This window comes from Bradyrhizobium sp. 23AC, from assembly GCF_054863025.1.
The window spans coordinates 1-56,377 of record NZ_JAVAYN010000029.1 but is presented as its reverse complement, the minus strand read 5'-3'; the positions used below and the strand labels follow the sequence as shown (position 1 = coordinate 56,377).

At 65.8% G+C, this 56,377-nt stretch carries 49 protein-coding genes (1 of these 49 cut by a window edge); 27 read left to right on the top strand and 22 right to left on the bottom strand.

Going from position 1 to position 56,377, the window contains the following annotated elements; genetic code table 11:
* The 3 genes from RAD10_RS38215 to RAD10_RS38205 all read left to right on the top strand — a co-directional run.
* A protein-coding gene (locus RAD10_RS38215) for a xanthine dehydrogenase family protein molybdopterin-binding subunit (RefSeq protein ID WP_461621499.1) crosses the window boundary here: on the top strand, positions 1–51 show its end. 2,259 nt of this gene lie to the left of the window's left edge; 51 of the gene's 2,310 nt are visible here — the last part of the coding sequence; its start codon lies off the left edge, out of view; the stop codon is at positions 49–51.
* A gap of 123 nt (positions 52–174) precedes the next feature.
* Positions 175–624: a cytochrome c gene (locus RAD10_RS38210; RefSeq protein ID WP_461621498.1), complete on the top strand. Its 450-nt coding sequence runs from the start codon at positions 175–177 to the stop codon at positions 622–624.
* Between the two features lie 263 nt (positions 625–887).
* Positions 888–2,171 (top strand): cystathionine gamma-synthase family protein, encoded by a 1,284-nt coding sequence (locus RAD10_RS38205; RefSeq protein ID WP_461621497.1) that lies wholly within the window; start codon positions 888–890, stop codon positions 2,169–2,171.
* 73 nt (positions 2,172–2,244) lie between these two features.
* Here RAD10_RS38205 and RAD10_RS38200 read toward each other — a convergent pair whose 3' ends face one another.
* Entirely contained in the window at positions 2,245–2,661 is a 417-nt protein-coding gene (locus RAD10_RS38200; protein WP_461621496.1) for a CHRD domain-containing protein, read from the bottom strand.
* Between the two features lie 155 nt (positions 2,662–2,816).
* Between RAD10_RS38200 and RAD10_RS38195 the strand changes: the two genes are divergently transcribed.
* Positions 2,817–3,743: a c-type cytochrome gene (locus RAD10_RS38195; protein ID WP_461621495.1), complete on the top strand. Its 927-nt coding sequence runs from the start codon at positions 2,817–2,819 to the stop codon at positions 3,741–3,743.
* Between the two features lies 1 nt (position 3,744).
* Here RAD10_RS38195 and RAD10_RS38190 read toward each other — a convergent pair whose 3' ends face one another.
* On the bottom strand, positions 3,745–3,990 hold the full coding sequence (locus RAD10_RS38190) for an Lrp/AsnC ligand binding domain-containing protein (protein ID WP_018317369.1): 246 nt from the start codon (positions 3,988–3,990) through the stop codon (positions 3,745–3,747).
* A gap of 95 nt (positions 3,991–4,085) precedes the next feature.
* A complete protein-coding gene (locus RAD10_RS38185; RefSeq protein WP_461621494.1) occupies positions 4,086–6,068 on the bottom strand; it encodes a PAS domain S-box protein in 1,983 nt (660 codons plus the stop codon).
* Positions 6,069–6,381: 313 nt separating this feature from the next.
* Here RAD10_RS38185 and thiD point away from each other — a divergent pair, with 313 nt between their 5' ends.
* The 4 genes from thiD (at position 6,382) to RAD10_RS38165 (ending at position 10,441) form a co-directional block, all read left to right on the top strand.
* On the top strand, positions 6,382–7,182 hold the full coding sequence (gene thiD / locus RAD10_RS38180) for a bifunctional hydroxymethylpyrimidine kinase/phosphomethylpyrimidine kinase (protein ID WP_461621493.1): 801 nt from the start codon (positions 6,382–6,384) through the stop codon (positions 7,180–7,182).
* Between the two features lie 340 nt (positions 7,183–7,522).
* Positions 7,523–8,335 (top strand): UDP-2,3-diacylglucosamine diphosphatase, encoded by an 813-nt coding sequence (locus tag RAD10_RS38175; RefSeq protein ID WP_104465794.1) that lies wholly within the window; start codon positions 7,523–7,525, stop codon positions 8,333–8,335.
* Positions 8,336–8,348: 13 nt separating this feature from the next.
* On the top strand, positions 8,349–9,392 hold the full coding sequence (locus RAD10_RS38170) for a glycosyltransferase family 4 protein (protein WP_461621492.1): 1,044 nt from the start codon (positions 8,349–8,351) through the stop codon (positions 9,390–9,392).
* 65 nt (positions 9,393–9,457) lie between these two features.
* Positions 9,458–10,441: a threonine/serine dehydratase gene (locus tag RAD10_RS38165; RefSeq protein WP_461621491.1), complete on the top strand. Its 984-nt coding sequence runs from the start codon at positions 9,458–9,460 to the stop codon at positions 10,439–10,441.
* A gap of 280 nt (positions 10,442–10,721) precedes the next feature.
* Here RAD10_RS38165 and RAD10_RS38160 read toward each other — a convergent pair whose 3' ends face one another.
* Positions 10,722–12,473: a caspase family protein gene (locus tag RAD10_RS38160; protein ID WP_461621490.1), complete on the bottom strand. Its 1,752-nt coding sequence runs from the start codon at positions 12,471–12,473 to the stop codon at positions 10,722–10,724.
* Between the two features lie 164 nt (positions 12,474–12,637).
* Between RAD10_RS38160 and RAD10_RS38155 the strand changes: the two genes are divergently transcribed.
* Positions 12,638–13,081, top strand: a complete 444-nt coding sequence (locus RAD10_RS38155) for an RbsD/FucU family protein (protein WP_461621512.1) — start codon at positions 12,638–12,640, stop codon at positions 13,079–13,081.
* Here the strand turns inward: RAD10_RS38155 and RAD10_RS38150 are convergent.
* Positions 13,078–13,461, bottom strand: coding sequence for a VOC family protein (locus RAD10_RS38150; protein WP_461621489.1), 384 nt, complete (start codon positions 13,459–13,461; stop codon positions 13,078–13,080). The two genes, RAD10_RS38155 and RAD10_RS38150, sit on opposite strands and share 4 nt — an antisense overlap.
* Positions 13,462–13,611: 150 nt before the next feature.
* Here RAD10_RS38150 and RAD10_RS38145 point away from each other — a divergent pair, with 150 nt between their 5' ends.
* On the top strand, positions 13,612–13,971 hold the full coding sequence (locus tag RAD10_RS38145; RefSeq protein WP_461621488.1) for a hypothetical protein: 360 nt from the start codon (positions 13,612–13,614) through the stop codon (positions 13,969–13,971).
* Positions 13,972–14,243: 272 nt separating this feature from the next.
* Here the strand turns inward: RAD10_RS38145 and RAD10_RS38140 are convergent, their stop codons facing one another.
* Positions 14,244–15,653, bottom strand: a complete 1,410-nt coding sequence (locus tag RAD10_RS38140) for a hypothetical protein (protein ID WP_461621487.1) — start codon at positions 15,651–15,653, stop codon at positions 14,244–14,246.
* Between the two features lie 75 nt (positions 15,654–15,728).
* On the opposite strand from RAD10_RS38140, the gene RAD10_RS38135 reads away from it, so the two are divergent.
* A complete protein-coding gene (locus RAD10_RS38135) occupies positions 15,729–16,925 on the top strand; it encodes an MFS transporter (protein ID WP_461621486.1) in 1,197 nt (398 codons plus the stop codon).
* On the opposite strand, the gene dgcA is transcribed toward RAD10_RS38135, so the two are convergent.
* Entirely contained in the window at positions 16,895–17,890 is a 996-nt protein-coding gene (dgcA, locus tag RAD10_RS38130; protein WP_461621485.1) for an N-acetyl-D-Glu racemase DgcA, read from the bottom strand. The two genes, RAD10_RS38135 and dgcA, sit on opposite strands and share 31 nt — an antisense overlap.
* Before the next feature lie 134 nt (positions 17,891–18,024).
* Between dgcA and RAD10_RS38125 the strand changes: the two genes are divergently transcribed.
* The 3 genes from RAD10_RS38125 to RAD10_RS38115 are packed head-to-tail and all read left to right on the top strand — an operon-like array spanning position 18,025 to position 20,846.
* A complete protein-coding gene (locus RAD10_RS38125) occupies positions 18,025–19,158 on the top strand; it encodes an MlaE family ABC transporter permease (protein ID WP_461621484.1) in 1,134 nt (377 codons plus the stop codon).
* A gap of 2 nt (positions 19,159–19,160) precedes the next feature.
* A complete protein-coding gene (locus tag RAD10_RS38120; protein WP_027545159.1) occupies positions 19,161–19,931 on the top strand; it encodes an ABC transporter ATP-binding protein in 771 nt (256 codons plus the stop codon).
* A gap of 42 nt (positions 19,932–19,973) precedes the next feature.
* Positions 19,974–20,846: an MlaD family protein gene (locus RAD10_RS38115; RefSeq protein ID WP_461621483.1), complete on the top strand. Its 873-nt coding sequence runs from the start codon at positions 19,974–19,976 to the stop codon at positions 20,844–20,846.
* Positions 20,847–21,239: 393 nt separating this feature from the next.
* Here the strand turns inward: RAD10_RS38115 and RAD10_RS38110 are convergent, their stop codons facing one another.
* Positions 21,240–27,068 (bottom strand): apolipoprotein A-IV repeat region-like domain-containing protein, encoded by a 5,829-nt coding sequence (locus RAD10_RS38110; protein WP_461621482.1) that lies wholly within the window; start codon positions 27,066–27,068, stop codon positions 21,240–21,242.
* A gap of 398 nt (positions 27,069–27,466) precedes the next feature.
* On the opposite strand from RAD10_RS38110, the gene RAD10_RS38105 reads away from it, so the two are divergent.
* On the top strand, positions 27,467–27,841 hold the full coding sequence (locus RAD10_RS38105; RefSeq protein ID WP_092261152.1) for an Hpt domain-containing protein: 375 nt from the start codon (positions 27,467–27,469) through the stop codon (positions 27,839–27,841).
* A 164-nt stretch (positions 27,842–28,005) separates the two neighbouring features.
* Positions 28,006–28,326, top strand: a complete 321-nt coding sequence (locus tag RAD10_RS38100) for a 2Fe-2S iron-sulfur cluster-binding protein (RefSeq protein ID WP_091958957.1) — start codon at positions 28,006–28,008, stop codon at positions 28,324–28,326.
* 36 nt (positions 28,327–28,362) lie between these two features.
* On the opposite strand, the gene RAD10_RS38095 is transcribed toward RAD10_RS38100, so the two are convergent.
* Entirely contained in the window at positions 28,363–28,830 is a 468-nt protein-coding gene (locus tag RAD10_RS38095; protein WP_461621481.1) for an acyl-CoA thioesterase, read from the bottom strand.
* 182 nt (positions 28,831–29,012) lie between these two features.
* Here RAD10_RS38095 and RAD10_RS38090 point away from each other — a divergent pair, with 182 nt between their 5' ends.
* The 3 genes from RAD10_RS38090 (at position 29,013) to RAD10_RS38080 (ending at position 31,402) form a co-directional block, all read left to right on the top strand.
* On the top strand, positions 29,013–30,041 hold the full coding sequence (locus tag RAD10_RS38090) for an NAD(P)/FAD-dependent oxidoreductase (RefSeq protein WP_461621480.1): 1,029 nt from the start codon (positions 29,013–29,015) through the stop codon (positions 30,039–30,041).
* 106 nt (positions 30,042–30,147) lie between these two features.
* A complete protein-coding gene (locus tag RAD10_RS38085) occupies positions 30,148–30,741 on the top strand; it encodes a DUF2147 domain-containing protein (protein WP_104463865.1) in 594 nt (197 codons plus the stop codon).
* A gap of 289 nt (positions 30,742–31,030) precedes the next feature.
* On the top strand, positions 31,031–31,402 hold the full coding sequence (locus tag RAD10_RS38080) for a hypothetical protein (protein WP_201759981.1): 372 nt from the start codon (positions 31,031–31,033) through the stop codon (positions 31,400–31,402).
* A 53-nt stretch (positions 31,403–31,455) separates the two neighbouring features.
* Here RAD10_RS38080 and RAD10_RS38075 read toward each other — a convergent pair whose 3' ends face one another.
* The 3 genes from RAD10_RS38075 to RAD10_RS38065 form a co-directional block, all read right to left on the bottom strand.
* Complete coding sequence (locus RAD10_RS38075) at positions 31,456–31,725, bottom strand: hypothetical protein (protein ID WP_091958941.1); 270 nt, start codon at positions 31,723–31,725, stop codon at positions 31,456–31,458.
* A gap of 194 nt (positions 31,726–31,919) precedes the next feature.
* The gene (locus RAD10_RS38070; RefSeq protein WP_461621479.1) at positions 31,920–33,284 is read right to left on the bottom strand and encodes a sensor histidine kinase; all 1,365 of its coding nucleotides are present in this window, start codon (positions 33,282–33,284) and stop codon (positions 31,920–31,922) included.
* Positions 33,281–33,961, bottom strand: a complete 681-nt coding sequence (locus RAD10_RS38065; RefSeq protein WP_091958934.1) for a response regulator transcription factor — start codon at positions 33,959–33,961, stop codon at positions 33,281–33,283. Before RAD10_RS38065 ends, RAD10_RS38070 begins: the two co-directional genes overlap by 4 nt.
* A 350-nt stretch (positions 33,962–34,311) precedes the next feature.
* Here RAD10_RS38065 and RAD10_RS38060 point away from each other — a divergent pair, with 350 nt between their 5' ends.
* The gene (locus RAD10_RS38060; RefSeq protein WP_461621478.1) at positions 34,312–35,199 is read left to right on the top strand and encodes a MipA/OmpV family protein; all 888 of its coding nucleotides are present in this window, start codon (positions 34,312–34,314) and stop codon (positions 35,197–35,199) included.
* A 6-nt stretch (positions 35,200–35,205) separates the two neighbouring features.
* Positions 35,206–35,946 (top strand): hypothetical protein, encoded by a 741-nt coding sequence (locus tag RAD10_RS38055; protein ID WP_461621477.1) that lies wholly within the window; start codon positions 35,206–35,208, stop codon positions 35,944–35,946.
* A gap of 15 nt (positions 35,947–35,961) precedes the next feature.
* On the opposite strand, the gene garD is transcribed toward RAD10_RS38055, so the two are convergent.
* The 8 genes from garD to RAD10_RS38015 all read right to left on the bottom strand — a co-directional run bounded on the left by garD (position 35,962) and on the right by RAD10_RS38015 (position 47,514).
* Positions 35,962–37,503 (bottom strand): galactarate dehydratase, encoded by a 1,542-nt coding sequence (gene garD, locus RAD10_RS38050; RefSeq protein ID WP_461621476.1) that lies wholly within the window; start codon positions 37,501–37,503, stop codon positions 35,962–35,964.
* A gap of 124 nt (positions 37,504–37,627) precedes the next feature.
* Positions 37,628–39,076: an aldehyde dehydrogenase family protein gene (locus tag RAD10_RS38045; RefSeq protein ID WP_091958927.1), complete on the bottom strand. Its 1,449-nt coding sequence runs from the start codon at positions 39,074–39,076 to the stop codon at positions 37,628–37,630.
* An 83-nt stretch (positions 39,077–39,159) separates the two neighbouring features.
* Positions 39,160–40,503, bottom strand: a complete 1,344-nt coding sequence (gene gudD / locus RAD10_RS38040; RefSeq protein WP_461621475.1) for a glucarate dehydratase — start codon at positions 40,501–40,503, stop codon at positions 39,160–39,162.
* A 24-nt stretch (positions 40,504–40,527) separates the two neighbouring features.
* Positions 40,528–41,472, bottom strand: coding sequence for a 5-dehydro-4-deoxyglucarate dehydratase (gene kdgD, locus RAD10_RS38035; RefSeq protein WP_461621474.1), 945 nt, complete (start codon positions 41,470–41,472; stop codon positions 40,528–40,530).
* 129 nt (positions 41,473–41,601) lie between these two features.
* A complete protein-coding gene (locus RAD10_RS38030; RefSeq protein WP_092261178.1) occupies positions 41,602–42,507 on the bottom strand; it encodes a LysR family transcriptional regulator in 906 nt (301 codons plus the stop codon).
* Positions 42,508–42,631: 124 nt separating this feature from the next.
* Positions 42,632–43,984 (bottom strand): MFS transporter, encoded by a 1,353-nt coding sequence (locus RAD10_RS38025; protein ID WP_461621473.1) that lies wholly within the window; start codon positions 43,982–43,984, stop codon positions 42,632–42,634.
* Between the two features lie 408 nt (positions 43,985–44,392).
* Complete coding sequence (locus RAD10_RS38020; RefSeq protein ID WP_461621472.1) at positions 44,393–46,345, bottom strand: SGNH/GDSL hydrolase family protein; 1,953 nt, start codon at positions 46,343–46,345, stop codon at positions 44,393–44,395.
* A gap of 86 nt (positions 46,346–46,431) precedes the next feature.
* On the bottom strand, positions 46,432–47,514 hold the full coding sequence (locus RAD10_RS38015) for a lysylphosphatidylglycerol synthase transmembrane domain-containing protein (protein ID WP_461621471.1): 1,083 nt from the start codon (positions 47,512–47,514) through the stop codon (positions 46,432–46,434).
* A gap of 429 nt (positions 47,515–47,943) precedes the next feature.
* Between RAD10_RS38015 and RAD10_RS38010 the strand changes: the two genes are divergently transcribed.
* The 3 genes from RAD10_RS38010 (at position 47,944) to RAD10_RS38000 (ending at position 52,656) form a co-directional block, all read left to right on the top strand.
* On the top strand, positions 47,944–48,450 hold the full coding sequence (locus RAD10_RS38010; protein ID WP_091958911.1) for a YciE/YciF ferroxidase family protein: 507 nt from the start codon (positions 47,944–47,946) through the stop codon (positions 48,448–48,450).
* 284 nt (positions 48,451–48,734) lie between these two features.
* A complete protein-coding gene (locus RAD10_RS38005; RefSeq protein ID WP_461621470.1) occupies positions 48,735–50,144 on the top strand; it encodes an MFS transporter in 1,410 nt (469 codons plus the stop codon).
* A gap of 112 nt (positions 50,145–50,256) precedes the next feature.
* The gene (locus RAD10_RS38000) at positions 50,257–52,656 is read left to right on the top strand and encodes a putative bifunctional diguanylate cyclase/phosphodiesterase (RefSeq protein ID WP_461621469.1); all 2,400 of its coding nucleotides are present in this window, start codon (positions 50,257–50,259) and stop codon (positions 52,654–52,656) included.
* 62 nt (positions 52,657–52,718) lie between these two features.
* Here the strand turns inward: RAD10_RS38000 and RAD10_RS37995 are convergent, their stop codons facing one another.
* Positions 52,719–53,153 (bottom strand): hypothetical protein, encoded by a 435-nt coding sequence (locus RAD10_RS37995; RefSeq protein ID WP_084808382.1) that lies wholly within the window; start codon positions 53,151–53,153, stop codon positions 52,719–52,721.
* A 93-nt stretch (positions 53,154–53,246) separates the two neighbouring features.
* Between RAD10_RS37995 and RAD10_RS37990 the strand changes: the two genes are divergently transcribed.
* Together RAD10_RS37990 and RAD10_RS37985 are read left to right on the top strand one after the other, a co-directional pair.
* The gene (locus RAD10_RS37990) at positions 53,247–53,834 is read left to right on the top strand and encodes a hypothetical protein (RefSeq protein ID WP_461621468.1); all 588 of its coding nucleotides are present in this window, start codon (positions 53,247–53,249) and stop codon (positions 53,832–53,834) included.
* A gap of 62 nt (positions 53,835–53,896) precedes the next feature.
* On the top strand, positions 53,897–54,496 hold the full coding sequence (locus tag RAD10_RS37985; RefSeq protein ID WP_461621511.1) for a YdcF family protein: 600 nt from the start codon (positions 53,897–53,899) through the stop codon (positions 54,494–54,496).
* Positions 54,497–54,510: 14 nt separating this feature from the next.
* Here RAD10_RS37985 and RAD10_RS37980 read toward each other — a convergent pair whose 3' ends face one another.
* Positions 54,511–55,854, bottom strand: coding sequence for an aminotransferase-like domain-containing protein (locus RAD10_RS37980; RefSeq protein WP_091958895.1), 1,344 nt, complete (start codon positions 55,852–55,854; stop codon positions 54,511–54,513).
* Positions 55,855–56,041: 187 nt separating this feature from the next.
* On the opposite strand from RAD10_RS37980, the gene RAD10_RS37975 reads away from it, so the two are divergent.
* Positions 56,042–56,278 carry a DUF1127 domain-containing protein gene (locus RAD10_RS37975; protein WP_026201826.1) on the top strand — a complete coding sequence of 79 codons (237 nt, stop codon included), beginning with the start codon at positions 56,042–56,044 and terminating at the stop codon, positions 56,276–56,278.
* Positions 56,279–56,377: the final 99 nt, after the last annotated feature.

Genomic DNA, 56,377 nt, shown 5'->3' with positions numbered 1-56,377 from the left:
GAGCGGGTGTGGATCGCCATCAACGAGCACCACCGCCGCCACAATCTCTAAACCAGATCTCCGCGCGCACGGGAATAAACGCGCCGCGCGGGGTTCTACCCATGATGGGCCCGGCTTCCCCCGAAGCCGGCGAAGTCTCATTCCCTGAATCTCGCAAGCCGGAGAAACGGACCAATGAAACGGACGATGATTGTCGCGGGCGCCCTCGTGATGGGCGCGGGCGCCGTGATGGCGCAACAGGAGATTGCGGTCCAACAGGACAATCTGATGCGCGCGATCGCCAAGAACCAGTATGGCGTGATCCAGAAGATGACCAAGGGCGACATCCCCTTCGACAAGAAAGCTGCCGATCAGGCCATCGCCAGCATCGAGGCCGATGTTGCCAAGATAGCCAAGACCTTCGAGGTCAATCCCAAGCAGGATGTCGTCGACGCGACCTATGGCGCCTCGCAAAAGGTCTGGCAGAACAAGGCCGATTTCGACTCCAAGATCCCGCCGGTGCAGAAGGCGATCGCCGATGTCAAGGGCAAGATCAAGGATGTCGCCAGCCTGAAGGCGGCGTATACCGCAATCAATGACCGCTGCAGCGATTGCCACGAGACGTATCGGGTCAAGCTGAAATAGCGAGGCGCAGTTCTCGCTCCACCCGGTCTACGGCGCTGATAAGGAATCGAAAAAGGCGGTTGCGAAAGCAGCCGCTTTTTTGCGCCGGCGCGAAGCGCGGCAGAAATTCTGTCCGCAAGGTCTGACGGATCGCTGCGGGAGCGGTTATCTTCGCGCCAACGGCCGTGGCGTTGATGCGAGTCGGCGCATCACTTTCCCGACTGCGTCATCACATCAGGAGTTCCAACGCGCGGCGAAGACCCCAATCAACAGCGAGACAGGCCATGGCAAAACCGTTTCCGTCGAAGACCCACATCGGCAACCATATGCTGCATCCCGAAACCTTGATGCTGACCTATGGCTATGATCCGCAATTGTCGGAAGGCGCCATCAAGCCGCCGGTCTTCCTGACCTCCACCTTCGTGTTCAAGACCGCCGACGACGGGCAGGACTTTTTCGATTTCGTCGCCGGCCGGCGCGAGCCGCCGGAAGGCATGGGCGCGGGACTGGTCTATTCGCGTTTCAATCATCCCAACAGCGAGATCGTCGAGGACAGGCTCTCGATCTACGAGCGCACCGAGAGCTGCGCGCTGTTCTCGTCCGGCATGGCGGCGATCGCCACCACGATCCTGGCTTTCGTCCGACCCGGCGACGTCATCCTGCACTCCCAGCCGCTCTATGGCGGGACGGAAACGCTGCTGACGAACACGCTGGCCCGCCTGTCGATCGGCGCCGTCGGCTTCGCCGACGGGATCGACGAAGCCGCCGTCAAGCAGGCCTCGGAGGAGGCCATGGGCAAGGGCCGCGTTTCGATGATCCTGATCGAAACCCCGGCAAACCCGACCAACGGCCTGGTCGATGTCGCCATGATCCGCCGCATTGCCGATTCCATCGGAAAGGCCCAGGGACACATGCCGATCATTGCCTGCGACAACACGCTGCTCGGGCCGGTATTTCAGCGGCCGATCGAGCACGGCGCCGACATTTCCCTCTACTCGCTCACGAAATATGTCGGCGGTCATTCCGACCTGATCGCGGGGGCCGCGCTCGGCTCGAAGGCGCTGATGAAAGGCATCAAGGCGCTCCGGGGCGCCATCGGCACCCAGCTCGATCCGCATTCCTGCTGGATGATCAATCGCTCACTCGAGACGCTGAGCCTGCGCATGGAAAAAGCCGATGCGAATGCGCGCCTCGTGGCGGATTATTTGCGCGATCACCCCAAGGTCGCCAAGGTCCACTACCTCGGTCATCACGAGGAGGCCTCGCCGGCCGGGCGTGTGTTCGCGCGGCAATGCCTGGGGGCGGGATCCACCTTCTCGTTCGACATCGTCGGCGGCAAGGACGCTGCGGTCAAATTCCTCAACGCGTTGCAGATCCTCAAGCTGGCGGTGAGTCTCGGCGGCACGGAATCGCTCGCGAGCCTGCCCGCGACCATGACCCATTCCGGGGTTCCCGCCGACATCCGCCAGAAAATCGGCGTGCTCGATTCCACGATCCGGCTCTCGATCGGCATCGAGAACCCATCGGACCTGATCGCCGACCTCGCGCAGGCGCTGAACGCGGCTTAAGGCGCTGCCGGAATCGAAAAGGCCGGACGCCCCTCCTGCGCCCGGCCTTCACGCAACGAAGCAGCGTCGCGGCTTACTTCGTCACCTGACCGCGGATCTCGCCGCCCGGATTGGCCGCGGTGTGGATGTTGACGTAGAGCTTGCCGCCGAGCAGATCGGCAGCCTGCGCGTCGGTCAGCGTCGCTTCGCCCTTCACGGGGCTGGTGGTCGCATTCGGGATCGCGAGCGCGACGCCGGCGTTCTTGCCGGCCTCCGCGGGGCCGTGGAAATGGGCGGCGGTAGCAGGGCCGGAGAGCCCGGAGTAGGTGACCGTCCACGACAGCTTCTTGCTGGCGGCATCATAGTCCAGATCGGCGGTTCCGGTGCCGCTGGTGGTCGTTGCCGGCACCTCGGACTTGCCGTCGAGCGTTGCTTTCAGCTTTTCGGCGCTGGCCGGACCTGCAAAGGCAATGGCACCGAGTGCTAAGGCGGCAATGACGGTCTTGTTCATGACATTCTCCCTGCTGAACCCGTTCGGGCTGCCAAACTTTCAACAGCCGGCATTTCAGTTTATTCCCGTTTCCGGCCAAGGCGGGCTAAATTCTTCGTGGCTGGAGCCGCGGCGACATCGGTCTTAGGTTCGCCGTGTCGAGTGAATGGATACCCATGTTGCAACGAACAATTCTCGCAGGGCTGCTCGCCGGCTTCATTGCTGCCGGCGTCTATTGGTGGCTCAGCGCGCCGGTGGTGGCGGCCGTGGGCAACGCGCCGGCCCATGTGGCGAACCTTGCCAATGGCGAGGCCATGTTCAACGCCGGGGGCTGCGCGTCCTGCCATGCCACGCCCAACCAGCCCGACCGTGTCAGGCTCGGCGGCGGCGTCGCGATCAAATCGCCATTCGGAACGTTCTACGCGCCGAACATCTCTCCCGATCTGAACGACGGCATCGGCAAATGGACCGACGCCGACTTCGTCAACGCGGTAATGCACGGGGTTTCGCCAGGCGGCCAGCATTATTTTCCTGCCTTTCCCTATACGTCCTATCAGCACGCAAGGCGCGAGGACGTGCTCGATCTCTTCGCCTATTTGAAGACGCTGCCGCCCGTTGCTGGCAAGGTGCGTGACCACGACGTCGGCTTTCCGTTCAACATCCGCCGCAACATCGGCGTCTGGAAATTCCTGTTTCTGGACGACAAGCCTTTTGTCGCCGACGGTACCAAGTCGCCGCAATGGAGTCGCGGCGCCTATCTCGTCAACAGTTTTGGCCATTGCGCCGAATGCCATAGTCCGCGCAACGCGCTCGGCGGCATCAGCCGGGGCCAGCGCTTTGCCGGCGGGCCCAATCCGGAAGGCGAGGGCTGGGTGCCCAACATCACCCAGAAGAGCCTCGGCGAATGGAGCGCGAAGGATCTTGCCTATTTCCTCAAAACCGGCGAATTGCCCGATGGCGACAGCGCCGGCGGCGCGATGAAGCGTGTGATCAAGAACACCTCGCAATTGTCCGAGGCGGATATTGCGGCGATGGCGGACTATCTCAAATCGCTGCCGCCGGTCGACGGTCCGCCGCGGCCCAAGCGCAAGGAAGCTGGTTAGCTCAGCTGGCGCCGAACGCCTTGAAGGTGATGATGGTGAGGGTGTCCTGGATGCCCGGCAGCACCTGCACCTTCTCGTTGACGAAATGGCCGATGTCGGTGTCCTTGTCGACGTAGAACTTCACCAGGAGGTCGTATTGGCCGGCCGTGGAGTAGATCTCGGAAGCGATCTCGGCTTCGGCAAGCGCATTGGCGACCGTATAGGACTGGCCGAGCTTGCATTTGATCTGGACGAAAAAAGGAACCATCGCGGGCACTCCGAAAGCGTATCTGGCGGCTAATAGGCCAAACCCGGCACCATTTAGCAAGCGGACTTGCCGGCCACCAGATGCGGGCCCCACGCCTAGGAGGTCACCACCGCCGCGGCGAATGCGTCTCTGAGCCGCTGGGCGAGCTCGACCTTGCGATAGGGCTTGGTCAGCACGATCGCCTGCGCATGCGCGTGGCCCTGCTCGACCAGGGTCTCCAGCGCGTAGCCCGAGGTGAACAGGACCGGCAGACCGGGGCGAATCCGGCGCGCCTGGTCGGCGAGCTCCCAGCCGCTCATGCCGCCGGGCATCACGATGTCGGTGAACAGCATGTCGATACCGGGCTCGGTGCGCAGCTGCTGCAAGGCCTCCTTGCCGTTGACCGCGGCAACGACGCGATATCCGAGAGCTTCCACCCTGCGAATGGCTGAGGAGCGAACGAACGGATCGTCCTCGGCGATCAGGATCGTCTCGTATCCTCGGGGCGCCGCGTCCTCGCCATCGGAAAGCTCGGCGTGCGATGATCCGATGTCCGCGCGCGGCAAATAGATCCGGACCGTCGTCCCAAGGCCCGGCTCGCTGTAGATCGAGACGTGGCCATTGGATTGCTTGGCGAAGCCATAGACCATGCTGAGCCCAAGGCCCGAGCCCTTGCCGACCTCCTTGGTGGTGAAGAACGGCTCGAAGGCGCGCCGGGTGACCTCGGGCATCATGCCTTCGCCGTCGTCGGTGATCGAGATCAACACGTAGCTGCCGGATGCGACTTCGGGGTGAAGGGCGCGATAGTCGTCGTCGAGTGTCGTCAACTCCGCGCTCAGGGTCAGGTGGCCACCGGCCGGCATGGCATCCTGCGCATTGAGCGCAAGGTTGAGCACGGCGGATTCGAGCTGGGCCCGATCCGCGAAGGCCACGATCGTGCCGGGCCTGGAGGCCGTCCGGATCTCGATGTCTTCGCGCAAGGTGCGCTTGAGCAGCTTGAACATGGACTCGAGCAGGCCGCGGCAATCGATCGTCTGGGGCTGCAGCAACTGGCGGCGACTGAATGCGAGCAGGCGCTGCGTCAGCTCGGCACCCCGTTCGCCCGACTGGCAGATGTCCTCGGAAAAGCGGCGCAGGTCGGGCCTGGCCTTGAGCTGCTCGCTCAGGTGCTCGGCGTTGCCGATGATGACGGTGAGCAGGTTGTTGAAGTCGTGGGCGATGCCGCCGGAGAGCTGGCCGACCGTCTCCATCTTCTGCGCCTGCTGGAGCTGCTGCTCGGTCAGCTTGCGCGCGGTCAGGTCGTGGACGATGCCGACGAAGATCAATTCGCCGTCCTGCCGGGTCCGGCCGACCGACACGTCCATCGGAAAGGTCGATCCGTCCTTGCGCAGGCCGATGGCCTCGCCGGCGGTCGCGAAATGCCTTGCGTGGCTGTCGGGCGCCGTTCCCGCCGCGGGCATCAGCATCCCGACGTTCCGGCCCATGACCTCGTCGGCAGAGTAGCCGAACAAGCGCTCGCAGGCCGGATTGAACAGCAGGATGCGGTCCTGCGCGTCTAACAGGATGACCCCGTCGACCGCGGTCTCGACGATCGCGGTGAGGCGCGCCACGCTCTCGCGCATCGCGCGCTGGGCGTCGCTGACCTGTTGGAGCAGCAGCGTCGCGTCCCGGCTCTTGATTTCCTCCTCCTCGAGCGCGGCCTGGACCTGCCGCAGCTCGAACGGCGAGGGGATCGTCAGGATCTTCGGCAACAGCGGCCAGAGCGCGCCCGCCGTGACCACGGATGCCACCGCGGTCGCCGCCTTGACCATGCCCTCGATGCCATAGACCGGGACCCAGAGCGTGTAGATCGACAGCACATGGGTCAGGCCGCACGCCATGATGAAGATCGCGAACGCCCAGTAGACCCAGCCGAACTTGAGGTCGCGCCGCTTGGTGACCAGAATCGCAAGGGCAAACGGAATCGAAAAATAGGCGGCGGCGATGCAGGCGTCGGAAACGACGTGAAGCCAGATCAGCTCAGGCTCCCACAACAGGCAGATGCCGTGCGGCGACAGCATGGACGAGTCGAGGAGACGTTCAAAAAAGGCCCACATCATTCCACCCCAAGATTCCGTTCCAGGCGGCTTGCGGGCCGGGAGCCCGCAACATGGGTGTCGCTGGACAGTTCCACTCTCACCTCGCGCTCTTCGGCGAAGCAGGTGAGGTTCGAGACTATACCAAGGGTCCAGCGCGGTTGCATTTTCAAGTCCGCACGATTGCGGGGCGAGCCGGCCCGCGCTTTGCCTGATTCGCAGGGAATACACGGCGTCGCGAATCACTGTCGGACACGGCTCGGCGCGCTTGCCGGTGTTCCACGGCCGCGCTAGGACAGGCCATGGCTGTGTCCGTATCCAGCAAAGGTGTCCGGCGATGACGACCCCGGTCGCACTCACCATCGCGGGCTCCGATTCGAGCGGCGGCGCCGGCATCCAGGCCGACTTGAAGACCTTCGCCGCGCTCGGCGTCTATGGTGCCTCCGCCATCACGGCGCTGACGGCGCAGAACACGCGCGGCGTCACCGGCATTCACCCGGTCCCGGCCGAGTTCGTCACCGCGCAGATCGATGCGGTGTTTTCCGATCTCGACATTGGCGCAGTGAAGATCGGCATGGTGGCCCAGGCCGCCAGCATCGATGCGATCGCGGCCGCGCTGTCGCGCCGGTCGCCGGGGCATGTCGTGCTCGATCCCGTGATGGTGGCAACCTCCGGCGACCGCCTGCTGGCATCCGAGGCCGTCGACGCGCTCCGCACAAAACTGATATCGCTGGCGTCGGTGATCACGCCCAATCTGCCGGAAGCCGCGGCTCTGCTCGACGAGCCGGTCGCGGCAAGCGAGGCCGAGATCGAAAGCCAGGGGCGTCGCCTGCTGGCGCTCGGCTGCCGTGCGGTCCTGATCAAGGGCGGGCACGGCGAGGGCGCCGAGAGCACCGACTATCTCGTCACGTCCGAAAGCACGATCGCGCTTGCGGCGCCGCGCGTTGCCACACGCAACACCCACGGCACCGGCTGCTCGTTATCCTCGGCGGTCGCGGCGGGACTCGCCAAGGGCGAAGGTCTGGAGCTTGCCGTGCGCAACGCCAAGGCCTGGATCAGCGCGGCCATAGCAGCCGCCGACCGCTTCAGCGTCGGTCATGGCCACGGGCCGATCCATCATTTCCACAGGTTCTACTGAGGCGGGCACTATCTGAGCGCACGCCTCGTCCTTCGAGACGACCGCTGCGCGGTCTCCTCGGGATGAGGCTAAGCAGCACCGTGCCCATTGAAACTGCTGCCGCGCATTCGGTCCTCATCCTGAGGAACCCGCCTAAAGCGGGCGTCTCGAAGGATGGCCGCAGGAACCGTTCTCAAAGGGAAGGGGTCCTTGCGGCCCCCCTGCGGCGCCATGTCGCCTGATTGTCGCATGCGACTGATATTCGCGGGGAGGGCGAGGCAAAGCGTGATTCGTATCTGAAGGTGCCTCAAAAGTTCAATCGGTCATCCCCCTGTCACGGGACATTGTTACAGGCTGGCGCATGGGAAGTTACGATGTGAGTGACGAGAGCCCGGAGCGGCGCTTTCGCACGTTGTTCATCTCCGACGTTCATCTCGGAGCCCGCGGTTCTCAAGCCGATCTTCTGCTCGACTTCCTGCGCTACCATGATGCCGACACGATCTATCTCGTCGGCGACATCGTCGACGGCTGGGCGCTGAAATCGAGCTGGAACTGGCCGCAATCCCACAACGACCTCGTGCAGAAGCTGCTGCGCAAGGCGCGCAAGGGCGCCAAGGTCGTCTACATTCCCGGCAATCACGACGAGTTCCTGCGCAACTATTACGGCACGCATTTCGGCGGCATCGACGTGGTCGAGAACACCGTCCACACCGGCGTGGACGGCAAGCGTTATCTCGTCATCCACGGCGACATCTTCGACCTCGTAGTGCAGAACGCGCGCTGGCTCGCCCATCTCGGCGACAAGGCCTACGACTTCGCGATCCAGATGAATCGCTTCGTCAACTTCTTCCGCCGCCTGTTCGGCGTGCCCTATTGGTCGCTGTCGCAATGGGCCAAGCAGAAGGTCAAGAACGCCGTCAATTATATCGGCGCGTTCGAGCAGGCTCTTGCCGCCGAGGCGCGGCGCCACGACGCCGACGGGGTGATCTGCGGCCACATCCATTACGCCGTGATCCGCGACGAGGGCGGCATCCGCTACATGAATTGCGGCGACTGGGTCGAGAGCTGCACAGCCCTGGTCGAGCACGACGACGGCCATTTCGAGATCATCACCTGGGCGGATCATTTGCAGAAGCCGGCAGCCGTCCCGCAGGTTGCAGCCAGAGCTGCATAACAGAGGCCGCCTGATGCGCATCCTGGTCGCGACCGACGCCTGGCACCCGCAAGTCAACGGTGTGGTTCGGACGCTGACCAAGCTCGCCGACGCCGGCAAAAGCCTCGGCGTCGAATTCACGTTCCTGACACCGCAATCGTTCCGCACCTTCGCGATGCCGAGCTATCGCGATGTGCGTCTGGCGATGCCGCGTCCCGCTCGCATTGCGAAGCTGATCGCGGAGGCGCGCCCCGACAGCATCCACATTGCGACCGAAGGGCCGATCGGCCTGATGGTCCGTCGCTATTGCCGCCAGCGCAGGCTTCCGTTCACGACCAGCTTCCACACCCGCTTTCCCGAATATGTCCGCGCCCGCGTGCCGGTGCCGGGCTCGCTGATCTGGCGGGCGCTGCGCCGCTTCCACGCGCCCAGCCGCGCCGTGATGGCGGCAACGCCTGCGCTCGCCCGCGAGTTGACCGAGCGCGGTTTTGATAACGTCGTGCTGTGGCCGCGCGGCGTCGACACGGGATTGTTCCATCCCCGCGCCATCGACCTCTGCCTGCCGGCACCGGTGTTCCTGTCGGTCGGCCGCGTTGCGGTGGAGAAGAACCTCGAGGCCTTCCTCGATCTCGATCTGCCCGGGACCAAGGTGATCGTCGGTGACGGCCCCGCGCGCGCCTCGCTCGAAGAGGCCTATCCCGATGCGATCTTCCTCGGCGAGAAGCACGGCGAGGAACTGGCGGATATCTATGCGGCCGCCGACGTCTTCGTGTTTCCGAGCAAGACCGACACCTTTGGCCTGGTGCTGCTGGAAGCGCTCGCAAGCGGTCTGCCGGTGGCCGCTTTCCCGGTGAAGGGCCCCCGCGACGTCATCGGCGAGGCCCCGGTCGGCGCCCTCGATCACGACCTACGCAGCGCCTGCTTCGCGGCGCTGGATATCTCCCGGCAGGACTGTGTCGAATTCGCCGCCAATTACACCTGGGAAGCCTCGGCCCGCGCCTTCGTGGACAGCATAAGAGCAGTCGGAGCGGTGCTGCCGGGCCGAAACGGCGCGGAACAGCCTCGCTTCGTGGCCTGACGAGGACGAAATCCTCTCGCGGAGGTGTCTTGCCCGGGCCTCATTGGCCGCGATAACATTCGGCCATGACAGAACAGCTCCTCCCGATCGGCCCCGCCGATATCGACGCCGCGGCGCGCGTGATCGCGCCCTACGCCATCCGCACCCCGCTATTGTCCTTTCCCGTGCTCAACGAGCGCGTCGGTGCGAAGGTGTTCTTGAAGCCGGAGATGCTCCAGCGCACCGGTTCGTTCAAGTTCCGCGGCGCCTTCAACAAGGTGTTCTCGATCCCGCAGGACAAGCGCGCCGGCGGCGTCGTGGCGTTCTCCTCCGGCAACCACGCCCAGGGCGTGGCGGCGGCGGCAAAAATCCTCGACATGCAGGCGACCATCGTGATGCCTGCGGATGCGCCGTTGTCGAAGCGCGAGCGCACCAAATCCTATGGCGCCGAGGTCGTGCTGTACGACCGCGACCGCGACGACCGCGAGGCGATCTCGCGCGGCATCGCCGAAAAGCGCGGCGCGACGCTGGTCAGGCCTTACGATGATCCGTTCGTGATCGCAGGGCAGGGCACTGCCGGCCGCGAGATCGCGGAAGACATGGCGGGCCTCGGCCTCAGCCCCGACATCGTGGTGGCGCCGGCCTCCGGCGGTGGCCTGATCGCGGGCGTCGCAACCGCCGTGAAGGCGCGCTATCCGCAGGCCCAAATCGTGGTGGCCGAGCCCGAGGCGTTCGACGATCACGGCATCTCGCTGACCGCAGGCCATCGCGAGCCGCATCCGCCCGCAGGCCGCACCATCTGCGATGCGCTGATGGCCCTGATCCCCGGCGAGATGACCTTTGCGATCAACAGCAAGCTGCTCGCGCGCGGCGTCACGGCGTCGGACAAGGAAGTCGGCGCCGCCGTCGCGTTCGCCTATCGCGAGCTGAAGCTCGTGGTCGAGCCGGGTGGCGCCGTGGGCCTCGCCGCACTGCTGGCGGGGCGTCTCGACGTTGCCGGCAAGAACGTCGTCATCGTCCTCTCCGGCGGCAACGTCGATGCGGATCTGTTCGCTGAGCTGGTGGCCTAGCCCGTCATTCAGGGCCTGCGCCCCACGGCGCATCCCGGAACGACCAAGAACTGACATGAAGAAGGGGCAGAGCGTTGCCGCTCTGCCCCTTCTATGTGTTTGTCGATCTTGTGGATCAACTAATCGCTTGCTCGGTGCAACCTCTCCCGCTTGCGGGGGAGGTCGGCGCGAAGCGCCGGGTGGGGGCTCTTTCCTCTTGGGGATTGTCCCGTTGTGGAGAGACCCTCTCCCCAACCCTCCCCCGCAAGCGGGGGAGGGAGCGCACCTTCTCTTTTCGCAATCAGTGCATGAAGCCGCCGCGACGGTTACCGCCATTGTTCATGCTCGGCGCCTGATTCATCGACTGCCGAAAGTTGTTGTTGCTGTTGACCATGCGGCTCGGCATCGTGTTGAGCTGCGGGCGGTTGTTCTGGACGTTGTTCTGGACCTGCACTTTGTTCACCGGGTTGTTGTTGATCTTGACACCGTTGTTGACGCGGATCGGGTTGTTCTGCGTCTGAACATTCACCGGCTTGGTCTCGACGGTCGTGCCGCCCTTGCCGACATTCACCGGCATGCTCACGATCTTGCCCGGCTTGCCGTTAACGTTGCCGGCGTCCGGCTTGTTGTTGGTCACAGGCAGGGTGACGATCTTGCCCGGGTTCTGTGACGGCGTACCATTCTGCTGGCCGGGCTGGTTGTTGTTGCCCGAGGGCAGGTTGACGATCTGGCCGCCATTGCCGAGCTTGCCGATGACGTTGCCGTCGACCGGTTTCTGCACGACCGGCAAATTGCCATTGATCTGACCACTGCCATTACCCTGCTGCAGCGGCATGTACTTCGGCTGGCCGAGATTGCCGATCTTGAAGGTCGGAGCAATGTTCTGCGGCGCCAGGAACTTGGTCGCCTGCATCAAGGGGATCTGCTTCGGCTGCATCTGCAGCTTCAGCGCCATTTGCGCATAGGGGCTGGTGCCGTAGCTGTCATAGAAGGTCTTGTAGGCAACCGGCGAATTCACGAGCACCGCCTTGTGCCAGGCCTGCGAGAGCAGGATGTTGTTGAGCAGCCAGCGGACGTGGTCGCACAGCGGGTCGTGCGGATACATCTGGATGAACTCCTGATAGTACTCCGGCCGGCCCTCGGACACGACGTAGTCATAGGCCTGACGCGTCGAGCGGCTTGGCAGGTTGGAGGCCATCTGCACCACCGGCGCCCTGACCGGCGCGCGGTTGGCGGCAACAGCGGTGTCGCCGAAGAAGGTGAAGTCCGAGGTCAGCGAGGAGCTCTCCCACGGGATCTGCGCGCCGCTGGTGGACTGGTTCACTTGCAGGCGGACGCGCTTGAACAACTGCTCGATCGGCACGTTGGGTTCGCGCGCGACGTTCAGGAACGCTTGCGTGTAGGGGCTGTGGCCGCCGGTGCCGTCGAGCGCTTCGGCGCCCGGTGCGGTCGAGTAACCGACGATCGAGCCGTTCGGCGCATCGACGATGGCAAGGCCGCGGCCGGCGTCATTGACATCAGGGAACGGGTTGTTGCGGCAGGCATCGAGGATGACGATGCGCATGCGGCTCGGGATCGTTTCCAGCGTCGACATCACGTCGACCAGCCGCACCGAATTATTGACGAGCTCGGTCTGGCTCGACACCTTGGCGTCGACGGGAACGAGATAGTTCTCGCCGGCGAGCTGCACGCCATGACCGGCGTAATAGACCATCGCCACGGTATTGGGACCGCGCGCGGACACCTTGGCGGAGAAGTCCTGCACCACGCGGAGCATGTCGTTCTGGGTCAGGTCGGTCGCGGCAACCACCTCGAAGCCAGCCGAGTTCAGGAACTTCGCCATCGACTCGGCGTCATTGTCGGGATTGGCGAGCTGCGGCGCGTTCTTGTAGTTCGAATTGCCGATCACCAGCGCCACCCGCTGCTCCGGGCCCTGCAGCGCGGTGGGAGCCGGCTCGACCGGAGCAACTTGCGCGGAAACAGGGCCGCAGGCGAAGCCGAACAGGCTTCCCACAAGGCTGGCTGTCATCAGGAAAGGCTTTAGGCGGAACATGGCGTGCTCCTTTGGCACTGATCTCGATGCGAGATTGGTTGCCGGGGAGCCTCGCCGCGTTCGAGCTTGAAGTCCGTGATCCCCCTCACATGGTGGCCTTGCGTGATCTGAATCACGCTCGGAACCTGCTATGGTTAGCGATCGATAAGGGGAACTGCCGTCACATGCTGAAATCGATCGATCCGATCCTGACGCCCGACCTGCTCTGGCTGCTGGCCTCCATGGGCCACGGCGACGATCTCGTGGTCGTCGACGCCAACCACCCGGCCACGCGCATCGCCCGCAGCACATCGTCGCAGCGCCTGATCCAGCTGCCGGGCATGACGATGGAGACGGCCGTCCGAGCCATCATGACGCTCTATCCGCTCGACGATTTCGATCCCGATCCGGTGCGCGTGATGGCGCCGGTCGACGATCCCGACCGCGTGCCCGACGTGCAGCGCGCCGTGCTGGCCGAGATCGAGCGCGCGGTCGGACGCGCCGTTGCTCCCGGCAAGCTCGCGCGGGCGGATTTTTACCGCGCGGCGGCGGCGGGGTTTGGTGTCGTGCAGGTGGGGGACAGCAGAGGTTACGGCTGCTTCCTGATCAGGAAGGGCGTGATCGGCTAGCCGGATTGGCGCATCAGCGCCGAGGGCCAGCCAACCCGTACGAGAAGGCCGTCGGGGCCGTTGATGCCGACTTCATACATGCCCCATTCGCGGTGGCGCAGCACGCCGCCGGGCCGGATGATGAGATCGTCCACGCGCGCGGCAATGGCCTCGACCTCGGGCGTGCGAATGAAAATGCCAAAGGGATTGTGCTCCGGCACACGCCACGGGCCATCGCCGGCTTGCGTGAGATGCACCTCGCATCCCCAGCCGCTCATGATGACATAGCCGGCATCGCCACCGATGCGCGCAAAGCCGAGCCGTTCCCAGAACGGAATTGCTGCGGGAAGATCGTTGCTGGGAACGATCGCAAAGGCGCCGACGCGCGGGCTCTCAGGCATTCGGTCACTCCGGCACATGCAAGCGGTCCGCGCCGCGTTCACGCTGCGCGTTGCGAGTCTTATCAAGAGCGACCGCTCGGCAGAAGCGGCGAAACGTCCCGCACTCGAATTTGAATGGTCATCCCTCGATCGACTGTCTATGGTCGATCCATGTCTCGCCTTGTGTGTCTATTCGTTGCTGTCATCCTGTCGCTGCTGCCGGCTGTCGCGTCCGCTGAGCCCGTTCAAAAGCGTCCCAAGCCCGTCTGGAAGGGCTACGGCTTCCTGCCGGGCTATCGTCAGCCGCTGAGCAACAGCATCCCGCTCTACAAGCAGAAGGACGCGATGCGTCGCCTCGCGCGCAACGACCGCCGCCATTGGTACATCGATCCGGTTCCGCAATATTATCGCTGGGACGGCGAGTGGCACTATTTCGGCCGCCCCGGCTTCAACGGCGGCCGCTACAACGGCGGCAGTTTCGGTCCGTGCTGGACGCGCACGCCGATCGGCGCGGTGTGGAATTGCGGGTGATCAGCTGATCGCACCGTCATTGCGAGCGCAGCGAAGCAATCCAGAGTCCTTCCGCCGAGGGATTCTGGATTGCTTCGCTTCGCTCGCATGACGATGCGGAGAAAGTGTGCGCGCCTTCTCGCTTACTCGTGCCCCGGACGCAGCGCAGCGCTTCTTCAGCGGTGCGCTGCTAAGCCGGGGCCCATGTGGCAGCGGAGAGCATAGCCTCTGGGTCCCGGCTCTGCGCTCCAACGCTGGCGCGTTGCAGCTTGTCCGGGACACGATGCTCCCCCTTACGAGAAGAACGCGATCTTCTCGGCCTGGGTCATGCGGCGGATCGGGGCGAGGGGATCGTTGGCCGGCGCGCGGGGCTTTTGCAGGATGCCGCTGGCCAGGATGGTGGCGCCGAGCGAGGTCTCGGGCAAGGAAGCAGACAAGGGCGAGGGCATAGGCAGCGATGTCGCCGGCGTTGCGGCGAAATTTGCCGTCGCGGCCATGGCCTGAGCCGGCTGCTCCATCACTTCGGCGGCGGCCTCAGCGATGGCGTCGGTGAGGCGCGCGAGCGAGTCCATTGCGATCGGCGTGTGGGCGGCGGGCTCCTCCGCCACCGCTGCGACGACCGGCTCTGCTGCGATCGGTTCGGAAAGCTCTGCAGCAACGGGCGCTGCGGCCTCCGCCACCATCGGCTCCGCAATGGCCGCTTCCATCTCGACCGGCGCGATGATCTCGTCGAAATCAGGATCGGGCGCGGCCATCTCCAGCGCGATGGCCTCGAGCACGGCGTCGTCCTCGGCTTGCGCGGCCGCGTCGAGCGCGAACGCGTCAGCGGCTTCCGCGAAGGCGGCGGGGTCCGTGGCTGGCTCTTCGAACGAGACGTCTTCGTGCGCGACTTGGTCGAGCGCTGTGCTCTCGACAGCCATCTGGCTCTCGGCCGCGATCTCCGGCGCGACGGTCGCGCCCATTGCCTGTTCCGCCTCGGCGAACGCTTCGCTGGCGACGGCTGCTTCGGGCTCGGCAGCCGCGGCGACGTCCTGCGGTGGCACCGTAAAAGCCACGGGTGCTTCGCTCGCCATCGCCGCGGGCGCGGTCTCGACAGCAGCTTCGGCGGCGGATGACGGCGCCTCCTGCACCGGAGCGGACGCGGGCGGCGCCGCCTGCGGCGTTGCGCCGCCATCGGTCTGCTCTACCCGATCCCTCAGTAGATCGAATGCGGCTTTGAGCTCGACGCGGGGGTCGATGGTCGAAATCTGTCCGCAGGCGGCCTCGATCGAGGCGAGCTGCGAATCAATGAGGTCGCAGATTCGCCCGTCGGCGCCGATCTCGCGCCAGCGCCAGGAGATCTCCTTGATGATGCGCACGCCGCGCGGGATCGCCGCGAGGCTCGCCTCGATCGCGGCGGGGTCGACGGCGGCGATGGCGATCGTCTCGGCTTCGCGGATCGCGCGGCGGATCTCGACCAGTGCTTCGGGCAGGCGATCTTCGACGACGGGTTGTCGCTGCGCCGCAAGGGTTTCTTCGATTTTCGCGACCGCGTCGAGCACCATGCTCGTGTCGGCATTGCGGTTGCGCTTGGCGTATTCGCCGAGGAACCAGCGGCCGCGCGCCGTCTCCATGAAGGCTTCGCGGATCGCGTCGTAATCCTGCTCGTTCGGCTCGGCCGCGCGGGCAGACATGGGCGAAAGGGCGAATGCTTCGTTGGCCATTGCGATCTCGTCGCGCAAATCACCGCGCGTTACAGTAACGATCACCACGATATCGACCGAATCGCAATTGGTTTGATGGCACCCGAATCACAAATCCCCACGCCAGCATCGGCGAAACGGCGATTCGCCGTCAGCCTCGCCCTGTTCTATTCGGCCGTCTTCGCGGTCTCGGGCACGCATCTGCCGTTCTTCCCGGTGTGGCTGAAGGCGATCGGCATCGACGCGGCCTGGATCGGCCTCATCAACGCGCTGCCGGCGATCACGCGCTTCACCACGCTGCCGCAAGTGACCGCCTTCGCCGAAAAGCGACATGCCATTCGCGCCGGCATGATGGTGTCGGTGCTGGCGACCGCGATCGGCTTTACGGCGGTCGGCCTGCAGCAGCAGCCGCTGGCGCTGTTCCTGATCTACGCGCTGACCTGCATGATGTGGACGCCGACGATGCCGCTGACCGATGCCTATGCGCTACGCGGCGTCGCCCGTTACGGGCTCGATTACGGACCCTTGCGGCTGTGGGGCTCGGCGGCCTTCGCCGCCGGCTCGCTCGCCTGCGGCTATCTCGTAGACCACATCGCCGCGCGCGATCTGATCTGGGTCATCGTCGCATGGGCCGTCGTTGCGGTCGCAGCCGGCCTGCTGCTTCGGCCGCTGGACGATGTCAGGCGCAAGTCGCCGGAGAGGCATGCCGGCAAGGCGCTGCTGCGCGATGCCGGCTTCTGGGCCGTCATCGTCTCGGCCGCGCTCATTCAGGGCAGCCACGTCGCCTACTACACCTTCTCCGCCATCAACTGGCAGCTCCATGGGATCAGTGGGCTGACGATCGCGGGTCTGTGGACGCTGGGCGTGATCGCGGAGATCGTGGTGTTCGCGCTGTCGCCGCGCTTCTCGCTGCATCCGTCCACCATCATCGCGATCGGAGGGCTCAGCGCCGTGCTGCGCTGGATCGTCACTGCCAATGAGCCGCCGCTCGCGCTGCTGGCGATTGTCCAGCTCGGCCATGGCCTCAGCTTCGGCATGACCATCGTCGGCACGATGAATCTCCTGGTGCAGCGCGTGCCCTCGCATCAGATCGCGCGGGGGCAGGGCTATTACGCCGCGTGCAACGGACTGCTCGGCGCGGCGACCTCGATCGCGTCAGGTGCGATCTACGCCCGCATCGGCGATGGATTGTACTACGTGATGGCTGCGATGGCGGCGGCCGGCGCGCTTCTGATCTGGTCGGCGCGGCACCGGCTCAAGCCTCAGCCCCAGAGCGAGGCGTCCGGCGGATAGACCAGGCTGTCATCGTAACGCAGGCCGTGATCGCGGTCGCGCGCCAGCAGCAAGGGGCCGTCGAGATCGACGAAGCGCGCCTGCGGCGTCACCAGCATCGCGGGGGCCATCGACAGCGAGGTTGCGACCATGCAGCCGATCATGATCTCGAAGCCGAGCGCCTGCGCGGCGTCCGCCATCGCGAGGGCCTCGGTGAGCCCGCCGGTCTTGTCCAGCTTGATGTTCACGGCGTCGTAGCGGTCGCGCAAGGGGGCAAGCGAGGAGCGGTCATGCACGCTCTCGTCGGCGCAGACCGCGAGCGGGCGCTTGATCCGCGCCAGCGCCTCGTCCTTGCCCGCGGGCAGTGGCTGCTCCACCAGGGTGACGCCGGCGGCGTCGCAGGCGGCGAGATTGTGCGCCAGATTGGCCTCGGTCCAGGCCTCGTTGGCATCGACGATCAGCTCGGATTCGGGAGCGGCCTTGCGCACCGCGGCGATCCGCTCCGGATCGCCGTCGCCGCCGAGCTTGATCTTGAGCAACGGCCGGTGCGCCGCCTTGGCGGTCGCCGTGGCCATGCTTTCGGGGGTCCCTAACGAGATCGTGTACGCCGTAGTGCGCTCGCCCGGCACCGGGCGACCCATCAGGTTCCAGGCCCGCTGGCCCGCCGTCTTGGCCTCCAGGTCGATCAGGGCGCAGTCCAGGGCATTGCGGGCCGCACCGGGCGCCATGGCGGCCTGGAGGGCTTGCCGCGTCATCCCGTCCGCGACGGCCTGCTGCATGGCCTGGATGGCCGCCAGCGTCGCCTCGGGCGTCTCGCCATAGCGGGGATAGGGCACGCACTCGCCGCGGCCGGTCAGCCCGTCCCGGCTGACCTCCGCAACGACAGTCACGGCCTCGGTCTTGGCCCCCCGGCTGATGGTAAAGCTGCCCGCGATCGGGAAGCGCTCGATTCGCGCCGCCAGGGCAGCAAATTTCATGGAAGTCATTTTGAACTCTGGCGAAATCTGAACCTGCTAGTTACCTCTAGCAACTAACATTAATCACTTGGGGATACCTTCTCTGGGTAAGGGCGCGTGCGCAACTATCTGATTTTCTCCGCCCCGGCACGGGAGCGGACATCTTGAGCAGCGATCCGAAGCTGGAACGGATTGCCAAGGGCAACGCGCTGGCACTCTGCGCCACCGGGACCTGGACCGCGAGCTTCGCGCCGGTCTTGGAGCGGATCGTGGCCGACGCCGAGAAGCTCGCCGGCGGCCCGCAAAGCATCTTCATCGACGTCTCCGAGGTCGCCAAGCTCGACACGTTCGGCGCCTGGCTGATCGAGCGGCTGCGCCACAGCCTGACGCAAGGGCCGGTCGAGGCGCAGATCGCGGGTCTGTCCGCCAATTATTCCAGCCTCGTGGACGAGGTGCGGCGGGTCAGGGCGACGGCCGTGGCCGACAACGGCACGGTGACCATCACCGGCATGCTGGAGCAGATCGGCCGGGCCGTGGCCGGAGTCGGCGGCACGGTCGCAGGCCTCGTCGACATGCTCGGCGCCGTGCTCGCGGCGGGATTTCGCGTCCTGATCCATCCGCGCTCGTTCCGCCTGACCTCGACCGTGCATCACATGGAGCAGGTCTGCTGGCGCGCGGTGCCGATCATCGTGCTGATCACGTTCCTGATCGGCTGCATCATCGCCCAACAAGGCATCTTCCATTTCCGCCGCTTCGGCGCCGACATCTTCGTGGTCGACATGCTGGGCGTGCTGGTGCTGCGCGAGATCGGCGTGCTGTTGGTCGCGATCATGGTCGCGGGCCGCTCGGGCAGCGCCTACACCGCCGAGCTCGGCTCGATGAAGATGCGCGAGGAGATCGACGCGCTGCGCACCATGGGGTTCGATCCCATCGAGGTGCTGGTGCTGCCGCGCATGATGGCGCTCGTGCTGGCGTTGCCGATCCTGGCCTTCCTCGGCGCGATGGCCGCGCTTTATGGCGGCGGTCTCGTCGCCTGGCTCTATGGCGGGGTCGAGCCCGAAGCCTTCCTGCTGCGCTTGCGCGACGCCATCTCGATCGACCATTTCATCGTCGGCATCGTCAAGGCCCCGGTCATGGCGGCCGTGATCGGCATCGTCGCCTGCGTCGAGGGCCTCGCCGTGCAGGGCAGCGCGGAATCGCTGGGTCAGCACACCACGGCATCCGTGGTGAAGGGCATCTTCTTCGTCATCGTCATGGACGGCGTGTTCGCCATCTTCTTCGCCTCGATCGGGATGTGACGATGGCTGGCGAGATCCAAAATCCCATCATCCGCGTCCGCGACATCACCGTGCAGTTCGGCTCAACACGCGTGCTCGACGGCCTCAACCTCGACGTCAAGCGCGGCGAGATCTTGGGCTTCGTCGGTCCTTCCGGCGCCGGCAAGTCGGTGCTGACGCGCACCATCATCGGCCTGGTGCCGAAGGTTGCGGGCTCCATCGAGGTGTTCGGCGTCGACCTGGATTCCTCCAACACGTCGCAGCGCCGCAACGTGGAGCGGCGCTGGGGTGTGTTGTTTCAGCAGGGCGCGCTGTTCTCCTCGCTGACCGTGCGGCAGAACATCCAGTTTCCGATGCGCGAATATTTGCGGGTCTCGCAGCGGCTGATGGACGAGATCACCATGGCCAAGCTCACCATGGTCGGCCTCAAGCCCGAGGTTGCCGAGCGCTTCCCGTCCGAGCTCTCCGGCGGCATGATCAAGCGCGTGGCGTTGGCGCGCGCGCTGTCGCTCGATCCGGATCTCGTCTTCCTGGACGAGCCGACGTCGGGCCTCGATCCGATCGGCGCCGGCGATTTCGACGAGCTGGTCAGGACGCTCCAGCGCACTTTGGGGCTGACCGTTTTCATGGTAACCCACGACCTCGACAGCCTTTACACAGCGTGTGACCGCATCGCCGTTTTAGGGAACGGTAAGATCATAGCGGCAGGGTCGATCGCCGACATGCAGGCCTCGCAGCATCCCTGGCTGAGGCAATATTTCCATGGCAAGCGCGCCCGCGCGGTCATGGGTTGAGTGGCTGGGTTGAATAGCCGTGATGAGTAGCCGGAGCACCTGATGGAAACGCGGGCAAACTACGTCTTGATCGGGTCGTTCACGCTGGCGGTGATCGCCGCGGCGATCGGCTTCGTGCTCTGGTTCCAGTCGCTGCACACCACCAAGCAGCGTAGCCCCCTGCGCGTCGTGTTCGAGGGCCCGGCGGCGGGCCTGCGCAATGGCGGCAGCGTCAATTTCAACGGTATCAGGGTGGGCGAGGTGGTCTCGGTGAAGCTCGACAACCCGCGGCGGGTTGTCGCACTCGCCATGATCGAGAACAACGCCCCGATCCGCAAGGACACCCTGGTCGGCCTCGAATTCCAGGGCCTCACCGGCGTCGCAGCCATCTCGCTCAAGGGCGGGGACGAGGCCGCGGCCCCGCCGCCGCTCGACCAGGACGGCATCCCGACGCTGACGGCCGACCCCAACAAGCTCCAGGACGTCACCGAGGCGATCCGCGGCACGCTGCAGAACATCAACAAGATCGTCGCCGACAATCAGGAATCGGTGAAGAACTCGCTGAAGAATTTGGAGACCTTCACCAACTCGCTCGCGCGCAATTCCGAGAAGATCGACGGCGTGATGGCCAAGGTCGACGGCGTCATGCTCAAGGCCGACAGCCTCATGCTCGGCCTCAACACGCTCGCCGGCGGCAAGGACGGCGGCGAGCTGTTCCAGGCGGTGAAGTCGATCCGCGAGCTCGCCGACGATTTCGACAAGCGCTCCGGCGCGTTGATGAGCGACGGCCGCCGCACCCTCGGCGACATCAGCCGCGCCGTGAACAATTTCGACCGCAATCCCACCCGCGTGCTGTTCGGCGCCAGCAACAGCAGCGCCCCACCGCCCCCGCCGCCCGAGCCGCCGAGGTCGGCCGCGCCGGAGCGCAGGCGGTAGGAGCGTTTGGTCCACGAACCTCTCCTCCGTCATTGCGAGCGTAGCGAAGCAATCCAGACTGTCTCTGCGGAGGTAGTCTAGATTGCTTCGTCGCAAGAGCTCCTCGCAATGACGAAGAGTGCAGCCGCCGCAGCGCAATCACTCTCGTGTCCCGGACGCGCGCCGCAACGCTCTTCGCGTTGCTGCGCAGAGCCGGGACCCAGAAGGCAACACGGTAGACGTGGAGAATGGGCCCCCGGCTCAGCAGCGCACCGCTGAACCGGACGATGCTTCGCATCGCCGGGGAAGCGCTGCGCTGCGTCCGGGGCACGAGAGCGGGGATGACGCGCTCAAACAAAACGGAGGCCGTGAGGCCTCCGTTTTCATTCGCTGTTCGTTGTCGCTGCGAGCCGCTTATCCTAGCCGTCCCGCCGCGTGCGCGAGCAGCGTGTACACCAGGCCCGTCTCCGAGGTCAGGTGGCTGCGCAGCTCCTGCGGGCCGCGGCCGTCGCGGGCGACTTCGTCGAGCAGGCGCTCGAACTCGGCGACGTAGCGGTCGACCGTGCCCTTGAAGTTGCGGTCGGCGCGGTACTTGCGGGCGACCTCGTCGAAGGCTTTCTGGCCGGCGGGCGTGTAGAGGCGCTTGGTGAAGGCCTTGTTCTCGCCGCGCTGGTAGCGGTCCCACATCTCGGCGGCGAGGTTGCGGTCCATCAGCCGGCCGATGTCGAGCGACAGCGATTCCAGCGGATTACCGCTTGCCTGCGGAGCCTGCGGCTGCGGCGCGGGTGCGGCGCGGCCACGCGGAGCCTCACGGCCGGTCGGGGCGCCCTGATTGGCGTCCGTGCGGTTGAGCAGGTCCGACAGCCAGCCGTCACGGGCCTGGTCGCTACCGGCGGGCGCGACCGGCGGTGCTTCGGTGCGGCGCGCGGCCGGCATGCCGAGGTCCGGCGGCGGCAGCGTGGAAGCGCTGCCGGTGTCGCGTGCGGTACGTCCGCCCGCAGCTGCCATCATCGGCTCCTCCTGGCGCTGGACGGCGACGGACGCGCGGCCCGTCGTGGTGACGTCGAGGCCGCGGCCATGCTGGGCCACGATGCGGTTGAGCTCGGCGAGGGCCTCGATCTGGTCGACGATCACCTTGCGCATCTGCGCAGTGCTCTCGGCGGCCTCCTGCGGCATCTCGAGCACGCCGCGGCGCAGCTCGTTGCGGGTGGCTTCGAGCTCGTTGTGCATCTCGAAGGCCATCTGCTTCATGCTGGAGACGAGGTTGGTGAACTTCTCGGTCGACTGCTTGAACATCGTATCCGCCTCGTCGGTGGTCTGGCGGTAGATGTCGTGCATGGCCTCGATGGTCTGCCGGTGCTCCTCCTCGGATGCGACGCGCACCGCCTCGAACTGGCGGGTGATCGCGGCCGAGCCTGCGCCGGCGGTCTCGGCAACGACGCGGGCGATGTCGCGGGCACGCTCTTCGGCGGCGGCCAGCGATTCATCGAGCAGGCCGGTGAAGCGCGACAGGCGCTGATCGAGATCGGCCGTGCGCAGGTCGATCGTGGTGACGAGCGATTCCAGCGCCTGCTTGCGCTCGGCAAGCGAGGCCGTGGTGTTCTTGTTGCTCTGCTCGACGACTTGCGCGGCGTCGACCAGGGCCTTGCCGTGCGCGTCGAACTGGGTCGACAGCTCGCCGAGATCCTGCAGCGCCTTCGTGGTCTTGCTGTTGAAGACGTTGAGCTGCTCTTCCAGGTTCTGCGTCGCCGCGCCGTTGCGCGAGGTGACGTCGTTCATCGCTGAGACGAAGTCGGCAACGCGCGTCACCAGCGCCCGCTCGAGCGAGTTGAGGTTGTCGTGCGCACCGGTCAGCACCTCCTGAAGCAGGATGTTGCCTTCGCGCAGGCGCTCGAACAGCGCCACCGTGTCGGTACGCAGGATCTTGCTGGTCTCCTGCATCTCGGTGACGGCCGCGATCGAGACCTGGCGCGACTGGTCGATCGCCGCGCGCGAGGCCTGCTCGAGGTCCTTGAGCGACTTGCCGACCGCGCCGGTGGCGATCTCGCTCGCCGCGTTGATGGTGCGCGCGACTTCCGAGCCGTTGCCCATCATGGTCTGCGAGAAGGCCTGGCCGCGCGTCTCGATCGACTTCAGCGCGTCCGAGGTGACGCGGTCGATGTCGAGCGTGAGCTGGCTGGTCTTGGAGCCGATCGCGTCGACCAGGGCGCCGCGCTTGGCGTCGATCATGTTCGACAGGCGGTCGGCCTGCTGCTGCACGTAGGTGACGATCTCGTCGGTCTTGCCGGTCATGGCCTGGCCGAAGCTGGAGCTGGCGGCGAGCACCGAACGCTCGACGTCGGACGAGCTCGACTTGACCCGCGAGCTCGCCTCGTTGGAGGCCGAGATCAGCGCGTTCTGGGCGTTGAGCGCGCTGGTCTGGATGTCGTTGGTCGCGTTCGCTGTGGCCGCGCTCAGCGTGCGCTCGATCTCGGTCGAGATCGTGCGGATCTGGCTCGCGGCGTCCGCCGAGGTCGAGGTCAGTGAGGTCTGGGCCTCACGCGCGCTGTTGAGAATGGTCGAGGCGGTGTCGGCGCCGACCGCGCTCAGCGTGCGCTCGATGTCCGTGGTCAGCGACTTGATCTGGCTGGCCGCATCGGTCGAAGCGGAGATCAGCGAGCCCTGGGCCTCGCGCACGCCGCTGGTGAGCGCCTCGATGGTGGCGCCGCCGGCGGTTGCCAGTGCGCGCTGCATCTCGGCCGCGAGCGAACGGACCTGGCTGGTCTGCTCGGCCGAGACCGAGAGCAGGGTGGTCTGAGCGTCGCGGGCGCTGGTGGTGATCGTCTCGGCGGTCGACTGGCCGACCTGCGAGAGCGAACGATGCACTTCGGCCGCGAGCGACTTGACCTGGCTGGCCGCCTCGGAAGACGCCGTGACCAGCATGTTCTGCGCCTCGCGCGCGCCGGCGGTGATGGTCTCGGCGGTCGAGGTGCCGGCCATCGAGAGCGAGCGCTGCACATCGGCGGTGAGCGACTTGACCTGGGCCGCCGCATCCGAGGACCCGGCAACCAGCGTGTTCTGCGCCTCGCGCGCGCCGCTGGTGAGGATCTCGGCGGTCGAGGTGCCGGCCATCGTGAGCGAACGCTGCACGTCGGAGGAGAGCGCCTTGATCTGATTGGCGGTCTCGCTCGAGGCCGCGATCAACGCGCTCTGCGCATCGCGAGCGCCGGCGGTGATCGATTCCGCCGTGGTGGTGCCGGCCATCGACAGCGAGCGCTGCACGTCGGCGGTGAGCGTCTTGACGTGGTTGGCCGCGTCCGAGGACGCCGTGACGAGGGTGGTCTGCACCTCGCGGGCGCCGGCCAGGATCGAGGCTGCGGTGGCAGAACCTGCCGCCGACAGCGTACGCTCGACGTCGGCCGCAAGCCCCTTGATCTGGTTGGAGGCCTCGCCCGAGGCTGCGACCAGCGTCGACTGCGCCTCGCGGGCGCTGCTCAGGATCGAGTTCGCCGAACCGGTGCCGACCGCGGTCAGCGCGCGCTCGACCTCGGCAGAGGTCATCTTGAGCTGGGCGTTGACGTCGGAGGAGACCGTCATCAGCGACTGCTGGGCGGTGCGCGCACCGGTCTGGATTGTCTCGCTGGTGTTGACGACGAGGTTGGTGAGCGAGCGCTCGGCGTCCTCGACATGCGAGCGGATCGCGGTCGAGATCATCTCGGCGCGGGACATCATGTCCTCGCTGGCCTGGCGGCCGCTGCTTTCGATGCGGCCGGCGACGGCCTCGACGCGCGAGCCGAGCAGGTCCTCGAACTGCGCCACGCGCACGTCGATGTCGCTGGCGACCGAACCGACCCGGGTCTCGATGACCTGATGGATCTCCTGGAAGCGCGCCGTGACCGTGTCGGTCAAGTGCGTGCTGCGGCCGTCGATGATCTCGGTGACGCCGGTGATGCGACGGTCGACCGCCTCGATCGCCTGCGCGGTGCCGTCCGTGAGGGTGGAGGTCAGGAGGGTCAGGCGCGTATCGATCGACTGCACGGCCTGCGAGGCGCCGTTCGTGACCGCGGTGGTCAGGTAGGTGAGGCGGGAGTCGATGGACTCGAGCGCCTGCGTCGCGCCGCCGGTGAGCATCGAGGTGAGATGGGTCAGCCGCGTATCGATCGACTGGATGGTCTGCGAGGCGCCATCGGTCAGCGAGCTCGTGAGGTGGTTGAGGCGCGCATCGATGGTTTCGATGGCCTGCGTGGCGCCGCCGGTCAGCGCCGTCGTGAGGTGGGTGAGGCGGGAGTCGATCGACTGGATCGCCTGCGCGGCACCGTCCGTCAGCGAGGTCGCGAGCGTGTTGATGCGCCCGTCGATGGTCTCGGTCATGGATTGCGCGCGGGTGTCGAACGACTGTTCGAGCGCGGCGACCCGGCCGACGAGCTGCTCGTCGAAGGTCTTGATGTGACCATCGATCGTGCCGTCGAGGCTGGCGATCTTGCCGTTCAGCGAGGCGTCGAGGTGGTTGACGCGTTCGCCGACCGTGGTCTCGAACTGCACCAGGCGCTGGTCGAGCACGGCCGTGATCTCGCCGCCGTTGGCGGTGAAGCGGGTGTCGAAATTGTCGACATAGGTCTTCAGCGACTCATGGATGTCCTGCGTGCGCTGGCCCATGCGCTCGACGATCTCGCCGCCGAAGGTCTTCACGGTGCGGTCGAACTCGGAGATGTGGCGCGTGATCAGCGCGCCCAGCGTGCCGGAGTCGCGGGCGAATTTCTCGACCAGCTCGGTGCCCTGGTTCCTGACCAGCTCGTCGAACGCGCTCATCTGCAGCGACAGCGAATCGTGCGCGGTCTCGGTCTGGCTGACGACCTTGGCGACGAGGGTGTTGACGGTGGCGTCGAGCGCCTCGCTCGCCTTGTCGCCGCTCGTCAGGATCTGGCCGGCGAGGCGGTTGCCGGCGTCGTCGATCTTGGCGGAGAGGTCGTTGGAGCGCAGCTCGAGCTCGAGCAGCAGCGAATCCGAGGAATTCTTCAGGCTGTCGTGCACCTGCTCGGTGCGCTCGGAGATGCCGTCGACGATGGCGGCGGAGCGCTGCTCGAACTCGCCGGTGATGCGGTCGATGCGCTCGTTCAGCATCTCGTGGACGCGGTCGGCGAGGTCGACGAACTCGTCGTGGACGTGGCCGGTCTTGAAGTTGAGGCTGGTGGTCAGCCGCTCGCTGGCGTCGAGCACGGCGCGCGTGGTCTCGTTGCTGGCTTCCTCGAGGCGGTCGAGCAGGTCGCCGCCGCGCTCGCCGAGCGCCAGGATCATGTTGTCGCCGGCATTGCTCAGCGCGCTGGTGATGTGGGCGCCGCGCTCTTCCAGCGCGCCGGTGATGGACTTGGCGACCTCGTCGACGCGCGAGGCGATCGCATCCGAGATCAGAGCGATGTCGTGGCGCAAATCGATCTGCACGCCGGAGATGGCGCTGCGGACCTGCTCGGCCTGGCCGACCAGATTGTCGCGCTGATGCGCGATGTCCTGCAGCAGGGCGCGGATGCGCACTTCGTTGTCGGAATAGGCGCGTTCGAGCGCGGCGACCTCGTTGGCGACCAGCGTCTCGAGCTCGCCGGCGCGCGCGATGGCGCGCTCGATGCCGTCGCCCATCGCCGCGACCTCGCGGCGGATGGCCTGGCCGACGGTGACCATGGAATCAGAGGCCGAGCCCTCGGGCTCGGAGAAGCGGATCGCGACCTGCGCCATCGCCTGCGCGATCATACGCATTTCCTGGCCGCGCCAGACAAGGCTCGCAAGGAAGTAGAACAGCATGATCGGCGCGAAGAACATCGCGATCAGGCCGGCGATGACGAGCACGCCGCCGCTCTGGCCCATGGCGGCCTGGATCGAGGGCAGGAAGCCGAACGTCAGCGCGGCGCAGGCGGCGAGCCAGACGCCGGCGAAGATGGTGGCGAAGGTGTAGACGTTGCGGGCAGGGCGACCCTTCTGCAGGGCCTGGAGCAGCTGGCCGATGGTCTCGCGGTCGTCATTGGCGGCGCGGCGCGAAGAGCGCGGCTCCTCGACCGGGTCGAACACGGTCGAGCGTTCGTTGGCGGCAGGGCGCGGCTCGAAGCTCGGTTCGTCGAAGATGGGGGGCGGCGGCGCCACCGAGGGCGCGGTTTCGTTGCGCATCGCGGCGTTGCGGCTGGTGTCGGCAGCCGTGTCGCTGATGTTCAGGGCTTCCTGGATCGCAGAAAGCGCAACTTCTGTGGGGTCTTTGACCTTCTTCGGAGTGTTCGCCATGTTCAGTCCGAGCCCTCGTTACTTGTACGCGTCCCCCCGCGAGCCCTGCGCGCTGCGCAAGCCCACAGACCGGATCATGCCGCTTGCGCGGATCTCCGAGCCGTCCCCACCCGGACGGCTTGTCCGCCAATTTCCGCAACATCCTATTGGCAGAGCGTGGCGAATGAAATGCCCGCGATTAAGACAATCTTAATCATCGTTAACAGGATCGCGCCGTAAGACCTTAGCAACAAATGCAATTCTCCACCGGACTCGGCTGATTGCGGCAACTTTTCGTCAATAAACCGGCGGAACTGCGTTCAAGACCCCAAACATTTCGTTAACCATTTCCATGCTTGGGTGAGGTCAATCTCACCGCCGGACCGGCGGAACCGTCGCGCGATGCCGGGGCCTGCGCCATGACGCCTGAACTGCAACGGATGGACTGGATGCCCTCGCCCCCGCTTGCACCCATCGACAGCCCGCTCGACCTCGACCATCTCTCCCGGATGACGCTCGGCGACGCGGAGCTGGAACAGGAAGTGCTGGCCATGTTCGCCGAGCAGGCGGTCCGCCTGATCGCGGCGATGGCGGCGCTGCCGGCCGAGGCCGGCGCGCTGGCCCACAAGCTCAAGGGCTCGGCGCGCGGGATCGGCGCTTTTGCGGTGGCGGATGCGGCCGCAAGCCTGGAGATCGCGGTCCAGACCGGCCATGACCAGCGCCACGCCTTCGCCGCGCTGAAGGAGGCAGTGACCGAGGCCCGCGCCGCCATCGAGGCGATGCTGAAGCCTTGAGGCCACGCGGCCGAGCCGGACTCTAGTCTTTTGTTTTGACGCGTTTTCTTACCGCAAAGCGGGATTCACTTCGCCTGAAAACCCTATGGCGCCGGCCTGATCGACCCGTTATAGGACAGCCCGGACCCTCCTTCATTCCCAGCACCGCGGCAGCACGAGCACACATGGCCAAGATTCACTTTGTCGACCACAAGGGCGAAACCCGCACGGTGGAAATCGAGAACGGCGCAACCGTGATGGAAGCCGCGATCCGCAACAGCGTTCCCGGCGTCGAGGCCGAATGCGGCGGCGCCTGCGCCTGCGCGACCTGCCATGTCTATGTCGACGAAGCCTGGCGTGAGAAGGTCGGCAGCCCGACGCCGATGGAAGAGGACATGCTCGACTTCGGTTTCGACGTGCGCCCGAATTCGCGCCTGTCCTGCCAGATCAAGGTCTCCGACGATCTCGACGGTCTCGTCGTGACGACGCCGGAACGCCAGGCCTAATTCTGGCAGGCCTGGTCCTGACGCTTCTGAGTTGAATTATATGTTCGGCGTCGCGACCGCGATGCCGCGCTTGTGCCAGGGTCTGAGCTTCTCGACGATCTCCGCGCTGAGCGGCGCTGGCCGCCGCGTCGCCTCGTCGAGCATGACGCCGACCGACATCGCCGAGGCGATGCACTTTCCTTGCGAGAACACGACCTGCTCGAAGGTCACTGACGTCCGTCCGAGCTTCACCACGCCGAGGCCGAGCTCGATCGTGTTCGGCCAGTGCAGCTCGGCGCGGAAATGGATGTCGAGGCGCACCATGATCCAGGCGAGCCCTGGCGGCGTCAGTCCGTACTCCGGCAGCTTCATCAGCGTGACGCGGCCCGTCTCGAAATAGGTGGCGTAGACAGCGTTGTTGACGTGCTGGTTGGGATCGAGATCGCCGAAGCGGACGTTGTCGCTGAGGCGGTAGGGATAGTCCTCCAGGCGCGGCGTCGTATCGAGGCGACTTGGTGCGTTCACCGATTGATCTCCGTCATGTCCTTCCTCGTTACAGCCCAGTTATTTTGCCCCGGCAAGTGGGCGCGGCTGCGGGGCGCTCCCGCTTTTATGCCTTCCCTGATCCATCCCCGTTGGCTAGACAGGCAGGGTCACCTCTGCCCGCCGGGCGCCGTCCAACCGATAACGACCGATAAAGAGACGACATGAGCGATGTGATCAAAACCGATGTGCTGATTATTGGCGCCGGCCCCTGCGGTCTGTTCGCCGCTTTCGAGCTTGGCCTTCTCGACATGAAGGCGCATTTCGTCGACATCCTCGACAAGATCGGCGGCCAGTGCGCCGAGCTCTATCCGGAAAAGCCGATTTACGACATTCCCGGCATTCCGCAGGTTTCGGGGCAGGGCCTCACCGATGCGCTGATGGAGCAGATCAAGCCGTTCCATCCGACCTTCCATCTCGGCGAGATGGTCGAGACGGTGGAGAAGATCGGCGATCCCGCCTTCCGCTGCACCACCGACGCCGGCAAGGTGTTCGAATGCAAGGTGCTGGTGATCGCGGCCGGCGGCGGCTCGTTCCAGCCCAAGCGTCCGCCGGTGCCGGGCATCGAGGCCTACGAAGGCACTTCAGTCCATTACGCCGTGCGCAAGATGGAGACTTTCCGCGACAAGAACGTGCTGGTCGTCGGCGGCGGCGATTCCGCGCTCGACTGGACGCTCAATCTGCATCCGATTGCGAAGCGCATCACGCTGTTGCACCGGCGCGACGAGTTTCGCGCCGCGCCCCACAGCGTCGAGCAGATGCGCGCGCTGGTTGCCGGCGGCAAGATGGATCTCCGGCTCGGCCAGGTCACGGCGCTCTCCGGCGCTGAGGGCAAGCTCACCGGCGCCACCATCAAGGGCAACGACAACAACGTCACGGATATTGCCTGCGACACCATGCTGCCGTTCTTCGGGCTGACCATGAAGCTCGGCCCGGTCGCGAACTGGGGTATTGCGCTGGAGAACAATCTGGTGCCGGTCGAGACGTCCGCGTTCGAGACCAATGTTCCCGGCATCTTCGCGATCGGCGACATCAACACCTATCCCGGCAAGATCAAGCTGATCCTGTGCGGCTTCCACGAGGGCGCGCTGATGTCGCAAAAAGCCCATCGCTACGTCTATCCGGAGAAGCGGCTCGTGTTCCAGTACACGACCTCGTCCTCCAGCCTGCAAAAGAAGCTCGGTGTCAACTGACGAGGGCGGGGTGGGGAGGGGATGCCCCATGTTTCTGGCGCTGGAACCGTTCGCGAAATCGCCGTAGTCTGCGGCCATTCCGGTCGTGGAATAACAAGGTGATCTAATGCGGATTTTTTCCAGCTCTCGGCTGCTCCCCTTCCTCGCGCTCGCATTGTCGCTCGCGACGGTGACGCCGTCTGCGGCACAAATCGCCGAGCCCACTGCGGCGGGCCTCTGGCAGAAGGTCGAAGACGGCAAGACGGTCGGATGGTTTCTCTTCATCGACCACAACGGCATCTTCGAAGGCGTGATCGCAAAGACCTTCCCGCGGCCTGGCGACGATCCGAACGAGATCTGCAGCAAGTGCACCGACGATCGCAAGAACGCGCCGGTGCTCGGCATCTCCTTCGTCCGCAACATGAAGCGCGACGGATTGAAGTACGAAGGCGGCAACGTGCTCAATCCGCGCGACGGCCAGATCTGGAAGGCCAACATGAAGGTCAGTCCTGACGGCCAGACCCTGACCCTGCGCGGCTATCTCGGCATCGCCCTGCTCGGCAAGGACGAGGCCTGGACGCGCCTGCCTGACACCAACCTCGCCCAGGTCGATCCCGCCATCGTCGCGAAATATCTGCCCGCGCAGGCCGCTGCCACCAAGCCGCCGGCACCGACGAAGAAAAGCGGCGGCACGATGATGGCGCCGGCGCCCAAGCAGTAAGGTGTCCGTCGCGCACCGGGCCGCCTGATCGGCAATAGCCCCACGTCGCGTCATTCTTCGTGCAGGCTGGGACAACGGAAGGTCGGCGGGGCCATATCCGCCGAAAGACCAGTGCGCCGCGGGCCCGCTCCAGTAGTTGCCCGGAATGCATGCTGGCGCCGGATTTGCATAGCTATCCGCAGAGCTGCTGGGGGAATGAGTCGCTGCCCTCCGCGCCTTTCGCCGAGCTGCGGAAGGCGGACGGCGCGCGTTGTCCCACGCGGCGATCATGTCGACCCGCGGAGACGATATGCGACTTCCAAGATCGCGACTTGCAAGATTGTATGCGGCGCCGTTGCTGGGCCTGGCCGGGCTCTTGGCGACATCGGCTCTGGCGCGCGACGACGGGCGCTACGCCAACTCGCCGCTAAAACCCTGGTTCGAGAGCCTGCATAGCGAATACGGGCAATGCTGCACGGATGCGGACGGCTATGTCGTGGCCGATGTCGACTGGGAGTCCAACCAGGGACGCTACCGAGTCCTTATCGACAACGAGTGGGTCGTGGTGCCCGAGGGGGCTGTCATCACCGTGCCCAACAAGATCGGTCGCACCATGGTGTGGAAGCACTATATCGACGGCCACCCGCGGGTGCGCTGCTTCATGCCGGGCAGCATGACCTGAAAACGCTGACGGCGCCCGCATCAGATTCAGGCGCCGCAAGCGTTGCGAAAGGCTCAGCGCGCTTCGCTGCCCGAACCGGCGCTCGCAAGCCGCTTCACGCGCGGCGACAGCACCGAGACCTGCGCGGGCGAGGCGGGCATGCCGGCGACGATCATCGAGGGCGCGGTCGACTGCTCCTCGACGCCGGCGCCGCCGAGCACCTGCACCTGCGTCGCCGAGATCGGCAACGACTTCACTTCGTAAGTGGGAAGTTCGCTGGCGAAAGCACCGGTCGAGCTCGCAATCACGGCGCTGGCGACGGCAATCATTGTGAGAACACGCATTGGAAAATCTCCGTTGAAGATGTCAATCGGAGGTTTGGTCGTCTCGATGCCGGACCAGGTTCGCTTGTGCGAGAACATTCCCGTGGCCGTCGGCGAACATATTGATTGCTTGATGCGCAACGACGAAACGAGGAAGAAGTTTTTGGCGCCAATGTTTCCGGACGGTTTCGCGGATCGACGGGGGCAGCTCGCAGTCAGCCTGCTTGCAGATCCATGTGCGGAGATCTGGTCGGCGCGGCGGCGACCGGAAAACGCAGGCTCATGCTCGTGCCGCGGCCAGGCGTGGAGGAGATGACCAGCTCGCCACCGTGCGCGGCCATGATCTCGCGGACGATCGACAGGCCAAGGCCCGCGCCCTCGCCGGCAGTGTTGCCGGTCTGAAACGGCTCGGTCAGCCCGTGCTCCACGCCGTCCGGCAGGCCTGCGCCGTCGTCGTCAATCGAGATGCCGTCGCGGCCGAGCGTGGCGACGATGCGTCGTGCGCCATGGGCGTGGATGAGCGCGTTGCCGACGAGATTGGCAAGCGCGCTGCGAACCGCGGCATCCACACCCTGCACCAGGAACGGACCCTTCTCGGACTGTTCCAGCGTGAGCTCGATGCCGGCGTCCAGTGCCGAGGGGCCGAAATCGGCGAGCACGTCCAGCGTGATCTGGGCGAGATCAATCGGCCGTTTTTCGATCGCATGGTTTTGCAGTCGCGCCAGATCGAGCATCGCGGAGACCAGCGACGTCAGGCGGCGGATATCGCGGACCAATTCGGCCCTCAGGGCCGGCTCGGGTACATCCTCGACCTTCGCGCGCAGCAGCGTCAGCGGCGTGCGCAGCTGATGGGCGGCATTGCCGAGAAAGCGGCGCTGCATCCTGATATAGGCATCGATCTCGCCGAAGGCGCGGTTCAGCGCCTCGACCAATGGCTTCAGCTCGGAGGGGACTTCGGACAAGGATATCAGGCCTTGTGGCGCAGACGGATCGATCGCGAGCGCGCGCCGTGCCACCCGTTCGATGCCGCTTGAGACGAAACGTGCGGCCAGCACTGAGCCGATGGCGACGGTCGCCGCAAAAGCCAGGGCCACCAGGAGGATGGAAAAAGCGCGGCGGGCCAGGAAGTTTCTCGCGATTCGGCCGAACCGGACCTGAGGCTCGCCGACCATCATCGTGAGCCGCAACGAGCCCCGTTGCGCGACGGCGAGACAGAAAGTTCTATCCTGGTCGGGTGTACTGAAGACGGACAGGCCGACCGGCCCACGATAGGGAAAGGCGAAGGGAAGGGTCGGTCGGTGCTCGCTACCGTATTCGTTGACCAGATCGCCCGCCGACACCACGTACCAGAGGTTCGGGCTGTCCGCCTTCAACTCCTCGAGTGCGGGAGTCGGACGTACCGTCAGGCTCTGCGCGTCGATCACCGTGGCGCGGTCGAGAAGGGCCGCCACGACCCCGCAGGCTCTGAACTCGCGTTCCTCCATCGGGTATCGCCAGATGAAGAAGCCGACCACGAGGAGGAAGATCGTCGTTGCGGCGATGCCGAGCGACAGCGCAAACATTCGGGCGATCGATGTCATCGCGGCGTTGCCAGCCGCAGGATATATCCGATGCCTCGCATGCTGCGGATCTCGACGTCGCCGCCGAGCTCGAGCAATTTCTTCCGCAGGCGCGAGACCTGAGCTTCGAGCGTGTTGGATTCGATCTCGTCGTCGAAGCCGTATATCTCTTCGATCAGGGCGGCGCGGGTGATGACGCGGTCGCGTCGCATCAACAGCGCTCCCAGGATCAGTGCCTCGCGCCGTCGCAGCAGGATTCTGGTGTCGGCGACGACGGCCTCGTTGCTGCCGAGATGCAGCTCGACGTTGCCGAGCGACAATACCGAGGGGGCGAGCAGACGGGGCCGCCGCAGCACCGCGCGCACCCGTGCAATCAATTCCTGCGGCTCGAACGGCTTGCCGAGATAGTCGTCGGCGCCGCCATTGAGGCCCTCGACGATGTCTTCCTTGGCGTCCTTGGAGGTCAGCATGATGATCGCGGGGCGGTCGGGCGATTGGCTCAGCGCCGTGACCACCTGGAGCGCATCGCCGTCGGGCAGCATCCGGTCGACGATCGCGAGATCATATTTGAAATTGTCCAGCGCCTGACGGGCATCGGCGATCGAGCCGACGAGGTCGACGATTCCGTGCAACTGCCCGAGCAGACGGCTGACATAGGCGCCGATCTGCGGTTCGTCTTCGATTACGAGGGAACGCACGCGGGTCGTCCTTGACTCTGCTGGGCAACAAAACCCCGAGCGTGACGCTCCCTGGCCGAAGTCTGGCGTTTCGGCTCCTGCGCAGGGTTCCCATAAAGGCAGCGAGCTTGGCGAATAAAAGGCAGATGCGAGTGGGGTGACCGGCAGTGCCGGCCAAAGTTTGGGCGCGTGAGCGCCTCCCGGCAATGTTCGGGCAATGTTGGTTCGGCGACGCCGCGCCCGGCGGATACCGGCAACGGATTGGCCAGCGGTTTTCGCCTTGCAATCTTGGGGCAATTTTGCCGGACCACATGCTGGAGCTCCAACCACACGAGTCGACCAGGCCAGGAAGGCCGGTCCGGGGCCCTGTAATGAAGCATTTTGACGACGCCGCTCTTCGCCTCACGGTGAATGTGCGGCTCACGACCACCTTGCTCGCCGCACTCGGCGCGATCATGGCGATCCCTCAATCCGCATCGGCGCAGACTGCGTTCACGCTGCCGGCGCCGCCGTTCGAGCTGCCGATGCTGCCTTCGCCCTCCGGCAATTGGACGGTCATGGTCGGCATCGGTGGTGAGTACACACCGGATTTCGTCGGATCGAAGAACGGCAAGCTCATGCCGATCCCGATCTTCTCCATCCGTCGCGCCGGATCGATCGATCAGTTTCGGGGCCCGCGCGACAGCGCCAGCATCGCGCTGCTCGACGTCGGCAATTTTCGCGCAGGGCCTGCGTTCAAGTACGTCACCTCGCGCAAGGCCGACAAATATGCCGAGCTGACCGGTCTTGGCGACGTCAAGGCCGCCTACGAGCTCGGCGGCTTCGTCGAATATTATCCGGTCGACTGGCTGCGCCTGCGCAGCGAATTGCGCCAGGGCGTGGGTGGCCATACCGGCACCGTCGCCGACATCTCCGCCGACGTCATCGTGCCGCTGATTCAAAGGCTGACGATCTCGGCCGGCCCGCGCTTCACCTGGAAAAGCACCAACGCGACCGCTCCGTATTTCGGCATCGATGCCGCGCAGGCGCTGATGTCGGGATTGCCGACCTACAACGCCAAAGGCGGTGCGCACTCGGTCGGCTTCGGCAGCCAGATCTCCTATCGCATCAATCCGCAGTGGGAGGTTCATGCCTATGTCGAATACGAGAAGCTGTTGGGCGATGCCGCGGACAGTCCGCTCGTGAAGCTGCGTGGATCGTCGAACCAGACCACTGTCGGCCTCGGCGCGTCCTATTCGTTCGATTTCAGGATCCGATAGGTCACCATGCGTCGCATTGCTTTTCTATGGATTGGCCTCGCAGCCGCTTGCGTCGCCCTCGGCGCCGCCGCGGCGTTCGAGACGCGCGCGAGCCGGCTCCAGGCGATCAAGACGGTCGGCATCGTCTCCGCCATCGGCGAGGAGATGAGCCTTTCACAGGCAGGCCTTACCAAGCTCGGCTCCGCCGGGCAAAGCGCCTCGATCAGTGCATGGGGACTGGACGAGCTGATCGTCCAGCAGGCGACCAGGCTGCTGGGCGCACGCTATCGCGTTCAGGCCGTCAACTACACCCGCGCCGCGTTCGCCGCGATCCGGGATTCGGCGGTCACGCCTGTCAATCTGCTGCGGACCGATCCGTTCAAGGAGCTGGTTCGCACCGATGTCACGCCCCAGGGACTGGATGCGTACATCGTCATTACCCGCGCCAGATCGAAACTCGGAAACGGCCGCAACGTCGAGGGTGTCGGGCTCGCCGAATACCGGACGCTGCTTGCGGACTACGGCCTGATCCACGCGCTGTACGAGGTCCGCGTCATCGACGGCAAGACGTTCGACGTGATCGAAAAGCGGGCGGCCGCGCCGCTCGACAACACCGGGACCCTGAGGATCGCAGGCCCCAGCGGGCCGGTCGACGGGACATTTGACGGTCCGGCTTCGAGCGAACGGCTGCGCGCGGCCATCGCGGACCTCATCACGCGCAGCCTGCCCGTCACGCTGGACGACATGCACCTGATCGGTGGTCAGTGAAGCCGGCTGGCGGCCTCAGGTCACCGGCGCGGGGTTGAATAGCGTGAGGTCGTTGTGGATGCCCCAGCGGTCCGACCACGGCTTGGTGCGGCCGGAGGCGACGTCGAGGATTAGCCGGAACAGGTCCCAACCGGTCTCCTCGATGGTCTTCTCGCCGGTAGCGATGCTGCCGGCGTCGAAGTCGATCAGGTCCTTCCAGCGGCGGGCAAGCTCGCTGCGGGTCGCGACCTTGATCACGGGGGCGGCCGCAAGGCCGTAGGGCGTGCCGCGGCCGGTGGTGAACACCTGCAGCGTCATGCCGGAGGCGAGCTGGAGCGTGCCGCAGATGAAATCGGAGGCGGGGGTTGCCGCGAACAGCATGCCCTTCTGCGTCGCCTTCTCGCCGGGCGAGAGCACGCCGGTGATGGCACTCGAGCCGGACTTGACGATCGAGCCCAGCGACTTCTCGACGATGTTGGCGAGGCCGCCCTTCTTGTTGCCGGGCGTGGTGTTGGCGCTGCGATCGGCACCGCCTCGCGCGAGATAGGAATCGTACCAGGCCATCTCGCGCACCAGCGCGTGGCCGACGTCCTCGTTGATGGCGCGGCGGGTGAGGAGCTGGATGGCGTCGCGCACTTCCGTCACTTCCGAGAACATCACGGTGGCGCCGGCGCGCACCAGGAGGTCCGCGGCGAAGCCGACGGCGGGGTTTGCGGTGACGCCGGAGAAGGCGTCGCTGCCGCCGCATTGCAGGCCGATGACGAGATCGGACGCCGGGCAGGTCTCTCGGGTGCGCTTGTTGAGGATTTTCAGGCGGGCTTCCGCCTGGGTCATGATCGCATCGACGATCGCCCCAAAGCCGTCGAAGGCTTCGTCCTGCATGCGCACGATGGCATCGCTGACGCCTTCCGGCACCAGCCGCTCAGGCGCGAGCTTCTCGCAGCCGAGGCCGACGACCAGGATCTCGCCGCCGAAATTCGGGTTGAGCGCAATGTTCTGCAGCGTGCGGATCGGCACCACCGCATCAGGCGCGGTGATGGCGACGCCGCAGCCATAGGCGTGCGTCAGCGGCACGACGTCGTCGACGTTGGGGTATTTCGGCAGCAGCTCGGCGCGGATGCGCTTGACCGCGTATTCCATCGTGCCCTTGACGCATTGCACGGAGGAGGAGATGCCGAGGATGTTCTTGGTGCCGACCGATCCATCAGGATTGCGGTAGCCTTCGAAGGTGAAGCCGTCGAGCGGCGGCAGCGGCGCAGGAACTGCGGTCGAGATCTCGAGCTTGTCGAGGTCGGGGGCATCGGGCATGCGAATGCGTGCCTCGTCGACCCATTCGCCGGCCAGGATCGGCGACAGCGCGTAGCCGATCACCTCGCCGTAGCGGACGATCGGCTGATCTTGCGCGATGTCGACCAGCGCCGTCTTGTGCCCCTGCGGCACGAAGGCGCGCAGCGTCAGGCCGCTGGCAAAGCGGGAGCCGGCAGGAAGCCCGAAATCATTGACCACGATCGCGACGTTGTCGCGCTCGTTGAGCTTGATGTAGCGGGGCTGCTCTTTCGCTGCGACGTCCTGGTCCATCTGCGCTTGCCTCCGAAGCCGTAGGTGGGCAAAGGCGCAACGCGCCGTGCCCACCATGCTTCACAACCGAACGTAAGCGGTGGGCACGCTTCGCTTTGCCCACCCTACGGTATCTTCCCCGCGGTCAGCCCGGGAACGTATAAGCCGTCTTCACCGTGGTGTAGAACTCGCGCGCGTAGGAGCCCTGTTCGCGGGCGCCGTAGCTCGAGCCCTTCCGGCCGCCGAAAGGCACGTGATAGTCGACGCCGGCGGTCGGCAGGTTGACCATCACCATGCCGGACTCGCTGTTGCGCTTGTAGTGCGAGGCGTATTTCAGGCTGGTGGTGCAGATGCCGGAAGCGAGGCCGAACTCGGTGTCGTTGGAGATCGCCAGCGCTTCCTCGTAGTTCTTGGCGCGGATGACGGCGGCGACCGGGCCAAAGATCTCCTCACGCGCGATGCGCATGTTGTTGTTGGCTTCGGTGAACAGCGCCGGCTGCAGGTAGTGGCCGGGCGTCTCGCGCTTGAGCAGCTCGCCGCCGAACGACAGCTTGGCGCCCTCGTCCTGGCCGATCTTGATGTAGCGCAGGTCCTGGTCGAGCTGGCTCTGGTCCACGACAGGGCCGATATGCACGCCGGCCTTGAGCGCGTCGTCGACCGACAGGCCGTTCAGGCGCTCGGCCACCGCCGCGACGAAGCGGTCATGGATGCCTTCGGTGACGATCAGGCGGGAGGAGGCCGTGCAGCGCTGGCCGGTCGAGAAATAGGCGCCGTTGACGGCGACCTCGACGGCGGTCTTCAGGTCGGCGTCATCGAGCACGACCAGCGGATTCTTGCCGCCCATCTCGAGCTGGAACTTCTTCATCGGGTTCGACAGCACGCAGGCCTGCGCGATCTTGCGGCCGGTCTGCACCGAGCCGGTGAAGGAGATCGCGGCGACATCCGGGTGATCGAGCAGGGTCTGGCCGACCACCGAGCCGGAGCCGACCACGAGGTTGAACACGCCGGCGGGAATGCCGGAGCGGGTGATGATCTCGGCCAGCGCGTGACCCGAGCCCGGCACCAGCTCAGCCGGCTTGAACACCACCGTGTTGCCGTAGCAGAGCGCGGGCGCGATCTTCCAGGCCGGGATCGCGATCGGGAAATTCCAGGGCGTGATCATGCCGACGACGCCGACCGGCTCACGGGTGAGCTCGACGTCGAGGCCGGGACGTACCGAGGCGCCCTTCTCGCCGATCAGGCGCAGCGCCTCGCCGGCGAAGAACGCAAAGATCTGGCCGGCGCGGGCGACCTCGCCGATGCCCTCGGGGAGCGTCTTGCCTTCCTCGCGCGCGAGCAGGCGGCCGAGCTCTTCCTTGCGGGCGAGGATCTCGAGGGAAATCTTGTTCAGCGCGTCATAGCGAACCTGCGGGGTCGACTGCGCCCAGGCGGGGAAGGCGGCCTTGGCGGCTGCAATCGCCTTCTCGGTCTGCGCCTTGTCGGCCTTGGCGTATTCGCCGACGACGTCGTTGGTGTTGGAGGGGTTGATGTTCCTGGTGACGCCGGAGCCGTCGACCCATTCGCCGCCGATGAAGTTCTTCAGGATCGCAGTCATCTCATTCCTCCAAGTCATTTAAGGGGCATGATCCCTATCGGAAAACCGGTGCCCACTTTTCCGGGATCATGCCTGAAGTTTTCCTAACGCACGAGGCACGGACGCTTGTCGTCAAAGGTCCAGCCGGGGATCAGGTCCTGCATGGCAATAGCGTCATCGCGGGCACCGAGTCCATGCTGCTTGTAGAGGTCATGCGCCGCGTCGATAGCGGCCCTGTCGATTTCGATACCCAGGCCCGGCCGGTCCGGGACCGCAATCTTGCCGCCCTTGATCTGGAGCGGCTCTTTGGTGAGCGCCTGGCCGTCCTGCCAGATCCAATGGGTGTCGATCGCGGTGACCTTGCCGGGGGCGGCGGCGCCGACATGGGTGAACATGGCCAGCGAAATGTCGAAATGGTTGTTGGAGTGCGAGCCCCAGGTCAGGCCGTTGTCACGGCAGGTCTGCGCCACCCGCACCGAGCCCTGCATCGTCCAGAAATGGGGGTCGGCGAGCGGAATGTCCACCGCGCCGAGACGCAGCGCGTGGGAGAGCTGCCGCCAGTCGGTGGCGATCATGTTGGTTGCGGTCGGCAGGCCGGTGGCGCGGCGGAACTCGGCCATGATCTCGCGGCCGGAAAAGCCGGCCTCGGCGCCGCAGGGGTCCTCGGCATAGGCGAGGATGCCGTGCATGTCCTTGCAGAGGCGGATCGCCTCGTCGAGCGACCAGGCGCCATTGGGGTCGAGCGTGACGCGCGCGTTCGGGAAGCGCTTTGCGATCGCGGTGACGGCCTCGATCTCCTGCTCGCCGCGCAGCACGCCGCCTTTCAGCTTGAAGTCGGCGAAGCCGTAATGGTCGTGGGTGGCTTCCGCGAGCCGCACCACGATCTCGGGGGTCATCGCCTCCTGATGGCGGAGATTGAACCATTCGGGCTTGCCGGTCTCGCCCTGGACGTAGTTCAGCTTCGACTTGCGCCGGTCGCCGACGAAGAAGAGATAGCCGAGCGTCTCGACGCTGTTGCGTTGCTGGCCTTCGCCGAGCAGCGCGGCGACAGGCAAGTTGAGATGCTGGCCAAGCAGATCAAGCAGTGCGGATTCGATCGCGGTGACCGCGTGGATCATGACGCGAAGATCGAAAGTCTGCTTGCCGCGGCCGCCGGCGTCGCGGTCGGCGAAGGCGGTGCGGACGTCGGCGAGGATGTTGTTGAGCGCGCCGACGGTCTTGCCGATCACGAGATCGCGCGCGTCCTGGAGCGTCTGCCAGATCTTCTGCCCGCCCGGCACCTCGCCGACGCCGGTGTGGCCGGCATTGTCGGTGAGGATGACGATGTTGCGGGTGAAGAATGGCGCATGCGCGCCGCTCAGATTGAGGAGCATGCTGTCGCGGCCCGCGACCGGGATCACCTGCATCGCCGTGACGACAGGTGCGCCAGAGATATCGGTCACGGCCATCGCTTGCTCCTCGCTGTTGTCACCCTATTCTGCCGCTTGTTGTGTCGATCGGATGGCGGGCAGATTCTTCACCAGCGCGGTCACTTCCGCGATCTCCTGCTCGGTGAGGTCGGTGAGCGGCGGGCGGACCGGGCCGGAGTCGCGGCCGATCACCTTCATGCCGGCCTTGATGATCGAGACGGCATAGCCCTTCTTGCGGTTGCGGATCGCGATCAGCGGCAGGATGAAGTCCTTCAGCCCGGCCTGGATCGTGGCGTGGTCACGCTTGCGCACCGCGGCGTAGAAGTTGGTGGCGAATTCCGGCACGAAGTTGAACACCGCCGAGGAATAGGTCGTTACGCCCATGTCGAGATAGGGCAGCGCGAAGGTCTCGGCGGTCGGCAGGCCGCCGACATAGGTGAGACGGTCGCCGAGCTTGGTGTAAACGCGGGTCATCAGCTCGATGTCGCCGATGCCGTCCTTGTAGCCAACGAGGTTCGGGCAGCGCTCGGCAAGGCGCGCGAGCGTATCGGGCTGGAGGATGGCGTTGTCGCGGTTGTAGACGATGACGCCGATCTTCACGGCGGCGCAGACTGCCTCGACATGGGCGGCAAGGCCGTCCTGCTCGGCATGGGTGAGATAGGGCGGCAGCAGCAGCAGGCCGTCGGCGCCGGCCTTCTCCGCGCCGATGGCGATCTCGCGGGCGATCGCGGTGCCATAGCCGGTGCCGGCGAGCACGGGCACGCGGCCCTTGGTCTCGTCGACGGCGACTTTGACGACTTCAGGGACCTCGGTCGGCGTCAGCGAGAAGAATTCGCCGGTGCCGCCGGCGGCGAACAGGCCTGCGACATCATAGCCGCACAGCCAGTCCATGTTGGCGCGATAGGTCGCCTCGTCGAAGGAGTAGTCAGCCTTGAAGGGCGTGACGGGGAAAGACAGGAGGCCAGATCCGATCTTCTGGGCCATTTCCTGCGGGGTCATCTTGCTCATGGGCGCGGCTCCCTCATTGCGTGTTGTGGAGGACGCAAGCAGAAAGCTGCGCGTCCATGCGCCGTGGTTTAGGAGACCGTTCGATGCGGGTCCAAGCCAAAGCCTATATCGACCGATGCGAAATCAGCATCAATCTTCGGATGGCTCCGCAGAGGCCAGTTCGCCGGCGATTTTGACGAGCGCCGACAGCAGCGGATTCTCGTCGTCGCGGCGCCAGACCATGAACAGCTCGACGGGGACGCGCGTGCGCAGCTTCAGCGGGCGCAGGCGCACGTCGGAAATCTTCAGGCTCGCAGCCGCCGCCGGCACGATGGCAAGGCCGAGGCCGGCGCGCACCATGGCGAGGATCGAGTGGATCTGGCTCAGATGCTGGACGTAGCGCGGCAGCACGTCGGCACGGGTGAACAGGGCCACCAGGAGATCGTGGAAGTAGCGGCTCTCATAGGGCGAATACATCACGAAGGGCTGGTCGTCGAAATCCTTGATGGTGATGCTGTCGGCATTGGCGAGCGGATGCTTCTTCGGGATCGCAGCGAGCAGGGGCTCGGCGACGACGCGGCGGCTGGTGAGCTCGGGCCGCGCGATCGGCGGCCTGAGCAGGCCGGCGTCGATCTGGCCCGAGGTCAGCGCCTCGAACTGGTCGCCCGACACCATCTCTTTCAGCGAGAAATCCACCTCGGGCAGTTTTGCACGGCAGGCCGCGACCAGTTCTGGCAGGAAGCCATACGCCGCGGCCGCGGTGAAGCCGATCTTCAGCGAGCCGGTCTTGCCGAGCGCGATGCGGCGGGCGACCTGCGAGGCGCTCTCGGCAAGCTTGAGGATGCGCCGCGCCTCCGGCAGAAAGCTGCGCCCCGCCGGGGTGAGGCGCACCGAACGGCTGGTGCGCTCCAGCAGCGGCGCATCGATGATGTGCTCGAGCACCTGGATCTGCCGGGACAGCGGCGGCTGGGTCATGTTCAGCCGCGTCGCGGCGCGGCCGAAATGCAGTTCCTCCGCCACCGTGACGAAACAGCGGAGCTGGTTGAGGTCGAACATCGATACATGCCTTAGATGGATAAGGCGTTTCCCCGGTACTTCTAGCATCGATCATCCCCAAAACAAAGACGGCGGCTTTTTGGGCCGCCGTTGAGTTGCCTGGTCAAGCTCCCATCGGGAGCCCTCAGGAGGAACGTTTGAGCGTCACCCGCTCGATCTTGCCGACGATGACGAGATAGGCGAACGCCGCCACCAGCGCGTTGAGGCCCACGAACACCAGCGCGCCGTTGAACGAGCCGGTCGCGGCCAGGATGTAGCCGATCACGATCGGCGTGGTGATCGAGGAGAGATTGCCGAATGTGTTGAACAGGCCACCGGAGACGCCGCCGGCTTCCTTCGGCGAGGTGTCGGAGACGACCGCCCAGCCGAGCGCACCGATGCCCTTGCCGAAGAAGGCGAGCGCCATGAAGCCGACCACCAGCGCCTGTCCATCGACATAGTTGCAGGCGATGATCGACATCGACAGCAGCATGCCGCCGACGATCGGAATCTTGCGCGCCATGGTCAGCGAGCCGGTCCTGCGCAGGATCGCATCGGAGATGATGCCGCCGAGCACGCCGCCGATGAAGCCGCACAAAGCCGGCAGCGTCGCGACGAAGCCGGCCTGCAGGATCGACAGGCCGCGCTCCTTGACCAGATAGACGGGGAACCAGGTCAGGAAGAAATAAGTCAGCGTGTTGATGCAATATTGGCCGAGATAGACGCCGAGCATCATGCGGTTGGAGAGCAGCTGGCGGATGTGGTCCCAGCCGGAGCCGGCCTCTTGCGCACGCTCGCGGAGCTGATCGTTCTTGGGCGCGTCGAGATCGACCAGCGCGCCGCCTTCCTTGATGTAGTCGAACTCGGCATCGTTGATCGAGGGATGCTCCTTCGGGCCGTAGATGGTCTTGAGCCAGACGAAGCCCATGACGATGCCGAGCGCGCCCATCACGAAGAACACGAAGCGCCAGCCGTAGGCGTGCGCGATCCAGCCCATCAGCGGCGCGAAGATGACGGTCGCGAAATACTGTCCCGAATTGAAGAAGGCCGACGCGGTGCCGCGCTCGTTGCCCGGAAACCACGCCGCGACGATGCGGGCGTTGGCGGGGAAGGAGGGCGCTTCCGCGACGCCGACAAGGAGGCGGAGCGCGAACAGCACGACAACAGCCGTGCCGGCGCTGAGGAAGCCGACCCAGCCCTGCATCAGCGTGAACAGTGACCAGATGATGATGCTGAAGGCATAGACGAGACGCGAGCCATAACGGTCGAGCAGCCAGCCGCCCGGTACCTGCGCCGCGACATAGGACCAGCCGAACGCCGAGAAGATCCAGCCCATGGCGACGGGATCGAGATGCAGCTCCTTGGACAGCGCCGGGCCTGCGATCGACAGCGTGGCGCGGTCGGCATAATTGACGGTGGTGACCAGGAACAACATGGTCACGATGAGCAGCCTGACGCGAGACCTTCTCACGTCCGCTGCGGACACCACTGCGCTCATCAGGCGCCTCCTCAAGTCGAAATGTTTCCTCGATCCGACTCCTAGAGGCGCGCGCGGCAAAGTGTCCAAGTTCAAGGGGGTATCGATCGATACCGTTTTTGGATTGATGAAACGGCAGGTGAGGGGAACGATGCTGGTGCGGAGTGAATGTGCGAGCGATGGTGATGTGCGAGCCCCAAGCACTCCGCTGTCATTCCCCGCGAAGGCGGGGAATCCAGTACGCCGCGGCTGCTCGATTCAATCACTGTCGTCACGGCGTATTGGATCGCCCGGTCAAGCCGGGCGACAACACCGAGTGCGAGGACGTTGCGCGTAGCCCGCATGAGCGAAGCGATATGCGGGGAGAATGGCCCCGGATGTCGCTGCGCTCATCCGGGCTACGACTCGTAAAATGGGTCTTCGCGCGCGCTACTGCTTTGCACTCGGCAACAGCTGCGGCAGAAATCCGCGCGTGACGCCCGGTGGCACTGCGTCCAGTCCAAGCACCGCGCTCGCGGCCGGCAGCGCCGCATCCGCCATCGCCGCATGCCCTTCCGCGCTCGGATGCACCGCGCCGCCATAGACGGCGGAGAGCACGCCCCAGGTCGCGTCGTGAATGTCGGTCGGCTGGCTCGCCGCCGGCAATCCCTGCGGATAGGTCATCGCGGCGAAATAGCTGTCATTGGCATCGCGGATCCAGCGCCCGCGGGGCAAATAAGCGCGGTATTCCGAGGCGCCGCGGCCGCACAGCATCGGCTGGCTCGCCGCGCTCACGATATCAGGATTGAAGCTCTGGCCGTTCTCCGCAAAGCAGCTGCGGTCGAATTCGGGGTCGTTGCCCGAATGGGCGCAGAAGCCGTGATCGGCGAACGCCGCCTGATGCGCATCGACGAAAGTCATGCGGTCGGCTTCGGGATCGCGGCACAGCGCGCCGCGCGTGCAGGTGGCGAGCCCCTTCAGCTGCGGCAAGAACTCGGTATCGACGAAGGTCGAGACGCGGGCAAGGCGCTGCGGATCGGCGTTGAAGGCCGGATGGATGTCGAAGCCGGCGCGGCCGCCGCGGCAGGGTACCCCGCCATCGGCGAGCGCGGGGTTGGCGTAGGAGACATAGACGACATGCGAAAGGTCGCCGCCGACCAGCGGCTTGAGCGCCTCGCGCAGCTTGACGAAATTCTGCGGCAGTTCGCGCGCCAGCGCATCGCGGGAATCGTCGACGCTCGCCATCACGCCCGAGCGGCGGAACAGCGCGCGCTCGGTCGCGGTCTCGACGATCACGTCGGCGACGAGACCGGAGAAATAGACGTCGTTGGCGCCGACCGAGAGCAGCACGAGATCGAGCGTGCGGTCGGGCTGGCGTTTCTTCGCCGCGGTGAGCGCCTCGCGCAACTCGGCGACTTGCGCGTTCACGCTGGTGTTGCAGACACCGGTCTTGCCGGGCGGGCATTCGCGGGCGCGCTGCGAGCCGAGCAGGCCGTCGCCGATGCTGGCGCCGGTGCAGGCGAGCGGCAGGTAGGTCACTGCGATGTGGGTGTAGCGCACCGCGAGTGCGAGGGCGGTGCGCGTCTGGTAGCTGTAGAGCGAGCGATGGCAGGGCGAGTTGAACCAGAGCGCGCTGTAGCGCTGCCAGTTGGCGAGCGTGTCCGGCGCCTCGCAGGCGCGGCCGCCCTTGAAGCCGTGGCGGCTCGGGCGGTAGTACTGCGCGCCAGCGGTGCCCAGATAGGAGCGGAAGCAAAATCCTTCGTCCGACAGCGCCAGCGGCCGGTCCGGATTGCCTTCGCCGGAGGCGATGCTGTCCCCGAGGCCGGCGACGAAGATGTCACGGACCTGGATCTCGGTCTGGACGCGCTGGGTCGGATCGGAGCCGGAGGAGACGTCGACGGTCGCGACCGTCTGCCTGCCGTAGCGGACGCGCAAATTGATCGGCTCGGCGCAGTCGAAGGTCGATTGTTGCGGCCCGTCGCCGTCATCGAACGACCAGGCGCAGGTGGCGCCGACCGGCACCGCGCCAACGAGACGGACGGTGACGGGGTGATCGATCGGGGTGAGGTAGTTTTCCTTGGTGTTGTCGCGGGTGCAGGGCTGGTTGACCCGGCCCTGGAGGTCGATGCAGAGCCGGTTGACCATGTTGCGCGCCCAGCCGCGGCCCTCGCTCTGGAGCTCCAGCGACTGCTCGGCGGCCAGGATGCTGCGGTTGCGGGCGTTCTCGACATGGAGCAGGAAGTCGCGCTCCTCGCGGAACAGCCGGAAGCGGTTACGCACCTCCCAATTGATCTGCAGGGCGCCGGCGTCCTGAGCGCTCGCGCGCTCGGGCGGCATGGCCGTCAGAATCCCGGCAAGCAACAGGGCGCCTGCGGAAAGGGTACGAAGGAATAATGGGATCATGGCCCGCGTCTTCAACGGCAAAGTTGAGGCGGAAATAAGAGAGCATTGCTCTGCCGCTCGCAACCCCTCCGGGTCCAGATCGCGGCCTACCGCTTGTTGGCCTGGCGCAATATCCGCTCGCGCTCCATCGGCGTCACCTGCTTGGGCAGATTGGCCTGCGCGCAAGCCTCCGCCAGCCGCCGCCGCTCCTGCCAGGGCTCGACCACGTTCATCCAGAGTTCGCGCGTGCCCATGATCGAGATGGCAAGGCCGAACGGGATCACGAAATAGAGAAGGCGGAACACCAGCAGCGTCGCCAGGAGCTGCTCGCGGCCGAATTCGGGCAGCGCCAGCAGCATGGCGGCATCGAACACGCCGATCGAGCCGGGGGCATGGCTGGCAAAGCCGAGCAGCGTCGCCAGGATGAACACCACGGCCAGCGACATGAAGTCGATCGGCGGATTGGCCGGCATCAGCAGGTACATCGCCGTGGCGCAGAAGCCGAGATCGACCACCCCGATCATGATCTGGACCAGCGTCAGCGGCGCCGACGGCAGCACCACCTTCCAGCCCTTCTGGCCGAGTTCGCGCCGCTTCTCGCCCATGCAGAGCCAGACCAGATAGGCGCCGATCGAGGCAAGGCCGCCGAGCGCGATCAGCCGATTGATCGACGAGGGGAGCTGGTCCATCGAGGACGCCGCATCCGGATGGATCGCCATGCCGATCGAGAGCACGAAGATGTTACCGAGCCAGAAGGTCAGGCCCGACAGGAAGCAGATCTTGGCGACGTCGATCGCGTTCAGCCCGTAGTCTGAATAGATCCGGAAGCGGATCGCGCCGCCGGTGAAGACCGTGGCGCCGATGTTGTGGCCGATCGAATAGGACGTGAAGCTGGAGAGCGCCGCAATGCGGTACGGCACATGCTTCTTGCCGATCGTTCGCAGTGCAAAAAAATCGTAGAAGGTCAGCGTACAGAACGCAAAGAACACGCAGATCGCCGCCAGCCCGATGCTCCCGCGGGGAATCTCGGTTAACGCGGTCAGGATGACCCCGGTATCGATGCCCTTGAGGGTTCGCACCAGCGAGGTGATCGCGAAGGCGATGATGAAGACGCTCGCGGCTACTCCGAGCCGTCGCCAGCCGATCCATCTCTTGAAGCCGCGTTGCAGCGCGGGCAGCAGTCCGTGCATTCATCCTCCCGGCGGGGGGCAAGACCGACTAGGCCAGACATTGGCCAGTCGGGTACGATCACGGCCAAAAGCAGGCATCGATCGCTGGGCATGATCCAGCTCATTTAAGGCAAAAACACCGGCTTGTGCAGCCCTTGACAACAATTGGTTCTGCGTCGGACCGGTCACTTTTGTCATACGCGGTTCACATCGGCGGTGCGTTAAGCATATGAGTCGTGAAACCGGCTCGGCCCCGCGCGTTTCCTATGCCGACATAATTTCAGATGCCGGCGCCGTCCGCATTGTTCCAGCGCAAGCCGTCCGGGTCTTTTTGGAACGTCGATGCCGCGTGCTCGTTGGGCCCCATCAGCAACCGAACATGGCGGAATAAGCGGCTTTTCGTGCAAGCCGCGGCCTTCGTGTTCCACAAAACCGAAAGAGGATGGAACGATGGGACTGTTCACAAAAGACATCAAGACCATGAACGATCTGTTCGTGCACCAGCTCCAGGACATCTATTACGCCGAGCAGCAGCTGACCAAGGCGTTGCCGAAGATGGCCAGTAAGGCCACCGATCCGCAGCTGAAGCAGGGCTTTTTGACGCACCTCGAAGAAACCAAGCAGCACGTCGCGCGGCTCGAAGAAGTGTTCAAGATGCACGGCGTCCCCGTGAAGGCGGTCGATTGTCCGGCGATCGATGGCATCATCGAGGAGGCTGACGAGACCGCCGGCGAAGTCGCCGACAAGGCGGTGCTCGATGCCGCCCTGATCAACGCGGCGCAGGCCGCTGAACACTACGAAATCGTACGCTACGGCAGCCTGATCGCCTGGGCCAAGCAGCTCGGCCGCAACGACTGCGCGACCGTGCTCGCCAAGACGCTGGAGGAGGAGAAGGCGACCGACAAGAAACTGACCACACTCGCCGAGAGCAAGGTCAATCTGCGCGCGGCGAGCTAAAGGAAGAGACGCGATGATCGAGGCGCCGCGCGGTTATCTGCGTGGTGCTTCTGCTTCTCCACCATCCGGTGTCATGCCCCGCGAAAGCGGGGCATCCAGTACTCCGCGGCGCCGATTGGATTTCACAATGTCCGCCCCGGCGTACTGGATCGCCCGCCTGCGCGGGCGATGACATCGAATGTGAAGTAGGCGGATCGCTACACATCCATCCTTCGTCCGTTGTCGAAGCATGACAGCGGGCCGGCCGCCTATATTCCGCATGGGGCTGCGATCGAGGTGGCAGCATGCGCGCAAACATCATCAAATATGAAACCTTCGACGACGCCGCCGGCGCGTCGCCTGCCGGTTCGCGTCTTGCGACCTCGCTCACGCTCGCCGCGATGAGCCTCGGCTACGGCGTGGTGCAGCTCGACGTCACCATCGTCAACACCGCACTCGATGCGATGGGCAAGACGCTCGGCGGCGGTGTGGCCGAGCTGCAATGGGTGGTCAGCGCCTACACCATCGCGTTTGCCGCCTTCATCCTGACCGCAGGCGCGCTCGGCGACCGCATCGGCGCCAAGCGCGTCTTCGTGGCCGGGTTCGCCATCTTCACCGCGGCCTCGCTCGCCTGCGCGCTGTCGCCCAATGCAGCCGTGCTGATCGCAGCGCGGCTGGTGCAGGGGCTGGCGGCGGCGATCCTGGTGCCGAATTCCCTCGCGCTGCTCAATCACGCCTATCCGGACGAGCGTGCGCGCGGCCGTGCCGTCGCGGTCTGGGCTGCCGGAGCGAGCCTTGCGCTCACCGCCGGCCCCTTCGTCGGCGGCGCGCTGATCACGCTGGTCGGCTGGCGCGCGATCTTCCTGGTCAATCTGCCGATCGGGCTTGCCGGCCTGTGGTTGAGCTGGCGCTACGCCAGCGAAACCACGCGGGCCCGCTCGCGCGAGATCGATCTGCCCGGCCAGCTTGCCGCGATCGGTGCGCTGGGGGCGCTGGCCGGCGCGATCATCGAAGGCGGTGCGCTCGGGTGGGATCATCCGGCCGTGATCGCAGCCTTCGTCGGGGCCGTGGGTCTCGCCGTGTTCTTCATCTGGCGCGAGAGCCGCGCGGCGCAGCCGATGCTGCCGCTGTCGCTGTTCGGCCAGAGGCTGTTCGCGCTGACCTCGCTCGTCGGCCTGCTCGTCAATATCGCGATCTACGGCCTGATCTTCGTGCTCAGCCTGTACTTCCAGCGGATCAACGGGCTGTCGGCGTGGTGGACCGGGCTCGCCTTCGTGCCGATGATGGCGGCGGTGCTGCCGGTCAATCTGCTGGCGCCGCGTCTCGCCGAGCGCATCGGCCCGTGCCCGACCATCGTGGTCGGTGCCAGCGTGTCGGCGCTCGGCTGTCTCGGTCTGCTGTGGATCGCAGCTGACACGAGCTATTGGGCGATCTTTGCGCAGATGATCGCGATCAGCGGCGGACTTGGGCTGCTGGTTCCGCCACTGACCTCGACCTTGTTGGGCAGCGTCGACAAAGCGCGCTCCGGCATCGCCGCGGGAGTCCTGAACGCGACGCGGCAGACCGGCAGCGTCCTCGGCGTCGCGCTGTTCGGCTCGCTGGTGGCCGCCGAGGGGGCGTTCATGGCGGGGCTGCATCTGTCGCTGGTCGTGTCCGCATCCGTCCTGCTGCTCGCTGCCGTCGCGATCGGCCTCGGTGCGCCGGCGCGAGGATGAACAATCCGAGTGAATGGGCACATCTTCCGTTCACCATTGCCGCAACAGGCGCGTAGCCAGTTACCACCTGTCCACCTCTGTTGGTTCAACTGCGGGTCCATAGGGGCCCGCGATGTATCAAGTTCTCTACTGTCTCACCGAGGAGCACGATTGGCGGCTCGTCGCGCTTGGCGGCGCGGTGTGTCTGCTCGCCAGCGCGGCGGCGATTAGCCTGTTCCACCGGGCGCGCGCGACGAACGGTGTCGGACGCCTGGCCTGGCTCGGCCTCGACGCCGCCGTCAGCGGCTGCGGCATCTGGGCGACGCATTTCATCGCGATGCTCGCCTACGGGCCGGGCGGCGCCGGCGCCTACAACATCCCGGTGACGATCCTGTCGTTGATCTTTGCGATCTCCGTGACCTTCGTGGGGCTGAGCATCGCCGTATCGTCCTTGCGGGCGGGGTGGGTCGTCCTCGGCGGCGCCATCGTCGGCACCGGGGTCGCGGCGATGCATTACACCGGCATGGCGGCGCTGGAGATACCGGCGCGCGTGGACTGGATCGGAAGCACGGTCGCCGTTTCGGTGCTGTCAGGAATCGTCTTTGCGGCACTTGCATTGTTCGTGGCCGCGCGGCGCGACGACCTCTTCCATGCGCTGATGGCGACGGTGCTGCTGACGATCGCCATCGTCGCGCATCATTTCACCGCCATGGGCGCGGTGCTGCTGACGCCGGATCCGACGCTCGCGATCGGCGGCCTGTCGATCCCGCCGGCCTCGCTGTCCTTCCTCACGGCCAGCGCCGCGGTCGCGATCATCGCGATCGCGCTCGTGGCTGCGCTGCTCGACCGCCGCGCCAAGGGCGAACTGGGCGCCCAGCAAATGGTGCTGGATACGGCGCTCGAGAACATGTCGCAGGGTCTGTGCATGTTCGATGCCGACGGCAAGATCATGCTGTTCAACGAGCGCTATGCCGCCATGCTCCGTCGCACCGACATTGCGCTGACCGGCCGCCTGCTGGTCGACGTGCTCAGGGAAGAGCAAGCCAAGGGCCAGTGGCAGGGCGATGCGGATCAATTCTTCGCCCGCCTCGTTGCCGACGCGCGCGAGGGCCGCACCACGACCGACATCGTCAGCCGGTTCGGCCGCTCCATCCGTGTCGTCAACCAGCCGATGCAGGGTGGCGGCTGGGTCGCGACCTTCGAGGACATCACCGAATGGCTAGAGGCGCAGGCCAAGATCTCGCACATGGCGCGCCATGACGCGCTGACCAGCCTGCCGAACCGCGTGTTGTTCCACGAGCAGCTCGAGCAGGGACTGCGGCGCACCAGGTCGGGCGATCAGCTCGCGGTGCTTTGTCTCGATCTCGATCACTTCAAGGACATCAACGATTCGCTCGGCCATCCCATCGGCGATGCGCTGCTGAAGGAGGTCGGCCGCAGGCTGACGGCCGCCGTCGGCGAGAGCGACACGGTGGCGCGACTGGGCGGCGACGAGTTCGCCGTGGTCCAGATCGGTCGGTCCGAGGAAACCGCCGCGAGATCGCTCGCCGGCCGCCTCGTCGAGGTCATCTCGGCGCCCTACGAGATCGACGACCATCAGATCGTGATCGGCGTCTCGATCGGCATCTCGCTGTCGCCGCAGGACGGCAGCGATCCGAGCGAGCTGTTGAAGAACGCCGACCTCGCGCTCTACCGCGCCAAGGCGGACGGCCGCGGCACCTATCGCTTCTTCGAGACCGGCATGGACGCGCGCGCGCAGGCGCGGCGCCTCTTGGAAATGGACCTGCGCGCGGCGGTGCAGCGCGACGAGTTCGAGGCGTATTACCAGCCGATCCGCGACGTCGCCAGCGGCCGCGTCGTCGCCTTCGAGGCGCTGCTGCGCTGGAACCATCCGCAGCGCGGCCTGATCGCACCCATCGACTTCATCCCGCTGGCCGAGGAGACTGGACTGATCGTCCAGCTCGGTGAATTCGCGCTGCGCTCCGCCTGCATCGATGCGGCCACTTGGCCAGACGATGTCGACCTCGCCGTCAATTTGTCGCCGGTGCAGTTCAAGAATCCGAACCTGATCGCATCCGTGATCGCGGCGCTGGCCGCCTCGGGACTGAACGCGCGCCGTCTCGAGCTCGAGATCACCGAATCCGTGCTGCTGCAGAACAGCGAGGCGACCCTGACCACGCTGCATGAGCTGCGCGCCATGGGCGTGCGCATCTCGCTGGACGATTTCGGCACCGGCTATTCGTCGCTGAGCTATCTGCGCAGCTTCCCGTTCGACAAGATCAAGATCGACCGCTCCTTCGTGTCGGAGCTGGCGACGCGCGAGGATTCCATGGCGATCATCCGCGCCGTGACCGGTCTCGGCCGCAGCCTCGGCATCGTCACCACCGCGGAAGGCGTCGAGAACGACGCGCAGCTCGAGCTGCTCAGGCGCGAGGGCTGCACCCAGGCGCAGGGCTATCTGTTCAGCAGGCCGCGGCCCGCCTCCGACGTGGCGGTGATGCTCAACCGCCCGCGGCTGCTTGCGTCGGCTTGAGGACCCTATTGTTTGAGCATGATCTATTCGGAAAAGCGCTTCGCGCTCTTCCGGATCATGCTCTAGCCCCGGCGCAGCGCGAAATGCGCGCCGCAAAATGCCATGACGGCGCCGAGGCACAGCGCGGCGAGCCCGGCCAGCACGCCCGAGACGGTCGGGATCGGGCTCGGCGCCGAGGCCACCTGGCCGGCCCCCGCGAGCAGCAGCACGCCGACCGCGATCAGGAACTGCCGCATCCGTTGCGGGATCTGGCCGGAGACGGCGCTCTGCATCAACGTCGCCGTGAAATAGCCGCCGGAGAAGCCGACGGTCGCGATCAGCCACCACGCGATCGCCGCGCCCGCGGGTATGAACTCATGCGTGTCGGAGCGCCAGAGACCGCCGAGGTCGAGCCCGTAGCGCGCGCCCAGCATGTGCACCGCGAGCGCGAGCAGCACGCCTGATATCACGGCGGCGCCGAGAATCAGGCGGCGCGGAAAAAAGGTCGTCTCAGCCATGCCTCGCTTGTAGGATGGGCGAGGGCGATCGCGCAAGCGGATCGCGGGCGGGATGGCGCGGACGGGATTGCGCAGACGGGATTGATTGTCGGGATGCAGGGGTCGGAAGCTGAGACCACGCCGGTCACGAGCTATGCCTACAAGGCGTCGCTGATCGGCTCGGCGCATCGCTTCGAGCTGACGGAGCAGGGGCTGTCCTGGCACATCGGCGGCCGCACCTCGCTGTGGCCTTATGACGAGATCAGCGCGATCCGGCTGTCGTTCCGCCCGGTGTCGATGCAGCAGCACCGCTTTCGCGCCGATGTCAGCCACAGCAGCGGCCGCCGCATTGCGATCCTGTCGACGAACTGGCAGACGGCGGCACTGATGGCGCCGCAGGACAACGGCTTTCGCGCGTTCATCCTCGCGCTGCACGCCCGCATGGCGAAGGCGGGCAGCCGCGCGGTGCTGACGGCGGGGCTCGGCCGCGTGGCCTATGCGGCGGTGCTGGTGTTCCTGGCGGTGCTGACGGTGGCGATGGCGGGCCTGTTGATCCGCGCCCTCGTGAGCGGCGAGTTCGCCGGCGCGCTGTTCATCCTCGGCTTTGCCGCGCTGTTCGCCTGGCGGGTCGGCGGCTTCGTCCGGCGCAACCAGCCGCAGAGATACAGCTTCGATCAGGTGCCGAAGGCCTTGCTGCCTTAGGTGCAATCGGTCGCAATCAAAATTGACTTCGCGCAACCGCGTCCATGTCGCATCGTGCGGCGATGTCAGTGATGGACCGCAGCACGCGTCTGCCGACGGCAGATGAGATCGCCGGAATCAACCGCACCCATCTGATCGATACGCCGCTCCGGCCGGCCGACTTGCTGTTCATGTTCGGCACCCGCGAGGACGTCGGCTTGCGCGCCGACACCGCCGCGCGGCTGTGGCGCGGGGGCTATTTCCGCTGGTCGATTGTCAGCGGCGGCGTGACGCCGGGCTCGGAGCAATCCGAGTGCACGATCATCAAGGCGGCGATGGTCGAAGCGGGCATTCCGGCGGAACTTGTCCTCGAAGAGCATCGCGCGATGAACACCGGCGAGAACGTGATCTTCTCGCTGCCGATCATCGATGCGGCGCTGGGCCTTTCGAACATTCGCAGCGTGATCTGCCTCGGCAACACCTGGACCGCGCGGCGCTACCCGATGACGCTGCACCGGCACTGGCCGGAGGTGACGAAGATGCTGTTCACCGTCGACAGTTTCGCGACGCCGCGTGAGCTCTGGCACACCGATGCCGAATTTTGCCGCCGCATGCTGCACGAATGGGACAAGATCGAGCCGTACAAGGCGACGGGCTTCATCGCGGAGTGGCCGGAGGCCTGAGAGGGCTCCGCGCGCTACTCGGTCGAGTCGAAATCCTCTTCCTTGGTGCCGAGCAGCGAGACGATCGTGCGCAGGCCGGAATCGAGCTGCTCGAAGGTGGGCGGGGCGAGGGCGAGGCGCACCGCGTTCGGTGCATGGCCGTGGGCGATCGCGAAGGTGGAGGACGGCGTCAGCGCGATGCCGCGCCGGGCCGCAGCCGCGACGAAGGTCTGCGAGCGCCAGTGCGACGGCAGCGTCAGCCAGAGATGGTAGGAGCGCGGATCGGCTGCGTGCTGGTAGCCGGCGAGCAGCCTTGCCGCGGTCTGCTGTCGCCGCACGGCGTCGATGCGCTTCAGCCGTGTCAGCTCGGCGACGGTGCCGTCGGCCATCAGCCGCTGGCCGGCCGCCAGCGCGTGGCCCGAGGCGATCCAGCCGCCGGTGCGGACCGCGCTCATCACGCTTTCGCGCAAATGCGGCGGCGCCACGAGGATGCCGAGCGCAAGGCCCGGCGCGACCTTCTTGGACAGGCTGTCGAGCACGATGCAACGGTCCGGGCCGAGCGCAGCCAGCGGCGTGTCGTCGGCGAGGAAGCCGTAGACGGCGTCCTCTATGATGGTGAGGTCGAGCTTTTCGGCGACGCGCATGATGTCGGCGCGCCGCGTCGCATTCATGGTGACGCCGAGCGGGTTCTGGATGATGGGCTGCAGATACAGCGCCGACAGGTGCGCCTCGCGATGCGCTTTCTGGATCGCATCGGGACGTGCTCCGAATTCGTCCATGGGAATCGGGACCAGCGTGATGCCGAGCCGCGCCGCGATGCTCTTGACGTAAGGGTAGGTCAGCGCCTCGACGCCGCAGCGGCCGCCGGTGGGGACGAGCGCCGCGAGCGCGGCTGCGAGCGATTGCTTGCCGTTGGCGGTGAAGACGATCTGCTCGGCCTGCGGCGCGAAATCCTTGCGCGCGAGATAGGCGGCGGCCGCATTGCGCGCGCTCTTGGTGCCGGTGCTGGTCGAGACGCGCAGCGCGGATTCGAGCGCGTCGACGCGCTCCAGCCCCGCAAGGCTCTTGGCGATCATCGCCCATTGCTGCGGCAATAGCGGATAATTGACCTCGAAATCGATCCGCGCATCGCGCGGCTCGCTCAACGCCTCGACCTCGCGCCTGATGTCGCCGGAGATGAAAGTGCCGCGGCCGACCTCGCCGACGACGAGTCCACGCCGGAGCAACTCCGTATAAACCCGGCTCGCCGTCGAGACCGCGATGCCGCGGTCATAGGCAAAATTGCGCTGCGGCGGCAGCCGATCGCCGGGCCTTAACGTGCCGTTAGAGATATCCGAGGCAATGGCATCGGCAAGCTTCACGTACTCGAACTTGGACATTATTGCACCGAGAGCAATGTTTTACTTGCTCCGAGTAGTGTACTGGAGCATTTAAGTTCCATCAAGTTCCACGATTGAGCCGAGGAGAGCGAGAGCAATCCGACGGCAAATGAGGTGCAGGCGCCCACAAGCGTCGGCGCCAACGGCACCTGCTTCGCCGCGCGGGACAACAGGCCGGAGAAGAAACATGACCACGATCTCGCAAACTGCCGGGCGGAGTTTACGCCCATCCTCAACGGGCGGATTTTTTGCAACGCTCGCCCAAGGCGCCTATGCGCTGTTCAACCGCCTCGAGCGCCGCTCCGCGGTCAAGACATTGAACGAGCTCGACGACCGCGCCCTGCGCGACATCGGGATCACGCGCAGCCAGATCGAGGACGCCGTCTACGGGCAGGTCAAGGCCGAGCTGACGCGGTATCTGTAAGCCTCTCGTGTCCCGGACGCGATGCAGCGTTCTTACGCTGCTGCGCAGAGCCGGGACCCAGGAAGCCGCAGCACGTGCTGATACATGGGCCCCGGCTCT

What these genes read in the sequence shown, in the direction of transcription:
- RAD10_RS38190 (WP_018317369.1), bottom strand. Translation starts at nt 3,990, where the DNA reads ATGGTTCCTTTTTTCGTCCAGATCAAATGCAAGCTCGGCCAGTCCTAT.
- RAD10_RS38070 (WP_461621479.1), bottom strand. Translation starts at nt 33,284, where the DNA reads ATGACATCGATCGCCCGAATGTTTGCGCTGTCGCTCGGCATCGCCGCA.
- RAD10_RS38145 (WP_461621488.1), top strand. Translation starts at nt 13,612, where the DNA reads ATGTCTCGCCTTGTGTGTCTATTCGTTGCTGTCATCCTGTCGCTGCTG.
- RAD10_RS38165 (WP_461621491.1), top strand. Translation starts at nt 9,458, where the DNA reads ATGACAGAACAGCTCCTCCCGATCGGCCCCGCCGATATCGACGCCGCG.
- RAD10_RS38140 (WP_461621487.1), bottom strand. Translation starts at nt 15,653, where the DNA reads ATGGCCAACGAAGCATTCGCCCTTTCGCCCATGTCTGCCCGCGCGGCC.
- RAD10_RS38055 (WP_461621477.1), top strand. Translation starts at nt 35,206, where the DNA reads ATGCGTCGCATTGCTTTTCTATGGATTGGCCTCGCAGCCGCTTGCGTC.
- RAD10_RS38185 (WP_461621494.1), bottom strand. Translation starts at nt 6,068, where the DNA reads ATGATGTGGGCCTTTTTTGAACGTCTCCTCGACTCGTCCATGCTGTCG.
- RAD10_RS37995 (WP_084808382.1), bottom strand. Translation starts at nt 53,153, where the DNA reads ATGGCTGAGACGACCTTTTTTCCGCGCCGCCTGATTCTCGGCGCCGCC.
- RAD10_RS37980 (WP_091958895.1), bottom strand. Translation starts at nt 55,854, where the DNA reads ATGTCCAAGTTCGAGTACGTGAAGCTTGCCGATGCCATTGCCTCGGAT.
- RAD10_RS38020 (WP_461621472.1), bottom strand. Translation starts at nt 46,345, where the DNA reads ATGATCCCATTATTCCTTCGTACCCTTTCCGCAGGCGCCCTGTTGCTT.
- RAD10_RS38210 (WP_461621498.1), top strand. Translation starts at nt 175, where the DNA reads ATGAAACGGACGATGATTGTCGCGGGCGCCCTCGTGATGGGCGCGGGC.
- RAD10_RS38080 (WP_201759981.1), top strand. Translation starts at nt 31,031, where the DNA reads ATGCGACTTCCAAGATCGCGACTTGCAAGATTGTATGCGGCGCCGTTG.
- RAD10_RS38105 (WP_092261152.1), top strand. Translation starts at nt 27,467, where the DNA reads ATGACGCCTGAACTGCAACGGATGGACTGGATGCCCTCGCCCCCGCTT.
- RAD10_RS38200 (WP_461621496.1), bottom strand. Translation starts at nt 2,661, where the DNA reads ATGAACAAGACCGTCATTGCCGCCTTAGCACTCGGTGCCATTGCCTTT.
- RAD10_RS38075 (WP_091958941.1), bottom strand. Translation starts at nt 31,725, where the DNA reads ATGCGTGTTCTCACAATGATTGCCGTCGCCAGCGCCGTGATTGCGAGC.
- RAD10_RS38015 (WP_461621471.1), bottom strand. Translation starts at nt 47,514, where the DNA reads ATGCACGGACTGCTGCCCGCGCTGCAACGCGGCTTCAAGAGATGGATC.
- RAD10_RS38150 (WP_461621489.1), bottom strand. Translation starts at nt 13,461, where the DNA reads ATGCCTGAGAGCCCGCGCGTCGGCGCCTTTGCGATCGTTCCCAGCAAC.
- RAD10_RS38115 (WP_461621483.1), top strand. Translation starts at nt 19,974, where the DNA reads ATGGAAACGCGGGCAAACTACGTCTTGATCGGGTCGTTCACGCTGGCG.
- RAD10_RS38175 (WP_104465794.1), top strand. Translation starts at nt 7,523, where the DNA reads ATGGGAAGTTACGATGTGAGTGACGAGAGCCCGGAGCGGCGCTTTCGC.
- RAD10_RS38025 (WP_461621473.1), bottom strand. Translation starts at nt 43,984, where the DNA reads ATGAGCGCAGTGGTGTCCGCAGCGGACGTGAGAAGGTCTCGCGTCAGG.
- RAD10_RS38120 (WP_027545159.1), top strand. Translation starts at nt 19,161, where the DNA reads ATGGCTGGCGAGATCCAAAATCCCATCATCCGCGTCCGCGACATCACC.
- RAD10_RS38135 (WP_461621486.1), top strand. Translation starts at nt 15,729, where the DNA reads ATGGCACCCGAATCACAAATCCCCACGCCAGCATCGGCGAAACGGCGA.
- RAD10_RS38060 (WP_461621478.1), top strand. Translation starts at nt 34,312, where the DNA reads ATGAAGCATTTTGACGACGCCGCTCTTCGCCTCACGGTGAATGTGCGG.
- thiD (WP_461621493.1), top strand. Translation starts at nt 6,382, where the DNA reads ATGACGACCCCGGTCGCACTCACCATCGCGGGCTCCGATTCGAGCGGC.
- RAD10_RS38170 (WP_461621492.1), top strand. Translation starts at nt 8,349, where the DNA reads ATGCGCATCCTGGTCGCGACCGACGCCTGGCACCCGCAAGTCAACGGT.
- RAD10_RS37990 (WP_461621468.1), top strand. Translation starts at nt 53,247, where the DNA reads ATGCAGGGGTCGGAAGCTGAGACCACGCCGGTCACGAGCTATGCCTAC.
- RAD10_RS38045 (WP_091958927.1), bottom strand. Translation starts at nt 39,076, where the DNA reads ATGACTGCGATCCTGAAGAACTTCATCGGCGGCGAATGGGTCGACGGC.
- RAD10_RS38100 (WP_091958957.1), top strand. Translation starts at nt 28,006, where the DNA reads ATGGCCAAGATTCACTTTGTCGACCACAAGGGCGAAACCCGCACGGTG.
- gudD (WP_461621475.1), bottom strand. Translation starts at nt 40,503, where the DNA reads ATGGCCGTGACCGATATCTCTGGCGCACCTGTCGTCACGGCGATGCAG.
- RAD10_RS38160 (WP_461621490.1), bottom strand. Translation starts at nt 12,473, where the DNA reads ATGTTCCGCCTAAAGCCTTTCCTGATGACAGCCAGCCTTGTGGGAAGC.
- RAD10_RS38000 (WP_461621469.1), top strand. Translation starts at nt 50,257, where the DNA reads ATGTATCAAGTTCTCTACTGTCTCACCGAGGAGCACGATTGGCGGCTC.
- RAD10_RS37975 (WP_026201826.1), top strand. Translation starts at nt 56,042, where the DNA reads ATGACCACGATCTCGCAAACTGCCGGGCGGAGTTTACGCCCATCCTCA.
- RAD10_RS38085 (WP_104463865.1), top strand. Translation starts at nt 30,148, where the DNA reads ATGCGGATTTTTTCCAGCTCTCGGCTGCTCCCCTTCCTCGCGCTCGCA.
- RAD10_RS38010 (WP_091958911.1), top strand. Translation starts at nt 47,944, where the DNA reads ATGGGACTGTTCACAAAAGACATCAAGACCATGAACGATCTGTTCGTG.
- RAD10_RS38110 (WP_461621482.1), bottom strand. Translation starts at nt 27,068, where the DNA reads ATGGCGAACACTCCGAAGAAGGTCAAAGACCCCACAGAAGTTGCGCTT.
- RAD10_RS37985 (WP_461621511.1), top strand. Translation starts at nt 53,897, where the DNA reads ATGTCAGTGATGGACCGCAGCACGCGTCTGCCGACGGCAGATGAGATC.
- dgcA (WP_461621485.1), bottom strand. Translation starts at nt 17,890, where the DNA reads ATGACTTCCATGAAATTTGCTGCCCTGGCGGCGCGAATCGAGCGCTTC.
- kdgD (WP_461621474.1), bottom strand. Translation starts at nt 41,472, where the DNA reads ATGAGCAAGATGACCCCGCAGGAAATGGCCCAGAAGATCGGATCTGGC.
- RAD10_RS38195 (WP_461621495.1), top strand. Translation starts at nt 2,817, where the DNA reads ATGTTGCAACGAACAATTCTCGCAGGGCTGCTCGCCGGCTTCATTGCT.
- RAD10_RS38205 (WP_461621497.1), top strand. Translation starts at nt 888, where the DNA reads ATGGCAAAACCGTTTCCGTCGAAGACCCACATCGGCAACCATATGCTG.
- RAD10_RS38155 (WP_461621512.1), top strand. Translation starts at nt 12,638, where the DNA reads ATGCTGAAATCGATCGATCCGATCCTGACGCCCGACCTGCTCTGGCTG.
- garD (WP_461621476.1), bottom strand. Translation starts at nt 37,503, where the DNA reads ATGGACCAGGACGTCGCAGCGAAAGAGCAGCCCCGCTACATCAAGCTC.
- RAD10_RS38030 (WP_092261178.1), bottom strand. Translation starts at nt 42,507, where the DNA reads ATGTTCGACCTCAACCAGCTCCGCTGTTTCGTCACGGTGGCGGAGGAA.
- RAD10_RS38090 (WP_461621480.1), top strand. Translation starts at nt 29,013, where the DNA reads ATGAGCGATGTGATCAAAACCGATGTGCTGATTATTGGCGCCGGCCCC.
- RAD10_RS38005 (WP_461621470.1), top strand. Translation starts at nt 48,735, where the DNA reads ATGCGCGCAAACATCATCAAATATGAAACCTTCGACGACGCCGCCGGC.